Genomic DNA, 56,387 nt, shown 5'->3' on the forward strand with positions numbered 1-56,387 from the left:
CGTCCCAGGTGGACTTGGAGAACTGGAGGCCGCCGTAGTACGGGCCGCTCGGGTTCACAGCCGTCCAGTCGCCCGTGGCCTCGCACTGGGCCATCCGCTCCCACATCGCCAGGGAGGCGGCGGAGGCGGAGGGGGCCGAGGTGAGGAGAGCGGCGGGGGCGAGGGAGGAGACGAAGGCGGCGGCGACGGCGAGACGCACGGCACCGCGGGATCTACTGCGCATGAAGGAAGTCCTATTGAGTGGGAGAACAGGGCGCCGCCGCGAGGAAACCCTCGCGGCGGCGCGTCTACGGGGTGTGTGCGTCAGCCGAGGTCGCTGCGGTACCAGTTCCAGCTGCCGAACTTCTCGCTGTCCCAGACCTTGTTCGGGCCCGAGATGCCGGAGGCGTTGCCGAAGAAATTGAAGAGGGTCACCTTGCCGTCGCCGTTCGGCTGCTCGCCGTTGTTGTAGAGGACGCCGAGGTCGGCCTTGCCGTCACCGTTGAAGTCCCCGGCGACCAGCTTGCTGCGGTCGGCGTTCCAGCTGCCGGTCGAGCGGTCGTTGTTGTCCCAGAAGACCTTCGGGGCCGAGATGCCGTCCGCCGTGCCGTAGCCGATGTGGAAGGCGGTCTGGTTGTTGCCGTCCTTGTCCTGGCCCTTGTCGTAGAGGATGCCGAGGTCGGCCTTGCCGTCGCCGTTGAAGTCCGCCGCGATCGGCTTGCTGCGGTCGGCGTTCCAGCTGCCGGTGGTGCGGTCGTTGTTGTCCCAGACCCGCTTGGGGGCGTTGATGCCGTCCGCGCGGCCGTAGCCGATGTGGAAGGCGGTGCGGTAGTTGCCGGTGTCGTCCTGGCCCTCGTTGTAGAGGATGCCCAGGTCGGCCTTGCCGTCACCGTTGAAGTCGCCCGCGACCGGCTTGCTGCGCTCCCAGTTCCAGCTGCCGGTGGTGCGGTCGTCGTTGTCCCAGACACGCTTCGGGCCGCGGATGCCACCGTCGTAGGAGTAGAGGATGTGGAAGGCGGTGAGGTTGTTCTTGCCTTCCTTGTCCTGGCCCTGGTTGTAGAGGATGCCGAGGTCGGCCTTGCCGTCGCCGTTGAAGTCACCCGCGACCGGCTTGCTGGCCCGCCAGTTCCAGCTGCCGGTGGTGGCGTCGTCGTTGTCCCAGACCTTGGCCGGGGCCTTGAAGTCCTTGCCGTTGCTGATGAACTCGTACAGCGTGGTGAGGTTCTTGCCGGTCGGGGACTGCCCCGAGTTGTACAGGGCGGCGAGGTCGCTCTTGCCGTCGCCGTTGAAGTCGCCGATGGTCAGCTTGATGTTGTCGGCGTTCCAGCTGGTGTTGACCGAGTCGTCGTTGTCCCAGGCGTTGACGGGCTCGTCGAAGCCGTGCCCGTTGTTGGTGAACTTGTAGATCCTGGTGAGGTTCTTGCCGGTCTTCGACTGCCCGAGGTTGTAGAGGACGGCGATGTCGGCCTTGCCGTCGCCGTCGAAGTCACCCGTGGCGCTGGTGGGGACGGCCTTGTTGGCGACGAAGAAGCCGGAGCCCGCCGACATCGGGCCGGCCTGGCCGCCGGCGTTCTTGGCCCGCACCTTGAGGGTGTGCGCGCCGTCGGACAGCTCGGTGGTGTCGAGCGACATCGAGAACTCGGTGCCGGGGCTGGCGACGGTCTCCACCAGCTTGTCGTCGATGTAGTACTCCAGGGCGGACGGGGTGCCGACCTTCTCCTCCGCCGAGGCGGTGAGGGCGACCTGGCCGTCCAGGATGGCGCTGTCCGACGGGCCGGTGACCTTGGCGACGGCCGGGGTGGCACCGGTCTCCTCGGCGCCCGGCTCGGCGGTGACCGGGCCGTCGACTATCTTGTCGTACTTGTACGCCCGGTAGCCGCTGGTGGGGTGCCCCGACAGCATGGACTCGTTGAAGTTGCCCACGTACCGCTGCGTCGGCACGTGCCGGCCGCTCTCGGAGTAGTAGTAGAACGTCTGGGCCGACCGGTCGATCCACCCGGCGAAGATGACGACGTGGCTGTCGGTGTTGTTGAGGATGTCGCCCGGCTGCAGCGCGGACCGCTTGATCTCGGTCGACACGTCGTTCAGGGACCACGTGTTGTGGCTGTCCTGGAGCTGCCAGGCCATGGAGACGTAGCCCGAGCAGTCCTGGCGGTAGCGCCCGCCGGTCGCGTCGTCGTAGTACCAGCTGTAGGGCGAGTTCAGCCCGTTCGAACTGTACGGGACCCGGTGGGCCGACCAGTCTCTGGCTCGTTCGAGCACCTGCTGGCGGGTCACTTGCCCGCCGGCGGCCGCGCCCTTGCCCAGGGTTCCGGTCGAGGTGACGGACTTCCAGTCGGACTGCACCGAGTCGGCGAAGGCGCTGCCGGTGACCAGGGTGACGGAGGCGATGGCCGTGACGAGAGCGAGGGAAGCGCCGCGTGTGGCGGCTTTGTTGCGAAGCAAGGGGTGTCTCCAGACACGTCGGACGTACGCGTGGCGTACGGGGGTGATGTGTGGCCAGGCAGGCCGAAGAAGGAAGGCATGGGCGTGCGAGGGCGCGGCGTGCGGGGGCCCGGGTGGGAGGAAGGCGGAACGCGGAAACGTTCCGGCCTTGGCCGGTGAAGGCAACGCAGCGGGCCGTCACAGCTTGTGTGCGGGGAGCCTGCTGTTCAGCTCAGTGACGCCAAATCCCTGGCGGAGGGGTGGGGCATAGGGCTCCTGCGAAAAGTACGGAATGTGGTGCAGTGAGGGCTAAACCTTGCCCTCGGGTCGATATCAACTTAAGTGTTGGGATTGAGGCGAAGGCCCGATCGAGGAGTGAGCTGCGTCACTTCTATGACCACTCATCAGACGGCCGTCTCCGCCGGCGATCCCGCGTGCGGGCATCCGTCATGCCGCCTCCCGCGCCCCGGACCGAAGCGCCTGCGGGGCTGCGCGATCCGCCCCGGCCGCCGAGCCGCCGTTCCTCCGGGCGCGGCACGGAAGGGGTTACGACCAGGGCCTGAAGGCCAGGACCTCGTTGTGGCCGCCGAAGCCGAACGCGTTGCTCACCGCGAGGGTGACCTCCTGCTCGCGCGCCGCCTTGTGGACCAGGTCCAGCTCGAAGTCCGGGTCGGCCGTCTCCAGGTTGGCCGTCGGCGGGACGAGGCGGTGATGGAGCGTCAGCACGGTCAGGGCCGCCTCGACCGCGCCGGCCGCGCCGAGGCAGTGGCCCAGCGCCCCCTTGGCCGAGGTCACGCTGGGGGCGTGCGGGAAGACCCGGGCGAGCAGGGCGGCTTCGGTGGAGTCGTTGATGCGGGTGGAGGTGCCGTGCGCGTTGACGTGGTCCACCTCCCGGGGGGAGGCGCCCGCGTCGGCGAGGGCGGCGCGCAACGCGGCCTCGGCGCCCCGGTGTTCGGGGTGCGGGGCGGTGACGTGATAGGCGTCGCTGGTGGAGCCGCACCCGGCCAGCACCGCGCGCGGCACCGCGCCGCGCCGCCGGGCGGCGTCCGCGCGCTCCAGCACCAGCACGGCGGCGGCCTCGCCGAGCACGAAGCCGTCGCGCGCGGCGTCGAAGGGGCGGGCGGCCGCCGCCGGGTCGTCGCGGCGCCCGGAGAGGGTGCCCATGCGCTGGAACCCCACGGCGATCAGGGGGGTGACGGCCGCTTCCGCGCCGCCGGCGACCACGACGTCGCAGGCGCCGGACAGCAGCAGGGTCCGGCCCAGGGCGATGGCGCCGGCACCCGAGGCGCAGGCCGTCGACACGCTCAGGCTCATCCCGCGGGCCCCCAGGTCCATGGAGACCTCGGCCGCGGGCATGTTGGGGATCATCTTCGGCACGAGCGCCGGGGAGATGCCCTCGGGCCCGTCCCGCAGCAGGTCGCGGTGGCCGTCCTCGCACGCCTGCTGACCGCCGAAGCAGGTGCCGACGACCACGGCCACCCGGGTGCCGTCCCAGCTGCCGGGGTCGAGCCCCGCGTCCCGTACCCCTTCCCGGGCGGCGGCGACCGCCAGTTGTGAGCAGCGGTCCGTCCGCCACAGGGCCCGGCGCCCGAGATACGCCCCGGGGTCGAAGTCCGGGACGCGGCAGGAGAAGTCGACGGGCAGGCCCGTCAGCCGGGGGTCGGCCGAGGCGGTGCCCCGGCCGTCGCACACGCCCCGCCAGGTGGCCTCCGTCCCGGCCCCGGCCGGGGTGACCATGCCGAGGCCGGTCACGACCACCCCGGTACGGCTCACGGCATCACTCCCTGCGCCGCCGCGCGCTTCTCCTCCAGCAGGGCGACCAGCCGCGGGAGGGTGTCGTGCGAGGTCACCTCGTCCTCGCCGACCTTGACGTCCAACTCCCTTCCCAGGGTGTAGAGCAGCTCGATCACGGCCAGCGAGTCCAGGTCCATGGAGGCCAGCGTCCCGTCGGCCGCCATCTCCTCGGGAAGCACCTGGAACTTGCCCGCCAGCACCGCTTCCACGATTTCCCGCACTGGGGTCATGCAGTCACTCCTGTGGTACTCGATGGGTCGGCGAAGGCGTAGTCGCCCGTCTTCGCCACGCTGTGGAGCACGTCCCGCACCTGGTCGGCGAAACAGGCGACGCTGGTTCCGGCGAGCTCGGTGTCGGGATGGCGTGCGGAGAACCGCACTCCGTCGTGGGTGCGGTTCACCCAGACGTTGGCCTTGTTGCCGCGGGTCATCCGGAACAGGGTCCGGGCGTTCCATTCGGTCCACCGACCCGCGCCGGGGACCACCCGCATGTCGGTGAAGGAGACGAACGGGAAGAACTCGGGCATGGCACGCTCCAAGTCCTCTTCCATGCCCAGGAGTTCGACGATCCTGAGGAACGGCACCCGGGTGAGGCGCATCGCCGTCCTGGCGGACCGGTGCGCGCCGTGCACGGCGTCCCGGAACGTCCTCGCCGTACCGAGGTCGATCTCGAGCGGGCCGATGCCGATGAACCAGCCCATCGAACGCGCCCACTCCGGCCGGGAGCGGGTGTGCATCGGCATCACGGTCCGGTAGACCCGCTCGCCGGTGAGCTGGTGGGCGGCGATCGCGAAGGCGGCGAGCAGCCCGGCGAGGAAGCCGCCGTCCGCCGCGTGGCAGATCTCCTCGACCGCCTCGGCCTCGGCGGCGTCGACCAGCCAGGTGTCCAGCATGGTGTGCGGCACCAGTTCGCCCTCGGCGACGCCGAGTTCGAGGGGGAAGCGCGGCATCCGGCCGCCTGCGTTCTCGACGAAGCGGCTCCACTCCGCGACGGCGGGGTGGTCGGCGCCGATCTGTCCGGCGGTGGCTCGCTCCTCGACGCTGAAGTCCACATAGCTGCCGATGCCGTCGTGCGCGATCGTTTCTCCGGTGGCGATCGCGGCGTAGAGATCCTGAAACTCCTGGACGGCCATCGCGACGGAGTACCCGTCGGCGTGCGCGTGGTCCAGTCCCACGACGACGGTGGTGGAATCCGCGCGCTCCACGGTCTCCACCACGAAGCTGGGCAGCCGGAACGCCTCCGCGGCGGCGTCGATGCGCTCCTGGAGGTACCCGCTGAGCTCCTCGCCGCCGGTGAAGTCGCCCAGGACCGCGTCCCGCACGGACACCGCGCGGCTGTCGACGGTGAACCGCTCGGGCTTCCCGTCCTCCAGGCGGAAGCCGCTGCGCAGCGTCTCGTGCCGTTCGGCCCAGACGCGCACCGTCTCGCGGAACACCTCGGCGTCGAGCGGCCCGGGGATCTCGAACCCGAACCCCAGCCAGGCCGGTGTCCCGAGGTCACGCTCCATGAGCTTCAGGGTGAATTTCAGGTGCAGTTGCTGGTTGTACGACAGGGGTCTCGCGTTCCCGGCCGCCCGCGACGCCTCGTGGAAGGGTGCGGGGTCCAGCGTCCACTCCCGGAGCCGGCCGGAAGCCACGTGGTAGTCGGGCAGGGGGGTCAGCAGCATCCGCGGACCCCGTCCCCGGTGCGACGCCGATCCCCGGGGCCGTTTCCGACAACCCTCACCACACCCACGTGAAGCCCCCAGACCTCGCCGTCCGCCATATCTCCGCGTTCAGTGCCCAGCGGCGGTGCGGCTCATGGCGCGCGGACCGTCCGCGTACACGGATTGGCGAACCGGCCCGGAAGCGGTGGCAGGGTTCACCGCGGTGCCCTATGAGACGCGGCGGACCGCCGGGTTTCATGTCATTCGCGCGGAAGGGCCCGACCCGCTTGGATACGGGAACACACGTCCATTCAGTGGGGGGTTCATGTTCGACGTATTCGTCCTGGCCGTGCCGGGGCTGATGGCGGCCGTCGGTGTCGCGGGAATGGTGTGGGCGGTGCTGCGCGTACGCCGCCTGAGAGCCGCGTGGCGCAGCGGGATCGAGGTGCCGGGGCGCTGTCTGCGGCTGTACGCGACGACGACCACGCGCCGGCAGGGCGTGCACGTCTCCTCCTCGACGACGCTGAACCACGTCTACGAGTTCACGACGCCCGAGGGCCGGGTGACGCGGTTCGAGGAGGCGGGCGGGCGCGCGACGGTCGTCGAGGGGGACGTGGTGACCGTCCGCTATCCGGAGGGGCGGCCGGACCGGGCCACGGCGCTCGCGCCCGGGGACTCCCGCACGCTGCTGGGCATGGGGGTCCTGCTGGCGTTCCTCGCGGTGTTCGTGACGGGGTGCGTGGGCTTCGGCGTGTTCTATCTGTCGGTGTTCAAGCCGATGAAGGACAAGGTGGTGGAGAAGGTCGAGCACGTCGACGACGGGGGCACGGGCAGGGCGCCGGACGTGACGCCGCCACCGCTGCCCGCGCTGCCGACGGGCCCGCCCGAGGGCTTCCCGACGGGTCCGCCGGACGGCTTTCCGACGGCCCTGCCGTAGGGCTCCGCCGCAGGCCGCACGCCCGTACAACAGATCCGCACTTTTCGGTCATGAGTCCGTGATCCATGGGTAGACGCTCTGGCGAAGAGAGAAGGAGCCGCACAGATGGTCGTGATCGAATTCCCGTACGGGGATGCCGCCGGGGCCCGCCACGCGACGGCGGAGTTCCTGGCCCGGAACTGCCCGTGGGCGGATCTCGACGCCGTGGTGCTCGTGGTGTCGGAGCTGGTGGCCAACGCGATCCGGCACACCGGTGGCTGGTGGCGGCTGTGCGTGCGGGCCGTGCAGGGGCGGCTGGTGGTGGAGATCGCCGACGCCTGCCCCCGCCCGCCCGAGCCGCGCACCCCGGACCTGGCCGGGGGCGGCGGGCTGGGCTGGCACATGGTCGAGCGGCTGGCCACCCGGCTGGAGGTGGTGGACCGCTGCCCGGAGGGCAAGACCGTACGGGCCACCTGGCTGCGACCGGCCCCGCTGCCGATCGGTATCTGAGGCCGACGGGCGCCGACGGGCAGGGGGCGGTCAGCCGGCAGGCCGGGGGCCCGGGGGCTATTTCAGCCCGAGCAGCCCGAGCCGCAGCCTGCCGAGGATGCGGGACAGCAGCCGCGAGACGTGCATCTGCGAGATGCCCAGCTCGGCGCCGATCTCCGACTGTGTCATCTCCGCGCCGAACCGCATGCGCAGGATCTGCCGTTCGCGGTCGCTGAGCTCGGCGACCAGCGGCTTGAGCGCGTGGAGGTTCTCGACGCCCTCCAGGGCCGGGTCGATGTCGCCGAGCCGGTCGGCGTAGCTGGTGCCCGCCTGGTCGGAGCCCTCGTCCACGGGCACGTCGATGGAACCGGCGGTGTAGCCGTTGCTGGCGACGATGCCCTCGACGACCTCTTCCCGGGTGATGCCGAGGTGCTCGGCGAGTTCGGCGGGGGTGGGCGCGTGGTCCAGCTCCTGGGAGAGTTCGCTGGTGGCCTTGGCCAGCTCGACACGCAGCTCCTGGAGGCGGCGCGGCACGTGCACCGACCAGCTGGTGTCCCGGAAGTGCCGCTTGATCTCACCGACGATGTAGGGCACGGCGAAGGTGGTGAACTCCACCTCGCGCGAGAGGTCGAAACGGTCGATCGCCTTGATCAGCCCGATGGTGCCGACCTGGATGATGTCCTCCATCTGGTCACCACGGCTGCGGAACCGTGACGCTGCGAAACGCACGAGCGAGAGGTTGATCTCGATCAGCGTGTTCCGCGCGTACTGGTATTCGTGGGTGCCTTCTTCCAGTTCGGTGAGGCGGTCGAAGAAGAGCTTGGACAGGGCGCGGGCGTCCCGCGGTGCCACCGTCGTCGCGTCCTCGATGTACGGCAGCCCCCCGACCGACTCTTCGAACCGCTGCGCAACAGCCGCCGAATGCTCTGTCGTAACCGTGGATGCCGTGATGGTCACGTCGTCCTCCCCAGATCCGTTGCTGACGTCCGCCGCCTACCCGGCGGCCCGGCGGGCATGCCTCCTCTTTTCGCCCACGGCGAATTCGGCCGCCTCGCGCCGAGGAAAGGGATGCGGGAGGAACAGGGGCGAACGGGCCTGCGGCGCATGTCCGCCCGTTCCTCCGCGCGGCCCCGCCTAGACTGGTCGTGCCGGGCGCCGGATGCCCGACAGGGACGGGAGAGCGACAGTGGCCGCAGGAGTCGGAAGCGTCGGAGGCTTCGAAGGGAGCTTCGGTGAAGGCTTCGACGACCCCTCGGCGGAGGTGCTGTCGGAGGCGGCCGCGGCGTTCGGGCTGCTCGCCTCCTCGGCCCGGCTGCATCTCGTGTGGGCCCTGTCCCAGGGCGAGAGCGATGTGAGCGGGCTCGCCGAGCGGGTGGGCGGGGCGCTCCCCGCGATCAGCCAGCACCTGGCGAAGCTGAAGCTCGCGGGCCTGGTGCGGTCCCGGCGCGAGGGACGGCGCGTGGTGTATCTCGTGGACGACCCGAACGTCGTCACGATCGTACGGCTCATGGTCGGCCAGCTCGTCGACCGCAAGACCGGTGCGGAGGCCGTTCCCGGCGCGGTCGCCGGGTCGCGTGCCGGTTCCGGGCGCCTCCGTGGTCTGGGCGCCTGAGGGCCCTGCCGCGCGCGGGGCAGCGGCTGAGGAGAACCCCCGGGAGCACACCGGGGACGGCCACGGCACCGCCCTCGAAGTCCTGCGCACGCTGCGGAGCGGCCCGCGCGGGCTCGTGGAGGCGGAGGCCGAGGAGCGCCTCGCGCGGCACGGCGAGAACACCTTCCCCGGGCGCCGCCCGGCCTCGTGGCCGCGCCGGTTCGCCCGCAGCCTGCGCGACCCCTTCACCGCCGTCCTGCTCTGCCTCGGGCTGGTCTCGGCGGTCATGTCCGCGTGGGGCACGGCCTGTGTGATCGCGGTCCTGGTCATGGTCAGCTGCGTCCTGCGGTCGACCGGCGAGCACCGCGCGGACCGTTCGGCCGCGGCCCTGCGCGACATGATCGCGACCACCGCCACGGTCCGGCGCCGCCCGACGGCCGACGCGCCCGCCCTGACCCGCGAACTCCCCGTCGACCAGCTCGTTCCGGGCGACGTCGTGCTGCTCGCGCCGGGCGACCTGGTCCCGGCGGACCTGCGGCTGCTGCGGGCGACGGGGCTGACGGTCCATGAGGCGGCGCTGACGGGCGAGTCGACGCCGGTGGTGAAGCACGGCCTCGACGTGCCCCGGTCCGACGACCACGGGCCCGGCCGTATCCACAGCTGCTTCCAGGGCAGCAGCGTCGTCTCCGGCACGGGCACGGGCGTCGTGGTGGCGACCGGCGCCGCCACCATGCTCTCGGGCACGCTGCCCGACCGGGACCGCGAGGCGTACGGCTGGGGGCGCGGCCCGTCCCGCGCGGCCAGCCCGTTCGACCGGTCGGTGAACGGCATCGCCTGGACGCTCGTGCGGTTCATGCTGCTCACCGCCCCGCTCGTGCTCATCGCGGGCGCGCTGCTGCGCGGGCGCGGCCTGGAGACCCTGCCGTTCGCGGTGGCCGTCGCGGTGGGGCTCACCCCCGAGATGCTGCCGGTCGTGGTGACGACCGCGCTGGCCCGCGGCGCGGCGCTGCTCGCCCGGGGCGGCGAGGTCATCGTCCGGCGGCTGCCGGCGCTGCACGACCTCGGCGCGGTCGACGTGCTGTGCGTGGACAAGACCGGCACGCTCACCCAGGACGTGCCCGTCGTCACCTGCGCGGTCGACGGCGAGGGCCAGGACGACCCGGCCGTCCTGCACTGGGCGGCGGTCAACGCCCTGTGGACGCTCCAGCTCGCCGAACTGCCCACGCCCGACGCGCTGGACGAGGCGATCCTCGACGCGGACGAGGAGCGCGGCGGCGGGGTGCTCGGCGCGGACAGCGTGGAGGGCGTCGCCGCCCTGCCGTGCGGGCCGGGCCGCCCCCTCGCGACAGCGGTCGTCCGCGGTCCGGCGGCCTACGAACCGGACCGCCTCGGGACGCCCGGCAACGTCCGCGCGCTGACCGGCGGTCCCGCGCCGGCGAAGGTGCACACGCTGGTGGTCAAGGGCGCGCCGGAGGACGTGCTCCGGCGCTGCACGCGCGTCGGCCACACCGGGCTTTCGCTCGGTGAGGCGGAGCGGGAGCGGCTCGCCGGGCGCGCCGCCGCGCTGGCCGCCGACGGGCTACGGGTGCTGGCCGTCGCGGTCGCGGAACGGCCCGCGCGCGGGCGGCCGTACACCCCGGCCGACGAGCGCGACCTGGCCTTCCTCGGCTTCGTCGGGCTGCGCGACGCCCTCGCGCCCACCGCCGCCGAGGCGCTCACCGCGCTCGCGGACCGCGGTGTGACGGTCAAGGTGCTCACCGGCGACCACCCGGGCACCGCCGCCCGGATCTGCCGTGAGCTGGGCCTGGAGCCCGGCGAGGTCGTCACCGCCGACCGGATCGAGGGCCTCGGCCCGCTGGAGCTGGCCCGCCTCGCGACCCGTACGACGGTCTTCGCCCGGTGCGCGCCCGAGCACAAGGCCCGCATCGTCCGGGCCCTGCGTGAGGGCGGGGGCCACACGGTCGGCTTCCTGGGCGACGGGGTCAACGACCTGTCCGCGCTGCACGCCGCCGACGTGGGGATCTGTCCGCGCGACGGGGTGGACGTGGCGCGCGAGGCGTCCGATGTGGTGCTCGCCTCGAAGGACCTCACGTCGCTGGACCGGGCGATCCTGGCCGGGCGCCGCAGCACGGGCAACATCGCCGCCTATCTGCGCATCACCCTCTCCTCCAACCTCGGCAACGTCATCGCGATGCTGGTGGCCGGGCTGCTGCTGCCCTTCCTGCCGATGCTGCCCGCGCAGGTGCTCGTGCAGAACCTCTGCTTCGACGCCGCCCAGCTGGCCCTGGCCTTCGACCGGCCCGGGGCGTACGCGCTCCGGCACCCGACGGTGCTGCGGCCGCGCGCGCTGTTCCGCTTCATGACCGGCTTCGGCCTGCTGAACGCGGTGGCCGACCTGACGACCTTCGGGGTGCTGGCGCTGGCCGTGCGGTCCTTCGACGACGAGCGGGGTCAGGCGGCCTTCCACGCGGGCTGGTTCACGGAGAACCTCCTCACCCAGGCCCTGGTGATGCTCCTGCTCCGCTCCGGCCGCCGCCTGGCCGAGGGCGGCGCCCCGGCCCCGATCCGGCTCGCGGCGGCGGCGCTGGCGGTGCTGGGTCTGCTGCTTCCTCTGTCGCCGCTGGGTCCTGTGCTGGGGATGACGGCGCTGCCGCCGCTGTATTACGGGCTGATGGCGGGGGTTCTGGCGCTTTACGGGGTGGCGTTGGGGGTGGCTCGGCGGCGGGGTGTGTAGCGGGCGTTGACGCCTGCGGCAGGTCGGTAGCGGACGTTGACGCCTGCGGCGGCCCTTTTTCGTTCCCCAGCCCCGCCCCTTCCCACAGCATCTGATGCGCGGCTCCGCCGCGGCCGGGGCTCCGCCGCGGACCCGTGCCCGGGTGCGGCTTCAGTGCGCCTGCGGCGCTTTGTTCCCCTACCCCGCCCCTTCCCGGCTGCGTCTGATGTGCGGCTCCGCCGCGTGGGGGGGGCGCGTGCCCCAGACCCCCGGCTGCGGGCCGGTTCGCCGCCTGCGGCGGGAGCGCCCTGCTGGGGTCCCCCCGGACGAAGTCTGGGGGAGCGTCCTCAAACGCCGGACGGGCTGGATGTGCGGACCGTGGCCCTTCATCTGCGAGTCGCAGACAACAGACTACGGTCCGGAAAATCCAGCCCGTCCGGCGATTGAGGACACCGCGCGAAGCGCGGTCAAGGGGGTCCGGGGTCTCCCCGGTTTCGGGAAGGGGCGGGGCTGGGGAAAAAGCCCGCCGCAGGCGCCAACCGGCCGTCACCAATCGCCGCCCCCGAACCCGCCACCCCCGTCACCGCCACCGAAGCCGCCACCATCCCCCCAGCCCCCACCGGAGAAATCGTCCGAATTGAAATCGGACCCCGTGTAATCCCCGCCATCAGGCCCCGCATCCGGCGAAGCCGCATACGCGGGCCCGCTGAAGACACTCCCGAGCATCGTCCCGACGAGAAGTCCCGGCAGCAGCCCGCCACCGAAATAGCCGCCGGCCCAAGGCGCGTACGCGGGCCCCGCGTTCCAGTACGGCTGGGGACCGTTCATGGTCTGGACCTCGCGGGACAGCGGCTCCTGGCCGTCGGCGATGCGGGCGGCGTCCGCGGCGCAGGCCGGCACCGTGCGGACGGCACCGCCGGGCGGGGCCCAGGCGACGTCCTGGACGGAGGGCCCGTGGCGGGGGTCGAAGAAGCAGGGGACGCGGCGCTCGGGCAGCGGGGACTTCGTGCGGCGGGCGGCGAGGGTGGCGAGGGCGAAGCGGCCCTTGTCGAGGGTCTCGGTCACCGCCGTGACGTCGGTGGGCTTCGTCGCGGCGGCCATCTTCGACTTGGCCTCCTCGTAGGCGTCAAGGGCCTCCTCGTAGTCCTTGCGCATCGCGTCGTCCGCGCCGGGCTCGGACGGGGAGAAGTCGAGCCGGTCGAGCTCCTCGCCGAAGGCGGTGATGTCCTCGTCGACCACGACCCGCAGGGCGTCGAGCTCGGCGCGCTCGCGCTCCTCCCGCTTCTTCCGGTTGCGGCGGTAGAGGGCGTACGCCCCGGCGCCACCGGCGACGATCACCGCGCCGCCGGTGATCAGCCCGGTCGCGCCGACGCCCTCGGAGGAGCCGCCCCAGGAGCCCGGCTCACGGCCCTTGGCCTGCCGGTCGGCCTGGTCGACGAAGCTGTTGAGCTGGGTCTTGGCGTCGCCGCCGGACCGCTGGACGGAGCCGACCAGATTGCGGACGGAGTTCCTGGACATCACGCGCGAGTCGGCGGCCGCGTTCATGGCGTCGCCCAGGTGGACCACGTAGACACCGGCGACACCCACCTTGGTGCGCAGGTCCTGGAGGACGGTGGCCTTGGGGTATTCGGAGGCGGCGGGCAGCACGGCGACGAAGACCGGCTTGCCCGCGTCGCGGATCTTCTTCGCCAGCGCCTGGGCGTCGGCCGCGGGCAGCTGGTCGGTGGCCCGGGGGTCGACGTAGACCGGGCCCTTGCGCAGCACCCCGGCCGCGGCGTCCAGGCCGGTGGTGCCGGCGTCGGCGCGGGCGGACGGTGCGTACAGCGCCGCGCCCACCAGCACGAACAGGGCGGCGATCAGGGCCGGCAGCGACCTGGGCAGCGCCCGGGGGAAGGCGGGCATGGCGTTGCTCCTCGGAGAAGGACTGCTCGTGGAACTCTTCGGGCTCACGGGACTCACTCTGCGCTTACCACCAAAACGGAATATTCAGGCACGGGGTTCCCCCTCGGCCACTCTTCCCCCCTTTGCGCATCTCAGCCGTAGGACAGGTTGGCGCAGGGGTCGTCGTCCGCGGACCGGGCCTTCTCGGCGACGTCGGGCGAGAGCGTGCCGGAGCCCGACTTCTCCGGGGACGGCGAGTCGGACGACGCGGACGGTGCGGCCGAGGGCCCGTCCGCGTAGTCGTGGCCGAGGACGACGGAGATGCCGGGCGCGGCCGCTCCCCGTACGTACGCGCCGGGGAAGAGCCGGGCCAGGGTGCGGGCGTGGTCCACCTCGCCGGGGCCGAACTCGATCACGGTGGTGCCCTGGTCCCGCGTGGCGGCGGTCGAGGTGCCGGTGACGGTGTAGCCGTGCTCCTCCAGCGCGCTCGTGGCCCGCGCGGCGAGGCCCTCGACGGTGGTGCCGTTGGCGACGGAGACGCTCACGCCCTTGCCGGAGACCGGGGCGTCCGCCTGCATGGCCTGCTGCGGCTGCTCCGGCGGCGCGGGGCTCGCGCCGCGCTTGCCGCCCGCGTCCTTGCCGTCGATCGTGCGGTCGGCCTTGAGGGAGGCCCACAGGGCGTCGGCGTCGGGCCGCACGATGCCGACGCGGTTGCCCGCGTAACGCCACGGCACGGTGATGAACTTGATGTTGTGCAGGTCGATGTCCTTCAGCGACATCGCGAAGGACAGCAGCTTGTCGGCCGAGCCGAGCCCGGGGTCGACGGTCATCGACTTGGTGGCCGCGTCGGCGAGCGGGAGCAGCGTGGTGGGGCTGAAGCCCTGCGAACGCACCTTCTTGATCATGCTGGAGACGAACGCCTGCTGCCGCTGTATGCGTCCTATGTCGGAGCCGTCGCCGATCCCGTGCCGCACGCGCACGTAGTCCAGCGCCTTCTGGCCCGAGACGCTCTGCTGCCCCTTGTGGAAGAGGAGGTCGCCGCGCGAGCCGAGGTTGGGGTTGAGGTCGCCCTGATAGACGTCCTTCGGCACGCACACCTGCACGCCGCCCACGGCGGAGGTCATCGAGGAGAAGCCGGCGAAGTCGACGACGACGGTGTGGTCCACGCGCAGCCCGGTGAGCTTCTCGACGGTGTTCTGGGTGCAGGCGGGGTTGCCCTTGGCGGTGTCGCCCACGGAGAAGGCGGAGTTGAACATCACCCGGGTCTGCTCGCTCGTCCAGCTGCCGTCGGGCAGCTTGCACGGCGGGATGTCCACGAGGGAGTCCCGGGGTATGGAGACGCCGATGGCGTGCTTGCGGTCGCCGTAGACGTGCAGCAGGAAGGCGGTGTCCGAGCGGCCCACGTCGCCCTCGCCGCCACCGAGGTCCTTGTTGCTCCCGGCGCGCGAGTCGGAGCCGATGACCAGGACGTTCTGCCCGGCGGCGCCCGCGGGCGGGCGGTTGTCGGAGAGGCCGTCGGCGCCGAAGGTGCTGATGTTGCCGTTGAGCTTCAGATAGAACCAGCCCACGCCTCCGGCCAGCAGCACCACGAACGCCAGGGCGGCCAGGCCGACGTTCCGCATCCGGTGATGCGTGTGCCTGCCTCGGGTGCCAGTCATGTGCGAGCCCTCATCCACTCCCCCGCTCCGTACGTCTGCCCTACCGGAACAGACGGACGAGCACGGCCTTAGGTTGTCCAGTTGCGCAATCTAGCAAGTATGGTGAATGCGGCCGTCACGCAGAAGGCCGCGGAAGCCGGTTCGAGAACCAACTCGATAATCAACGCGGAAGAGAGAGGTGGATCCGTCATGCTGCGCAATGCCCTGGAGCCCTGGCACATCCTCGTCGTCGTACTCGTCGTGGTCGTTCTGTTCGGGTCCAAGAAGCTGCCCGACACCGCCCGCGCGCTCGGCAAGTCCATGCGCATCCTCAAGAGCGAGGCGAAGGCGATGAAGGACGAGGGCGGCGCCGAGGCCGGTCCCGTGGTGACCCCCGCCCCCGCGGCCACGGTCGACAACGTGACCCCGGCCACCGCCGCTCACCCCGCCGACAGCCCCAGGTGACCCACGGGCCACTCGCCCGCCTCTCCTGATACACCCGCCCCTGGTGAGCTTCCCCCGACCCGGCAGACCGGCCGGGTCGCCGAGGGAGGAAACACCATGGGTTCTCGTCCGTACGGACGCCGTCTCGCCTGGGGCGCCACCGCGCTGCTCGTCGCCGGGGTCGCGGTGCCGGCCGCCGCCTCCGCGTCGCAGTCGGGTGGCACTTCGGACGTCTCCGCGCAGATCGCCGGCCACGGTGCCAAGAAGGCCAGGAACGTCATCCTGCTCATCGGTGACGGCATGGGCGACTCGGAGATCACCCTGGCCCGCGACTACACCGTGGGCGCGGCCGGCCGGCTGAACATGGACGCGTTCCCGCTGACCGGCGCGTACACCACGTACTCCGTCGACAAGAACGGCAAGCCGGACTACGTCACCGACTCCGCGGCCAGCGGCACCGGCTGGGCGACCGGCCGCAAGACGGTCAACGGGCGGATATCCAAGTCGCCCGGCACGGACGAGCCGATGCCGACGATCCTGGAGCTGGCCCAGAAGAACGGCCTCGCCACCGGCAGCGTCACCACCGCCGAGCTCACCGACGCCACCCCCGCCGTGCTCGCCTCGCACGCCACCGACCGCAGCTGCCAGGGCCCGGCCGACATGAAGGCGTGCCCAGCCGACACCCTCGCCGAGGGCGGCCCCGGCTCGATCGCCGAGCAGAGCGTGAACCACAAGGTGGACGTCCTCCTCGGCGGCGGCAAGGCCCGCTTCGACCAGAAGATCACCGAGGGCCCGTACAAGGGCATGACGGTCACCGAGCAGGCACGGAAGCTCGGCTATCAGGTGGTGACCGACGGCAAGGGCCTGACGGCCGCCCGCCCCGGCAAGCCCGTGCTCGGCCTCTTCGCCCCCGGCAACGTCCCCGTCGAGTGGACCGGCAAGCCCGCCGCCCGGGGCGGCACCGACCCGCAGCGCTGTGTGACGAGCAACCCCGAGCGCGCGGCCGGCACCCCGAGCCTGGAGGCGCAGACCCGCAAGGCGCTCCAGCTGCTGGAGCAGAAGCGCAAGGGCTCCGGCGACCGGAAGAAGGGCTTCTTCCTCCAGGTCGAGGGCGCGTCGATCGACAAGCGCGACCACGCGGCCGACCCCTGCGGCCAGATCGGGGAGACCGCGGCCCTGGACCGCGCGGTGAAGGTCGCCCGCGCGTACGCCGCCGAGCACCCCGACACCCTCGTGGTCACCACCGCCGACCACGCCCACACCAGCCAGATCGTCCCGCTGGAGGCGAACCCGCCCGGCCTGTCCTCGACGCTGGTCACGAACGAGGGGCAGCCGCTCAAGGTGAACTACTCCACCAACACGCCAGGCGCCTCGCAGGAGCACACTGGAACCCAGGTGCGCATCGCCGCGCAGGGCCCGCAGGCGGAGCGCGTCCTCGGGGTCACCGACCAGACCCAGCTGTTCACCACGATCCGCACGGCGCTGTCGCTGCGTTGAGGCCGCCGCGTTGATTACCGCCCGGTAGGAAGGTGGGCCCGGTCGCGGTGGCGGCCGGGCCCCTGCGGGTTGTGCCAGTTAAACGGGCCGAACATTGGTGGATCACATACCCCCGAGCGGCCCCGCAGCGTCGAGACTGGCAATCCCGTACCACCACCGTCCGTCCGCCCCGCGCAGGAGGAACCGCCGATGACCGGGTCCCGTATCCTCGCCCTCGGCCACTACCAGCCCGCCAAGGTGCTGACCAACGACGAGCTGGCGACCATGGTCGACACCAGCGACGAGTGGATCCGCTCCCGCGTCGGGATCCGTACGCGCCGCGTCGCCGAACCCGACGAGACCGTCGCGTCCATGGCCACCCAGGCGGCCGCGAAGGCGCTCGCGAACAGCGGGCTCGACGCCGACGACATCGACCTCGTGCTCGTCGCCACCTGCACGGCCGTCGACCGCAGCCCCAACACGGCCGCCCGCGTGGCCGCCGCGCTCGGCCTGCCCTCCCCCGCCGTCATGGACGTCAACGTCGTCTGCGCCGGCTTCACCCACGCCCTCGCCAGCGCCGACCACGCGATCCGGGCCAAGGCCGCCACGAACGCGCTGGTCATCGGCGTGGAGAAGTTCACCGCCGTCGCGGACTGGACCGACCGCACGACCTGCGTCCTGGTCGGCGACGGCGCGGGCGCCGCGGTGGTCACGGCCTCGGCCACCCCGGAGATCGGCCCGGTCGTCTGGGGCTCGGTGCCGGAGATGGGGCACGCCGTACGGATCGAGGGCACGCCCTCGCGCTTCGCCCAGGAAGGGCAGTCCGTCTACCGCTGGGCCACGACGCAGCTGCCGCCGATCGCGCGCGGCGTCTGCGAGCGGGCCGGTGTCGCCCCGGAGGACCTCGCCGCGGTCGTGCTCCACCAGGCGAACCTGCGGATCATCGAGCCGGTCGCCCGTAAGCTCGGCGCGGTCAACGCCGTGATCGCCACGGACGTCACCGAGTCCGGCAACACGTCCGCCGCGAGCATCCCGCTCGCCCTCTCCAAACTCGTCTCCCGCGGCGAGGTCGCCTCCGGCGAGCCGATCCTCCTCTTCGGCTTCGGGGGGAATCTGTCTTATGCGGGGCAGGTTGTGCGGTGCCCGTAGGAGTAGCGGGCAAGCAACACGCTTCGCGCGTTGTCCTCAAACTCCCCCAGCTACCGCTGGGAGGTGCCCCCAACGGGCTGATTTGGCTGATGTGGGTGCCAATCCAGCCCGTTGGGGGCACCTCTGGGGGCACCCCCGGACGGAGTCTGGGGGAGGTAGCTTGGAGAGTTTGAGGACAGCGCGCGGAGCGTGCTTCGGGGGTCTGGGGGCTTGCCCCCACGCGGCGGAGCCGCACATCAGACGCAGCCGGGAAGGGGCGGGGTAGGGGAACAAAGTGCCGCAGGCGCCAACCCACCCGCAGCCGGGGGTCTGGGGCGCGTGCCCCGGTCGGGAAGGGGCGGGGCTGGGGAACAAACCCCCGGCACCCCCTACGGCGCCTCACGCAAATACAGCGCCCCACACGAGTGGCACAGATTGACCCCCGCCGTCCCCCAGTCGTCAGCCGACCGCACCGCCGCCGCAGGCGAGAGCTCGCGCCCGCACATCGCCGTCGCGCCCTCCTCCCGCACGACGTGCCACGCCTTGACCTCGGCCCCAGGACCCGAGCCGTCCACGTACTCCGCACGCAACTCGTGCTCCATGACAGCACCACCTCCGGGATCAACCATGAGGCACCCGGCACGGCGGTGCCACCGCGTCAGAAGACCGACCAGCCCGTGAGCGTCGTGAAGTGGTCGAGCGCCGCGACGCCCGCCACGGAGTTCCCCCGCGCGTCCAGGCCGGGGCTCCAGACGCACAGCGTGCAGCGTCCCGGTATGACGGCGACGATGCCGCCGCCCACACCGCTCTTGCCGGGCAGGCCCACGCGGTAGGCGAAGTCGCCGGCGGCGTCGTACGTCCCGCAGGTGAGCATGACCGCGTTGATCTGCTTGGCCTCGCGGCGCGGCAGCAGCCGGGTGCCGTCGGCGCGCAGGCCGTGGCGGGCGAGGAAGCCGCTCGCCAGGGCGAGGTCGCGGCAGCTCATCTCGATGGAGCACTGCCAGAAGTAGTGCTCCAGCACGGTGGGTACGGGGTTGTCGAGGTTGCCGTAGCTGGCCATGAAGTGGGCGAGGGCCGCGTTGCGGTCGCCGTGCTCGGTCTCGGAGGCGGCGACGGCCGGGTCGAAGGAGACGTCCGGGTTGCCGCTCTCCGCGCGCAGGAACTCCAGCATCGTGGTGCTGGCGTCGCCGGTCAGGCTCTGGAGCCGGTCGGTAACGACGAGAGCGCCCGCGTTGATGAAGGGGTTGCGGGGGATGCCGTTCTCGTATTCGAGCTGCACCAGGGAGTTGAAGGGGTTTCCGGACGGTTCCGTTCCGACGCGGTCCCAGATCCGGTCGCCGCCCTCGGCAAGCACCAGCGCGAGGCTGAACGCCTTGGAGATGGACTGCACGGAGAACGGCCGTTCCCAGTCGCCGACCCCGTAGACCCCGCCGTCGACGTCCACGACGGCCATCCCGAACCGGCCGATGTCGACGCCGGCGAGGGCCGGGATGTAATCGGCCACCTGGCCACGGCCGACCAGCGGCCGCGCGAAAGCGGCGACCTCTTCGAGAACGGTCTGGTAGTCCACTGTCCCGGGTCTCGCGCTTCCGTGTCGACGATGAGATTTTCGGCCTGAGGCCGGATCGGCTCGCACGATATCCGAACGCCCGGCCCACCTGCGAACTTTTGGGTACAAGGGGGTCATTCGGCCTACGCGTCCGGCGTACGCCACCTGGTTTCGCAAGGAGGGCGGCGTGGCCCCACCCATGTCCGCGAACGAGTTCCTGGCCGCGCTCAGACGCGAGGGCGCCACGGTCGTCGAGGTCGACGGCTGGCGCAATCACAACCGTGCCGGACACGGCCCCTGGGGCCCGGTCAACGGCGTGATGATCCACCACACGGCCTCCTCGGGCACCGACAGCACCGTACGCCTCTGCTGGAACGGCTACGACCAGCTCCCCGGCCCCCTGTGCCACGGCGTCATCGCCAAGGACGGCCGGATCCACCTCGTCGGCTGCGGCCGCGCCAATCACGCGGGCGGCGGCGACGGCGACGTGCTCCAGGCGGTGATCGGCGAGAAGCGGCTGCCGCCCGTCCGCTGGGCCGACACCGACGGCAACGTCCACTTCTACGGCTTCGAATGCGTCAACCTCGGTGACGGCAAGGACCCCTGGCCGGAGGAGCAACTGCTGGCCATCGAGCAGGTGGCGGCCGCGATCTGCCGCTTCCACGGCTGGACCGAGCGGTCCGTGATCGGGCACCTCGAATGGCGGCCGGGCAAGCTCGACCCCACCGGGTTCTCCATGGACCGGCTGCGCGAGCGTATCGGCGAGCGGCTCAAGTGACGGCCGCGCCGGCCGCGGCGAGAATGGGGGCGTGACCAGCGATCTCCCCACCGCCTCCGCCGCCCTCGCCGCGCTGCGGCCACGGCTGCCGTCCCCGCTGGAAGAGCTGCGGGACGAGCGGTTCGCCCGCCGGGGCGTGCGGCTGCTGCTCAAGCGCGACGACCTGATACACCCCGAGCTGCCGGGCAACAAGTGGCGCAAGCTGGAGCCCAATCTGCGGGCCGCCGCCGAGGCCGGGCGGCGCACGCTGCTGACCTTCGGCGGCGCGTACTCCAACCACCTGCGGGCGACCGCCGCCGCGGGCCGGCTGCTGGGCTTCGACACGGTCGGCGTCGTCCGGGGCGAGGAGCTCGCCGACCGGCCGCTCAACTGGTCGCTCACGGCCTGCGTGGCCGACGGCATGCGGCTGCGCTTCGTCGACCGCGCCACGTACCGCCGCAAGGCCGAGCCCGACGTCCTCGCCGAGCTGGCCGACGGCGACTGCTTCGTCATCCCCGAGGGCGGCAGCAACGCGGCCGCCGCACGCGGCTGCACCGCACTCGGCCGGGAGCTGCGCGGCACGGCCGACGTCATCGGCATCGCCTGCGGCACCGGCGGCACCCTCGCCGGCCTCGCCGCGGGCCTCGCCCCTGGGCAGCGCGCCATCGGCTTCCCCGTCCTCAAGGGCGGCTTCCTGGGCGACGGGATACGCGACTTGCAGCGGGCGGCGTTCGGTGGCCCCCGGGGTTCTTGGACCCTGGACGAACGCTTCCACTGCGGCGGTTACGCGCGCTCCTCGCCGGAGTTGCTCGCTTTTGCCGACGATTTCGCCGACCGTCATGGTTTGCGGGTGGAGCGTGTGTATGTGGCGAAGATGCTTTACGGCCTGACGGCCTTGGCGTCGGAGGGGGCGTTCGCTCGGGGCACGACGGTGGCGGCGGTGATCACGGGGGTGTGACCGGTGTTTTTCCCCAGCCCCGCCCCTTCCCGGCTGCGTCTGATGTGCGGCTCCGCCGCGTGGGGGTGGGCTTCGCCTGCGGCGCTCTGTTCCCCAGCCCCGCCCCTTCCCGAAACTGGGGCTGCGCCCCAGACCCCTGACCGCGCTCCGCGCGGTGTCCTCAAGCGCCGGACGGGCTGAAATCAGCCCGTCCGGCGCTTGAGGACGCGCCCGCAGGGCGCTTTCCGCCGCTGGGGGCACCTCTGGGGGCACCCCCGGACGGAGTCTGGGGGAGGTAGCTGGGGGAGGCAACGGACCCGCAGCTCGGGGTCTGGGGCGGAGCCCCCCACGCGGCGGAGCCGCACATGAGATGCAGCCGGGAAGGGGCGGGGCTGGGGAACAAAGCGCCGCAGGCGCCCCCGACCCGCACCCGGGCACGGGTCCGGGGCAGAGCCCCGGCCGCGGCGGAGCCGCGCATCAGACGCTGCGGGAAGGGGCGGGGCTGGGGAAACAAAGCCCGCCGCCAGGCGACAACGAAGGCCCACCCAAACGCAGGGGCAGCAGCCTGCTACCCCGCCTCGTCCCGATAAGCCGCCGCCTCCTCCAGATCCAGCCGCCGCAACAACGTCCGCAACATCTCGTCGTCGATGCGCCGAGCGTCCCGCAAGGACACGAACACCTCCCGCTCCGCCCCGATCATCTCCCGGGCCAGCCGCCGGTACGTGTCGTCCGCCGATTCGCCCGTCACCTCGTCGACCGCGCCGAGCCGTTCCCACACCGCGTTGCGGCGGCGCTCCATGACGGTGCGGAGGCGGTCGGCGAGGGGTTCGGGGAGGGTGTTGCGTTCGTCGGCGAGGAGTTCGTCGAGGCGGCGTTCGGCGGCGGTCGAGGCCTCGCTCTGGGCCTGTGCCTCGGCGAGGGTCTCGGCGGTCGGGTGGGGGACGGGCAGCCGCAGCCGGCGGATGAGCGGGGGCAGGGTGAGGCCCTGGACGACGAGCGTGCCGATGACCGTGGTGAAGGTGAGGAAGAGGACGAGGTTGCGGGCGGGGAAGGGCTGCCCGTGGTGCGTGGTCACGGGGATCGAGAAGGCGATGGCGAGGGAGACCACGCCGCGCATCCCGGCCCAGCCGACGACGAGCGGCGCCTTCCACGTGGTGTCGGTCTCCCGTTCCCGGATGCGGGCGGAGAGGGCCCGCGGCAGGAACGTCGCGGGGAAGACCCAGACGAAGCGGGCGGCCACGACGGCGGCGAAGACCGCGGAGGCGTACCAGAGGGCGGCCTGCCCCAGGCCGTTCCCCAGTCCGCGCATCACCACGGGCAGTTGGAGCCCGATGAGCGCGAAGACCGCGGACTCCAGCACGAAGGCGACCATGCGCCAGACGGCGGCCTCCTGGAGCCGGGTCGCGAAGTCGACCTGCCAGGAGTGGTGGCCGAGGTAGAGGGCGACGACCACGACGGCGAGCACCCCGGAGGCCCCGACCACCTCGGCGGCGGCGTAGGCGGCGAAGGGGATGAGGAGGGAGAGGGTGTTCTGGAGGAGCGCCTCGCGCAGCCGCTTGCGCAGCCAGTGCAGCGGCACCATGAGGATCAGCCCGACCCCGATGCCGCCGACCGAGGCGACGGCGAACTCGCGGAAGCCCTCGCCCCAGGTCGCGCCCTCGCCCACGGCGGCGGCGAGCGCCACCTTGTAGGCGGTGATCGCGGTGGCGTCGTTCACCAGGGACTCGCCCTGGAGGATCGTGGTGATGCGGGAGGGCAGGCCGAGGCGGCGCGCGATGGCGGTGGCGGCGACGGCGTCCGGCGGGGCGACGACCGCGCCGAGCACCAGCGCGGCGGTGAGCGGCAGTCCGGGCACGACCAGGTACGCCACGTATCCGACCGCGAAGGTCGCGAAGAGGACGTAGCCGACCGACAACAGCGCCACCGGGCGGATGTTGGCCCGGATGTCGAGGTACGAGCTGTCGAGCGCGGCCGTGTGCAGCAGGGGCGGCAGGATCAGCGGGAGCACGATCGCGGGGTCGAGGGTGTATTCGGGCACGCCGGGCACGTAGGAGGCGACGAGCCCGACGGCGACGAGCAGCAGGGGGGCGGGCACCGGGGTCCGCCGGGCGGCGCCCGCGACCGCGGCACTGGCCGCGATCAGCATCAGCAGTGGCATGACATCCATCGGTCCCGGCCGTCTCCGTTCGAAGCCCTCGGCAGTGCGAACTAGTCTGGCAATCATGAGCGAGTGCCCGCATGTTCCCGAGCTGCCGCGCCCCGAGCCCGAGCCGCTGCACCCGACCTGCCCGGAGTGCGAGGCCGCGGGCAGCAACCCGGTGCAGCTGCGGTTGTGCCTGGTCTGCGGGCACGTCGGGTGCTGCGACTCCTCGCCGTACCGCCACGCGACGGGGCATTTCGAGGAGACCGGGCACGCGGTGATGCGCAGCTTCGAGCCGGGGCAGACCTGGCGCTGGTGCTATACGGACCGGCGGATCGTCTGAGGGAGCGCGGCGGGTGCCCGCGGTTGCCGGGGCGCTGTCACCCCCGACCGCTAGCATGCAGACATGATCCGACCCGCCACGCCCGACGACGTCCCCGTCATCCACGCCATGATCCGCGAACTGGCGGAGTACGAAAGGGCGCTGGAGGACGCGAAGGCGACCGAGGAGCAGCTGCGCGAGGCCCTCTTCGGCACGGACCCGGCGGTCTTCGCGCTGATAGCGGAGAGTGACGAGGAAGGCGCCGGGAGCGGGATACCGGCGGGCGACGCGGTCGGCTTCGCGCTCTGGTTCCGCAACTTCTCCACCTGGACGGGTACGCACGGTATCTATCTGGAGGACCTCTACGTCAGGCCGCGGGCGCGCGGCGCGGGCCACGGCAAGGCACTCCTCGCCGCACTCGCGCGTATCTGCGTCGACCGGGGCTACGAGCGTTTCGAATGGTCAGTGCTGGACTGGAACGCGCCCTCGATCGCGTTCTACAAGTCGCTGGGCGCGGAGGCGATGGACGAGTGGACGGTGCGACGGATGTCCGGAGAACCGCTCCACACTCTTGCGGCGCTCGCGCAGAGTGACGAAAATCCCAACAAGGCGACTGCTCTTTCGATTTGAGACCGCAAGGCCCTAGCCACTGTCCGTGCTCATGGGTTTACCATGAGTGACAGTCGCGGGGCTGCTCCACAGAACCCCAGATCGCGATAGCGTCGCAGCCGAACCACGTGCCGCACCGGGCCGTGCGAAAGTCCTTCAGCCGAGGGGCGGTCAGCGCGGGGCCGGTGCTCGTAACAGCTCAAGAAGCTTGTGCCACCTTGGAGGTGAGGGTGTCCCAGATCGCAGGCGAGCCCGGGACCCAGGACTTCGTGGAAGTCCGGCTGCCCGCTGCGGGTGCCTACCTGTCGGTGCTGCGTACGGCTACGGCCGGTCTCGCGGCCCGCTTGGACTTCACCCTCGACGAGATCGAGGACTTGCGCATCGCCGTGGACGAGGCGTGCGCGATCCTTCTGCAACAAGCCGTGCCCGGCTCCGTTCTCAGCTGCGTCTTCCGCCTCGTGGGCGACGCGCTGCGGGTGACCGTCTCGGCGCCCACGACGGACGGCCGCGCGCCCGAGCGCGACACCTTCGCCTGGACGGTGCTCTCCGCCCTGGCCGGCGAGGTCGACTCGACGGTCGCCGCCGACCGTACGGTCAGCATCAGCCTGCACAAGAAGCGCGGCGCCGGCCCCGGACAGCCGTGACGGAAGAGGGGGCTCCGTGAGTACTGCATCGTCGCGGGGAGTGCGTGCCCCGGCCATCCCGCAGCAGCCTGCCCGGCCGCTTCCGGCGGATCCGGGTGACCCGGTGACGTCGGCGCCGGGTGAGGCGAGCGACCCACCAGAGCGGGCGGACCACATGGAACAGCACCAGCATCAACAGTGGCACCAGCACCCCACCGCGCAGGACCGCAGTGGTGCCCGTGCCCTGTTCATCGAGCTGCGGGCGCTGCCGGACGGCTCGCTCGAGCGGGCCCAGCTGCGCAATCACCTGGTGCAGATGCACCTGCCCCTGGTGGAGCACCTGGCCCGGCGGTTCCGCAACCGCGGGGAGCCGCTCGACGACCTCACCCAGGTCGCCACGATCGGTCTGATCAAGTCGGTCGACCGCTTCGATCCCGACCGCGGCGTGGAGTTCTCCACGTATGCGACGCCCACGGTCGTGGGCGAGATCAAGCGGCACTTCCGCGACAAGGGCTGGGCGGTGCGGGTGCCGCGCCGGCTCCAGGAGCTGCGGCTGGCCCTGACCACGGCCACGGCCGAGCTCTCCCAGCGGCACGGCCGCGCCCCCACCGTCCACGAGCTGGCCGAGCAGCTGGGGATCTCCGAGGAGGAGGTGCTGGAGGGGCTGGAGTCCGCCAATGCCTACAGCACGCTCTCCCTGGACGTCCCCGACACGGACGACGAGTCCCCGGCCGTCGCGGACACCCTGGGCGCGGAGGACGAGGCGCTGGAGGGCGTGGAGTACCGCGAGTCGCTCAAGCCGCTGCTGGAGGATCTGCCGCCGCGCGAGAAGAAGATCCTGCTGCTCCGCTTCTTCGGCAACATGACCCAGTCCCAGATCGCCCAGGAGGTCGGGATCTCGCAGATGCACGTCTCCCGGCTGCTGGCCCGCACCCTCGCCCAGCTCCGGGACCGCCTGCTCATCGAGGAGTAGCCGGGCGGGGCAGCACCCGTACGAAGAATCGGTCGGGGCCCTTCGGGGCCCCCGCGTCAGCTTTCGCGCGGGCCGATGCCGAGCGCCTCGGTCGCGGTGGGGTTCACCAGCAGCACCAGCGTGGCCACGGCCACCAGCGCGAGCACCACGCCCGCGGCGATCAGCGCGCCCCCGGCGTTCGCGAGCGTCCAGGCGACCGGCAGCGCCATGATCTGAGTGATCATCGCGGGCCCCCGGCTCCAGCGCTTGCGCTGCCACAGCCCCCGGGCCGCCGCCAGCGGCAGCACGGCGAGGGCGAGCACGGTCACCGCGAGCATCTCGGCCTGCTGCGGGCTGTCCGGCTTCCCGGCGATGCCCATGATCAGCAGATACACCCCGCCGATCAGCAGGGTCACGCCCTCCAGCGCGGTGAGCACGGCCGCCGCCGTCAGCCGCCCCGGCCGGGGGCCGGAGGGCTCGGGGGCTGCGGGGGCGACGAGGGTGTGACTCTTCTCGCCGGCCCGGCGCTCCCGGTCGTCACGGGTGCGGGTGCTCTTACGGGCGGACTTCGGCGCGGACTGCTTGCTGCTCACCCCGTCAGGGTAGCCCTGGCCCCTTCCGTACGGGGTCCGGCGGGCGCTCGACGTGACCGACGGGACACCGGTGGACCACGGGCCGGGGACGGTGCGTGTACCGACAGGTAGGTAGGCTGGCGCGCATGCGTGCGCTCCTTGTGGTCAACCCGTCGGCCACCACCACCAGTGCCCGTACCCGTGATGTCCTGGTGCACGCGCTCGCCAGCGACCTCAAGCTGGAGGTCGCCACCACGGAGTACCGGGGGCACGCGCGGGACCTGGCGCGGCGGGCCGCGGAGGACGGCAACACGGGCCTCGTGGTCGCGCTCGGCGGCGACGGCACGGTCAACGAAGTGGTCAACGGCCTCCTGCACGGCGGCCCCGACCCGGAGGGCCTCCCCCGACTCGCGGTGGTGCCGGGCGGTTCGACGAACGTCTTCGCCCGCGCGCTGGGGCTGCCGAACGACGTGGTGGAGGCGACGGGCGCGCTGCTCGACGCGCTGCGCCAGGGCACCGAGCGCACGGTCGGCCTGGGCCTCGCGGGGGGCACACCGGGCACCCCGGACGAGGGCGTCCCGGAACGCTGGTTCACTTTCTGTGCCGGATTCGGATTCGACGCCGGTGTGGTGGGCCGGGTGGAGCAGCAGCGCGAGCGCGGCAAGCGTTCGACACACGCTCTGTATGTGCGACAGGTGATGCGTCAATTCGTCGGCGAACCGAATCGGCGGCACGGCACGATCACCCTCGAACGGCCGGGCGAGGAGCCACTCCAGAATCTCGTCATGTCGATAATCTGCAACACCGCGCCGTGGTCGTACCTGGGCAACCGCCCGCTCTACGCCTCGCCGCAGGCGTCCTTCGACACCGCGCTTGACGTGCTGGGATTCACCAAGCTGTCCACGACGGCGGCCGGGCGCCACCTCGCTCAGCTGATGAGGTCGACGCCCGAACGAGGGCCGCACGGAAAGCACGCCGTGTCCTTGCACGACCAGACCGCGTTCACCTTGCATTCGCAGGTTCCGCTGCCCTTCCAGATGGACGGCGACCACCTCGGACTGCGTACGAGCGTGACGTTCACAGGCGTACGCCGTGCACTGCGTGTGATTGTGTGAGCGGTAGGGCCTAAAGTCCTTCCACTCGAACGTTTAGGCTGGGTTCCACCCCCTGGAAGTACGGCTGTGACCTAGCTGACACCGAGGAATCAAAAAAAACTTTCCAGAAGGGGTTGTATCCGCCGCCGAGGTTTGCGAGTCTCTTCATGGCGATCGGGACGGCCGCTCATCAAGGCTCCCCGACACAGCCCGAACCCCCTCCCTTTTTCCTGGACTGCCCCAGTTTCGACTGGCTGTCAGCCCTTCCCTTGCGGGGGGATTCGTGAAAGCGTTCACATTCACAAGCAACGTAGCCGCAATAACGAGGAGATGGAGCAGCCATGGACTGGCGTCACAACGCCGTTTGCCGCGAGGAAGACCCCGAGCTGTTCTTCCCCATCGGCAACACCGGTCCTGCGCTGCTGCAGATCGAGGAAGCCAAGGCCGTCTGCCGCCGCTGCCCCGTCATGGAGCAGTGCCTGCAGTGGGCGCTCGAGTCCGGCCAGGACTCCGGCGTCTGGGGTGGACTCAGCGAGGACGAGCGCCGCGCCATGAAGCGCCGTGCCGCTCGCAACCGGGCGCGTAACGCGACCGCCTGAGCCGACACCCCTTCGGCCACCCGAGCCGCAGCGCGCAGTACCCCCCGATGCGCATAGCTTTGAGCCTTGGGCCTCTTTCGAGGCCCGGGGCTCTTTGCGTTGTGCGGAGCCGTTGCACGGTGCGGGCCCGTTGCCGCCTTGCGGCGGGAGCGCCCTTCGGGCGCGTCCTCAATCGCCGGACGGGCTGACATGGCTGAGGCCGGCCCGCTGGTTCAAGACCTACGGTCCGGTCAATCCAGCCCGGCCGGCGATTGAGGCCGCCCGCCGCAGGCGAAACGGCGCCGCACCCGGCAACGCACCCGCACCCAGGAGCCGCACAAAGCTACGGCTTGTCCGCCCGCACCGGCAGGTCCAGGACCACCTTCGTGCCGCCGCCCGGCGCCGGCAGCATGCCGAACGTGCCGCCCATCTCGCCCTCCACCAGCGTCCGCACGATCTGGAGTCCGAGGTTTCCGGCGCGCTGGGGGTCGAAGCCCTCCGGCAGGCCCCGGCCGTCGTCCTGGACGGAGATCAGCAGGCGCGCGTCCTTGCGGGTGCCGCTGCGGACCGCGGTGATCTCGACCGTGCCCGTCTCCCCCGGCCCGAAGCCGTGTTCCATCGCGTTCTGGAGCAGCTCGGTCAGCACCATCGCCAGCGGCGTCGCGACCTCCGCGTCGAGGATGCCGAAGCGCCCGGTGCGCCGCCCGGCGACCCGGCCCGGCGAGATCTCGGCGACCATGGCCAGGACGCGGTCGGCGATCTCGTCGAATTCCACCCGCTCGTCGAGATTCTGCGACAGCGTCTCGTGGACGATCGCGATCGAGCCGACCCGGCGGACCGCCTCCTCCAGCGCCTCGCGCCCCTCGGCGGAGCCGATCCGGCGGGCCTGGAGGCGCAGCAGCGCGGCCACGGTCTGGAGGTTGTTCTTCACCCGGTGGTGGATCTCCCGGATGGTCGCGTCCTTGGTGATCAACTCGCGCTCGCGGCGACGCAGTTCGGTGACGTCGCGCAGGAGTACGAGTGAACCGATGTGATTTCCCTTGGGTTTGAGGGGAATCGCCCGGAGCTGGATGACCCCGTCGCTGCCCTCGACCTCGAACTCGCGCGGCGCCCAGCCGCTGGCGAGCTTGGCGAGGGACTCGTCGACCGGCCCGCGCGAGGGCGCCAACTGAGCGGTGGTCTCGCCCAGATGATGCCCCACGAGGTCGGCGGCGAGGCCGAGGCGGTGATAGGCGGAGAGCGCGTTGGGGCTGGCGTACTGCACGATGCCGTCCGCGTCGAGCCTGATCAGACCGTCACCGGCACGAGGGGACGCGTCCATGTCGACTTGTTGACCGGGGAACGGGAAGGTCCCGTTCGCGATCATCTGGGCGAGGTCCGAGGCGCTCTGGAGGTAGGTGAGCTCCAGCCGGCTCGGCGTCCGCACGGTCAGCAGATTGGTGTTGCGGGCGATGACCCCGAGGACCCGCCCCTCCCGGCGCACGGGGATGGACTCGACCCGGACCGGGACCTCCTCGCGCCACTCCGGGTCTCCCTCGCGGACGATCCGGCCCTCGTCGAGCGCGGCGTCGAGCATGGGGCGGCGGCCGCGCGGCACGAGGTGGCCGACCATGTCGTCCTGGTAGGAGGTGGGGCCGGTGTTGGGCCGCATCTGGGCGACGGACACATAGCGGGTGCCGTCGAGGGTGGGGACCCACAGGACGAGGTCGGCGAAGGAGAGGTCGGAGAGCAACTGCCACTCCGAGACCAGCAGGTGGAGCCACTCCAGGTCGGAGTCGCCCAGGGCGGTGTGCTGGCGTACGAGGTCGTTCATGGAGGGCACGGCTGTGAGCCTACCCGCGCCCGGCGGCCTCATTTTGTTCCGCCTGTCGCCCGCGCGGGCATGGACACGGGCGAATGGTCTAGTCCACAATGAGCAAGCAAAGTTTCCGCCTTCCCCGCACAGGAGGGTGGATCGAGGCCCGGCACCTTCTGCCCTGATCGCGCCGGAGCCTCCGATCGGCCGCACCGCGCCCGGGGACCGCACACCCCGCGCCACCGGTGCGCCGATGCCGGCTCCGGGCTGCGGTGCCGACCGGGCCGAGGGTCCCGGCCAGGCGCCGCGGCCCGTAGTGGCCGCCCCCTCGGCCCCTCCCGACCGGCCGCCGCCTCCCGCCGATATCCCCGGCCCCGCTCCGTCCTCAAACTCCGCACGGCCGTATTTACGGGCCCGCCCGGCCCCGCACCCGGTACGCGGGCGGGCCGGGAGGGGAAGCATCTTCTGGACAGCCCACTCTGTTAGATTGGTCTATACCACAACCCCACAGCCCACTCTCCAGATCGGCAGGCACAGCGTGGAAGTTGTCATCGTCCCGGACGCCAAGGCAGGCGGCGAGCTCATCGCGGAGGCCATGGCCGAGCTCCTGCGTCGCAAGCCGGACGCCCTGCTGGGCGTGGCCACCGGCTCCACCCCGCTGCCCATCTACGAAGCGCTGGCGGCCAAGGTCCGCGCGGGCGCGGTGGACGCCTCGCGCGCCCGCGTCTGCCAGCTCGACGAGTACGTCGGCCTGCCCGCCGACCACCCCGAGTCCTACCGCTCGGTGGTCCTGCGCGAGGTCGTCGAGCCGCTCGGTCTCACCGAGGCCTCCTTCATGGGCCCCGACGGCACCGCCGAGGACGTCCAGGGCGCCTGCGAGGCGTACGACCGGGCGCTGCCCGAGGCCGGCGGCGTGGACCTCCAGCTGCTCGGCATCGGCACCGACGGGCACATCGGCTTCAACGAGCCGTGCTCCTCGCTCGCCTCGCGCACCCGCATCAAGACGCTCACCGAGCAGACCCGCGTCGACAACGCACGCTTCTTCGAGGGCGACATCGACCAGGTGCCGCACCACGTCATCACCCAGGGCATCGGCACCATCCTGGAGGCCCGCCACCTGGTCCTGCTGGCCACCGGCGAGGGCAAGGCCGACGCGGTCGCCGCGACCGTCGAGGGCCCCGTCTCGGCGCTGGTCCCGGCCTCCGCGCTGCAGCTCCACCCGCACGCGACGGTCGTCGTGGACGAGGGCGCGGCGTCGAAGCTGAAGCTTTCCGACTACTTCCGGCACACGTACGCCAACAAGCCGGCCTGGCAGGGGCTGTAGGCGCCCCTGCCAGGGTTTGGGCGGCTCTGGGTGCGGCCCGCGGCGCCTGCGGCGGGCTTGTTCCCCTACCCGCCCCTTCCCGGCTGCGTCTGATATGCGGCTCCGCCGCGTGGGGGGGCGCTGCCCCAGACCCCGATGTGCGGGTACGTCGGCTGACGCGCAGCGCCTGCGGCGCTAGTCCTCAAACTCCCCCAGCTACCTCCCCCAGACTCCGTCCGGGGGTGCCCCCAGAGGTGCCCCCAACGGGCTGGATGGTGCGGACTACGGTCCGTGCAATCCAGCCCGTCCGGCGTTTGAGGACAACGCGGCGAAGCCGTGCTTCGGGGGTCTGGGGGCTTGCCCCCCCCGCGGCGGAGCCGCATATCAGATGCAGCCGGGAAGGGGCGGGGTAGGGGAACAAAGCCCGCCGCAGGCGCCAACCGGCCCGCGGCCGGGACGCGTCAGCCCCCCGCCACCACCTCCGCCGCCGCAACCCCGCAGACCCGCCCCGCCCCATGCGTAGCCACATGCAGCGCCCCCACCGGCGGCGCCGCGTTCAGGCCCATCTCGACCACGACCGTGTCCGGCCGTGCGGCGAGCAGTTCGTCGAGGGCCTTCGCCATCCAGCCGTGCCGGTGCACGTCGCGCACCACCGCGACGACGCGCCTGGCCCCCGCGTCGGCCAGGACGCTTTCCGTCCCCGCCTCGCCGGCCCCGTACGCACCGGTCGTCGTCCCCGGCAGCAGCCGGGAGAGCTCCGCAGCCACTCCCCACGGGGTCTCGTCGCCGACGGCGATGTTCGCGACGGGGGTGAAGGCCGCGACATGCACGGGCCCGGTGAGCGGTTCGTAGTCCTGCGCGCGGGTCACCCGCAGGGCGCGCCGTGCGGCCACCAGGCCGATCTCGGGGGCGGGTGCGGCCGGGTCCGGGCGGCGGGCGATGTCGCGCGCCAGCGCCCGTACCCGCGCCGCCGCGTCGGCGAGCCGTTCCTCCGGCAGTTCCCCGGAGCGCACGGCGCCGGCCAGCGCGTCGCGCAGGCGCAGCACGGTGTCCTCGTCGGCCAGGCCGCCGCCGACGCAGATGGCGTCGGCGCCCGCGGCCACGGCCATGACGCTGCCGCGTTCGATGCCGTAGGTCGCGGCGATGGCCCGCATCTCCATGCCGTCGGTGACGATCAGGCCGTCGAAGCCGAGGCCGCCCTCGGTGGCGGGGGCGCGCAGCAGGCCGTGCAGCGCGGCCGGGCTGAGGGTGGCCGGGAGCGCGGGGTCGAGCGCGGGCAGCAGGATGTGCGCGCTCATCACGGCCTTGGTGCCCGCGGCCACGGCCGCGCGGAAGGGCACCAGTTCCCGTGCGTGCAGCGTCTCCAGGTCCGCGTCGATGCGCGGCATGTCGTGGTGCGAGTCGACGGCGGTGTCCCCGTGGCCGGGGAAGTGCTTGGTGCAGGCGGCCACGCCCGCGGCCTGCATCCCCTCGACGTAGGCGGCGGTGTGCCGGGCGACCAGCGCCGGGTCGGCGCCGAAGGACCGTACGCCGATGACCGGGTTGTCCGGGTCGGAGTTGACGTCCGCGGAGGGTGCCCAGTTGAGGTTGACGCCGCAGGCCGCGAGGCGGCGGCCGAGTTCCAGGGCGACGGCCCGGGTCAGCGCGGTGTCGTCGACGGCACCGAGCGCGAGGTTGCCGGGGAAGGAGGAGCCCGTACGGGCCTCCAGGCGGGTGACGTCGCCGCCCTCCTCGTCGATGGCTACGAGCACGTCGTCGCGCTCCGCCCGCAGCCTCGCGGTGAGGGCGGCGAGCTGTTCCGGCGAGGCGATGTTGCGGCCGAACAGACCGACGGCGGCCAGCCCTTCGCCGAGTCTGCGCAGCAGCCAGGTGGGGGCGGTGGTGCCGGTGAATCCCGGCTGGAGGACCGTGAGGGCGTCCCGCGTGAGCGTGTCCATGGAGGTAAGTGCTAGCCCTTCACTGCGCCGGACGTAAGGCCACCGACCGCCTTGCGCTGGAGGATGACGAAGAGGATGAGGATCGGCAGGGCGAAGAGCGAGGAGGCGGCCATCGTGGCGCCCCAGTCGTCGCCGAAGGTGGAGCGGAAGCTGGTGAGCCAGAGCGGGAGCGTCTGCGCGCCGGGCTCCTTGTTGAGGACCAGGACCATCGGGAACTCGTTCCAGACAGTGATGAAGCCGAAGAGCGAGGTGGCCATCACGCCGGGGGCGAGCAGCGGGAAGATCACCTTGATGAACGCCTGGGTGCGGGTGCACCCGTCGACCATCGCGGACTCCTCCAGCTCCTTGGGCACGGCGGCCACATAGCCGCGCAGGGTGAGCACGGTGAAGGGCAGCACCATGACCGTGTAGATGGCGATCAGCGGCGGGAGGCTGTTCAGCATCTCGGCGTCGCGCACGATCATGTAGTACGCGATGACCATGACCTCCCAGGGAGCCATCTGGGCCATCATCATCACGAGGATGAAGCCCTTGCGGCCCTTGAAGCGCATGCGTGCCACGGCGAACGACGCGAGCAGCGCGATCACCAGCGACAGCCCGACGGCCACCAGCGTCACCGTGAGGGAGTTGCCGACGAGGGTCCAGAAGCCGTCCGCGTCCACCGCCTTGCGGAAGTGCTCGAAGGTGGGGCTCGCCGGGAACCACTGGGGGGTGTCGCTGACGATGTCCTTGTTGGCCTTGAAGGCCGTGGAGAACATCCAGTAGACGGGGAAGACGAAGACCACGAAGAGGACGACGGCAGCCGCCCCGGGCCAGGCACGGCCGAGAAGGGAGCGGTTCACAGCTCGTCCTCCCCTTGCTTGAGGACAAGGCGCAGGTAGTACGCCGTCAGGGCCAGCAGGATGACGATGGTGAGGATGGAGATCGCGGCCCCGACGCCGAAGTGCTGGTTGCCCATGCCCTCGACGAACGCGTAGACCGGCAGGGTCTCCGTGAGCCGGTCGGGCCCGCCCTCGTTGATCGCGAAGATCTGGGTGAACGACTTGAAGACCCAGATGACTTCGAGGAACGTCGTGGCGAGGAAGAACGGCTTGAGGAAGGGGAAGGTCACCGAGGTGAACTGCTTCCAGCTGCCCGCGCCGTCCAGCGAGGCGGCCTCGTAGAGCTCCTTGGGGATCGTGGTCGTCGCCGCGTAGAGGTTGATCGCCACGAAGGGGATCGACTGCCACACGATGAGCACGGTGACCACGAAGAAGGTGGAGAACTGCGTGCTGGTCCAGTTGTAGTCGGCCATCGAGTGCCAGCCGAGCTTGTCCAGCAGGTAGTTGACGACGCCGAACCGCTGCGCGAACAGCCACTGGAAGACGGTGGTCGCGGCCACGACGGGCATGGCCCAGGCCAGGACGAGGCCGAGCGCGAGCAGCAGCCGCAGCTTGGTGCCGAGGCGGGCGAGCAGCAGTCCGACGAGGCAGCCGAGCGTCATGATCAGGACGACGTTGGCGGCGGTGAAGACCACCGAGCGCCCGGTGACCTTCCAGAACTCGGAACTGCCGAGCTGGTCACTGTAGTTGTCGACGCCGATCCACTCGGTGAGGTGCCGGATCAGCTGCCGGCGGCCGAGGTCCTGGAAGGACAGCAGGCCGTTCTTGACCAGCGTCCAGCCGAGCAGCAGCACGGTGACGAGGGCCGCGGGGAGGATCAGGAGGTACGGGGCGCCCGCCGCGGCCCGGCCGCGGCGGGGTGGCGGTGCGCCGCCCCGGCTTCCCCGGGCGGCGGGCCCGGCCGCCACCTCTTCGGTCTGCGCTGACATCGTCGTCCGCCTTCTCCCCTGTGGAACGGTCTTGCGTGGTGCGCGCGGCGGTGGTGAGAGGGAGGAGGGTCCCTCTCACCGCCGGGCGGGTCACTGCTTCTTGCTGAGGCGCTTGTTCATTTCGCCCTCGACCTGCTTGGCGGCTTCCTCCGGCGACTTTCCGTTGAGGACGGCCGTCATGTACGCCTTGATCGGGTTCGGGGCGTTCTCCACCTCGGCCCACTCGGGGATCAGCGGGGTGGTGCCGCCGCTCTTGGCGGCGGCGGGGGCGGCGGCCTCGGCGGCGGCGTTGCCCTTCACGTTCGCGGCCAGGGCTTCCTTGTTGGGGATGTTGCCGACCTCCTTGGCCAGCGCGCCCTCGTTCTTGTCGGACAGCGCGATCTTCAGGAACTCCCTGGCGAGGTCCTGCTTCTTGCTGCCCTCGGCGATGGCGAGGTTGGAGCCGCCGAGGAAGACGCCCTCGGGCTTGCCGGCGCTCTCACCGGGGATGGTGAAGTAGCCGAGGTCCTTCTCGATGGCCGGGTTCGCCTTGATGGCGGTCTGCGCCTCGTAGCCCATGCCGATGAACGCGCCGGTCTTGCCCTTGGCGAAGATGTCGGCCTGCTGCGGGGTGGCCTCGTCCTTGTCCTTGGGCGCCTTGCTGAACGCCTGGTACTGCTTGTAGATGTCCATGGCCTTGGAGACCTTGGGGTCACCGAGGTTGGAGACGTACTTCTTGCCGTCCTTCTTCACCAGGTCGGCGCCGGTGCCGATGGTGAGGCCGTCGAGGAAGTACCAGTTCTGGCCGGGCAGGTAGAGCGGCTCGGCGTCGCCCTTCTTCTGGATGGCGTCCAGGTCCTTGAAGAATTCGTCGCGGGTCTTCGGGACGTCCTTGATGCCCGCGTCCGCCCAGATCCGCTTGTTGTAGATCACGACGCGGTTGGCGGCGTACCAGGGGGCCGCGTACTGCTTGCCCTCGAAGACGGAGGGCTTGTTGAGGGACTCGGTCCAGTCCCCGCCGATCTCCTTCTTGAGGTCGCCGAGGTCGGCGAGGCCACCGGTCTGGGCGTACGAGGGGGTCTGCGTGTTGCCGATCTCGATGACGTCGGGCGGGGAGGACTCGGAGAGGGCGGTGGTCAGCTTCTGCTGGATGCCGTTCCACTGCTGGACCTGGATGTTCAGCTTGGCGCCGGTCTGCTGCTCGAATTCGGCCTGCACCGACTTCGTCCAGCCGGGCGGGTTCGAGCCGTCCATGAACCACACGGTCAGGCTCTTGTCCTTGGAACCGTTTCCGTCCGATCCCTTGTCACTGTCGCTGGACCCACAGGCAGCAACACTCACCAACATGGCCGCGACACCCGTCGCCGCTATGAGCCCACGCTTCACAGCACTCTCCTCAAGGACCGAATGTGGTCTTTAATGGTTTAGACCAGTGCCCGCAGCTTGGCCTAGACCTTTTGGGGTGTCAAGGGTGTATAAGAGTCGCTGTCGGCTCCGTTACCGGACCGACACCTCGAGGCCGGCCCGGGCGCGCCAGGGCTCCTCGGGCTCTGCCCGTGCCACGATGTGACCGCGACAGACGGAGGAGCCGGTGACAGCAGCAGGATCGGAGTCGGGAAGGCACACGATGGTGACCGACGGTGGTACGGCGGATGCGACGGACGGCGGCAGCGCGTCGGGCGGCGCGCGGGTCGCGCGCGTCCCCAAGTATTACCGGCTCAAACGGCACTTGCTGGAAATGACCGAAACCATGCCCCCCGGCACGCCCGTGCCGCCGGAGCGGACGCTGGCCGCCGAGTTCGACACCTCTCGTACGACCGTCCGGCAGGCCCTCCAGGAGCTGGTGGTCGAGGGGCGCCTTGAGCGCATCCAGGGCAAGGGGACATTCGTCGCGAAACCGAAGGTCTCCCAGGCGCTGCAACTGACCTCCTACACGGAGGACATGCGCGCCCAGGGCCTGGAGCCCACCTCACAGCTCCTCGACATCGGCTACGTCACCGCCGACGACCGGCTCGCCTCGCTCCTCGACATCACCACGGGCGGCCGCGTCCTGCGCATCGAGCGCCTGCGCCTCGCCAGCGGCGAGCCGATGGCGATCGAGACCACCCACCTGTCCGCGAAGCGGTTCCCGGCGCTGCGCCGGAGCCTGGTGAAGTACACCTCGCTCTACACCGCCCTGGCCGAGGTCTACGACGTCCGCCTGGCGGAGGCGGAGGAAACCATCGAGACCTCCCTGGCCACCCCCCGCGAGGCCGGCCTCCTGGGCACCGACGTAGGCCTCCCGATGCTGATGCTCTCCCGCCACTCCCTGGACGCGCAGGGGGAGCCGGTGGAGTGGGTGCGGTCGGTGTACCGGGGGGATCGCTACAAGTTCGTGGCACGGCTGCGGAGGCCGGCGGAGTAGCCGGGGCCAGGCCCCTCAGTAGGGCCGGAGTCCGCTGGTGTCGAGGATGAACCCGAACGGCTCGGGAATGTGCACGGTTTCGCCGAAGTCGGCGTCTTCCCGCAGCCGGTAACGACCGTTTTCCACCTCGCTGAACAGCGTTACCGTCTTCTGCCGGGCATCGACGACGAGATACAGCGGGATTCCCATCAGGGGATAGTCGCGGAGCTTGCCGACCCAGTCGTTCTCCGGATTCGAGGGAGAGACGACTTCCACGGCGATCAGCGCCAGCTCGGCGGCCACGCTGCTGTCCGTGGTGGCCATGGCTTCTCCGGGCAGATAGGTCAGGTCCGGATTGCGGACCTTCGCCGTCCGGGGGGACGCGAGATCCGTATTGCCGGTGTCGATGTACCCCGTCGGGGTGTGCGCGTCGAACTGGCGGCGGATCTTGCTGAGGTTGAGCTGATGGGCGGCCGAGGGAGGCGCCTGCACGACAAGGAGGTCGCCGGACAATTCCGCCTTGAACCCTTCCGGCAGGGCACGGCGTGCTTCTTCGAGCAGTGCGAAGCGCTGCGGGTTCATCGTGTGCTCCTCGGCAGGCAGTGAGCGGCTGACGTCGCGAGGCTGGTGCGGGATGCTTCTACGGGCCTGAAGGCCGGGCACTGGTGGATCATTCATCGTGCCACGAACCCGAGCCGACGTGACAGCGTCATTGCCGAGGCACCCGGTCACGGCGCCCGGCGGAGTGCCCCCCGGCCGCCGACCGGCCCGGCGGCCGCCCTCTACGCTCGCCCTCATGACGACTCCCGAGCACGCCGTGGTGACCACGACGACCGACACCGAGCCCAAGGCCCACCACCTGGCCACCGAGGTGATCAACGCCAGGCTGGCCGCCTGCGCCCAGATCTATCCGGTTTCCTCCGTCTACCACTGGGAGGGCAAGGTCGAGCAGGCGCGGGAATGGCGCATCGACTTCAAGACGCGGACGTCACTCGTATCCGGGCTGAGCGACCGCATCGCGGAACTCCACGACTACGACACGCCGGAGGTCGTCGCCGTGCCGGTGGTGGGTGGCGGTGCGGCGTATCTGGGGTGGGTGACGGAGGAGACGGCGGGCTGAGCACTGCCTGATCCCTTCAGCGGGGCAGAGCCCCTCCCGGCAGGCGAACCCCCGAGCGCGTGCACTCCCCCGCCGGGATTCTCCGTGACCGGCTGACGCGCAAGATGCCCGAGTCCGCCCCCGAGCCCGCGCCCCGCCCCAACCCCCTACGCTCCTGCGGTGGCGGCTGCGGTCGCGTGATCCGGCCCGTCGCCGATGAGACCGAGTGCCGTGACTGCCGGACGGAGCGAGCCGGAAGCGACGCCTCCGGGGCGGTGGCGGCAACTGAGCGCGGGATGAGCGCCGTTCGGGCCGCGCTGGAGGGCTACGTACGGGCAAGGCCCGCTGGATGACGTTGCCATACCGATATGCGGACAGGGGGTGACGCCCAGCAGGAGGCTGACCTAGATTTCCTGCGCATCACGCAGTGATCACCTAGGGGGGAGTCGCCGTCATGACAGAACCACCGATGGAGCCACCGGAGCGCGGGCGCGGGCCCGTTGTGAGGGTGCCGATGGTCGTGGCCGGAGTATGTCTCGCCATTCCCTTCGTCGCGATGCTCTGGGTCGATTCCTACGCGCGGCTCACGCCCGCGTTCATCGGGATCCCCTTCTTCTACTGGTACCAGATGCTGTGGGTGCTGATCTCGACCGCGCTCACCGTCATCGCCTACATGCTCGTGCGCCGACACGAGCGGAACGAGCGGATCCGTAAGGCGGGTGAGCGCGCGTGAAGAACGGCGTGAACGGCGTGGCACTCGCCGTGTTCATCTTCTTCTTCCTGGTCGTCACGGTGATGGGATTCGTCGCCTCCCGCTGGCGACGCGCGGAGAACGCGGACAACCTCGACGAATGGGGGCTGGGCGGGCGGTCGTTCGGCACCTGGATCACCTGGTTCCTGCTGGGCGGCGACCTCTATACGGCGTACACCTTCGTCGCCGTGCCGGCGGCCATCTACGCGGGCGGCGCGGCGGGATTCTTCGCGGTGCCTTACACGATCCTGTGTTATCCGCTGGTGTTCACCTTCCTGCCCCGGCTGTGGTCGGTGGCGCACAAGCACGGTTATGTGACCTCCTCGGACTTCGTCCGCGGCCGGTTCGGTTCGAAGGGGCTGTCGCTGGCCCTCGCGCTGACCGGGCTGCTCGCGACGATGCCGTACATCGCGCTCCAACTCGTCGGAATCCAGGCCGTGCTGGACGTTCTCGGGGTCGGTGGCGGGTCCAACTGGTTCATGAAGGACCTGCCGTTGCTCATCGCCTTCGGCGTGCTCGCGGCCTATACGTATTCGGCCGGGCTGCGGGCCCCGGCGCTGATCGCCTTCGTCAAGGACGCGCTGATCTACATCGTGATCATCGTGGCCATCATCTACATCCCCATCAGGCTGGGGGGTTTCGAGCACATCTTCGCGAAGGCGGGTGACGCCTTCGCCGAGAAGAATCCGGCGACGGGCAGACCGCGCGGCTCACTGGTGAGCGGTCCGGACGCGCAATGGGCGTACGCGACGCTCGCGCTCGGCTCGGCGATGGCGCTGTTCCTCTATCCGCATTCGGTGACCGCGGTCCTTTCCAGCAAGAGCCGCAACGTCATCCGCCGCAACACCACGATCCTGCCGCTCTACTCCCTGATGCTGGGCCTGCTGGCCATGCTCGGCTTCATGGCGATCGCCGCGGGCGTCAAGGTGAAGAACGGCCAGCTGGCCATTCCGCAGCTCTTCGAGGACATGTTCCCGGACTGGTTCACGGGCGTCGCCTTCGCGGCGATCGGTATCGGCGCGCTGGTGCCGGCGGCCATCATGTCCATCGCCGCGGCGAATCTCTTCACCCGGAACATCTACAAGGACTTCATCCGCCCCGACGCCTCACCCGAGCACGAGGCCAAGGTCTCCAAGCTCGCCTCGCTGCTGGTGAAGGTCGGCGCGCTGGTCTTCGTCCTGACGATGGACAAGACGGTCGCGATCAATTTCCAGCTGCTCGGCGGCATCTGGATCCTCCAGACCGTCCCGGCGCTCGTCGGCGGGCTCTTCACCCGCTGGTTCCACCGGTGGGGTCTGCTGGCGGGGTGGGCGGTCGGCATGACGTACGGGACGTGGCGGGCGTATGACACGCCCAGTGCGACTCAGGATCATTTCGGGAATACGAACCTTATTCCGTTCATCGGGGAGAAGGGGTATATCGGGCTTACGGCGTTCGTCCTGAATGTGCTTGTCGCTGTCGTGCTCACGGTGGTGTTCAAGGCGGTGGGTGTCCCGGACGGGGTGGACGAGACGAAGGCGTCCGATTACACGGCGGATGTGGGGGATCCGGGGGTGGCGGAGGAATTGCCTCCGGCGACGGCGGGGGCCCCTGGGGGGCATTGACCTCATTGACGCCCTGCGGGCGGCGCTTTCTTCTTCCCCAGCCCCGCCCCTTCCCGAAACTGGGGCGCCGCCCCAGACCCCTGACCGCGCTTCGCGCGGTGTCCTCAAACGCCGGACGGGCTGGATGGTGCGGACTACGGTCCGTGCGATCCAGCCCGTCCGGCGTTTGAGGACGCGCCCGAAGGGCGTCCCCGCCGCAGACGCAACGCACCCGCACCCACCCGGCCCCCTCCAGGCGCACCCCCGGACACCCCCAGGCACCCCCAGACGCCCCGCCGGACACCCGTCCACCCCACCGGGTCACCGAGGGCCGTCGCGCGCCGCACAAGGCGCCGGCGGCCCTCCGTCATGCCCCGTACCGGCAGGCCCTGTTAGCACATTCCGACCCGCCCGATTACCGCGTGACACAAGATGTGGTGGTGCATGCGACGGCCAGCACTAGATGTATGCTCGTCCTCGCTGTCGTCGCAGGGGAATCCGGTGGAAATCCGGAACTGTCCCGCAACGGTGCATGTATGCCGTAATGACGCATGCAGGAGTCCGAGTACCTGCCGACAGCACGCCCACCGCTGAGCCGCTCCGGCCCCGCATCGGGCGTTTTGTATTCGTCCGGGCCTCGCGGGTTGGGCCGATGGACGCTACGAGCATGCCCTGGTGCTTCAGGCATGCCCGTACGCGCCCGTCGCGCGCCACCCGCCCGGCCCCTTGCCGAGCGAGGGAGAGCCTCAGTGACCATCGCGCCCGCCGATCCGGTCTCAGCGTCCGCGGAAGCGACCGGCGGCCCCGGGACCGCGCTGCTGCGCACCCTGACCGACCTCACCGCCGATCTGCCCGCCACCGACCCCGGAAAGGTCGCCGCCGCCGCGCTGCGGGGCCGCCACCCGGGCTCGGACGAGGCCGAACTGCGGTCCCTGGCCACCGAGGCCGCCGCCGGCCTGATCGCCGAGGAGCCCGAGTACTCCAGGCTCGCGGCCCGCCTGCTCACCCTCGCCATCGCCGAGGAGGCCGCCGGACAGGGCGCCGTCTCCTTCTCCGCGTCCGTCGCGACCGGCCACCGCGAGGGCCTGATCGCCGACGACACCGCCGCGTTCGTCACGACCCACGCCGCGCGCCTCGACGAGCTCGTCGAGAAGGCGCTCGCCGACGGCGCCGACGACCGCTTCGGCTACTTCGGCCTGCGCACCCTGCACAGCCGCTACCTGCTGCGCCACCCGATCACCCGCCAGGTCATCGAGACCCCGCAGCACTTCCTGCTGCGCGTGGCCTGCGGTCTGGCCGAGGACCACTCGGTGCGGGCCCTGGAGGACGTCGCCGAGCTCTACGGGCTGACGAGCACCCTGTCGTACCTGCCGTCCTCCCCCACGCTCTTCAACTCCGGCACCCGCCACCCGCAGATGTCGTCCTGCTATCTGCTGGACTCGCCGCTGGACGAGCTGGACTCGATCTACGACCGCTACCACCAGGTGGCGCGCCTGTCGAAGCACGCCGGCGGCATCGGCCTGTCCTACAGCCGCATCCGCTCGCGCGGCTCGCTGATCCGGGGCACCAACGGGCACTCCAACGGCATCGTGCCGTTCCTGCGCACGCTCGACGCCTCCGTGGCGGCGGTCAACCAGGGCGGCCGGCGCAAGGGCGCGGCCTGCGTCTATCTGGAGACCTGGCACGCGGACATCGAGGAGTTCCTGGAGCTCCGCGACAACACCGGTGAAGAGGCCCGCCGCACGCACAACCTCAACACCGCGCACTGGATCCCGGACGAGTTCATGCGCCGCGTCGAGGCGGACGCCGACTGGTCGCTGTTCTCCCCGGCCGACACGCCCGAGCTGGTCGACCTGTGGGGCGACGAGTTCGACGCCGCGTACCGCAAGGCCGAGGCTGAGGGCAAGGCCGTCAAGCAGATCCCGGCGCGCGTGCTGTACTCCCGGATGATGCGCACCCTCGCGCAGACCGGCAACGGCTGGATGACCTTCAAGGACGCGTCCAACCGCACCGCGAACCAGACGGCCGAGCCCGGCAAGGTCGTCCACTCCTCGAACCTCTGCACCGAGATCCTCGAGGTCACGGACGACGGCGAGACGGCTGTCTGCAACCTCGGCTCGGTCAACCTGGCGCAGCACCTGGGCAGGGACATCGGCGATGGGGGAGAGGTGATGGACTGGGAGAAGCTCGACCGTACGGTCCGTACGGCCGTGACGTTCCTCGACCGCGTCGTGGACATCAACTTCTACCCGACCGAGCAGGCCGGCAACTCCAACAGCCGCTGGCGCCCGGTGGGCCTGGGCCTGATGGGTCTCCAGGACGTCTTCTTCCGGCTCCGCCTGCCCTTCGACTCCCCCGAGGCGAAGGAGCTGTCCACCCGGATCTCCGAGCGCATCATGCTCGCGGCCTACGAGGCGTCCGCCGACCTCGCCGAGCGGCACGGCCCGCACCCGGCCTGGTCCGCGACCCGCACCGCCCGCGGCGTGCTGCACCCGGACCACTACCCGAACGCCGAGCAGCGCTGGGCCGACCGCTGGGCGGCGCTGCGCGCCCGCATCGCCGAGGTCGGCATGCGCAACTCGCTGCTGCTGGCGATCGCGCCGACGGCCACCATCGCGTCCATCGCGGGCGTGTACGAGTGCATCGAGCCGCAGGTCTCCAACCTCTTCAAGCGCGAGACGCTCAGCGGTGAGTTCCTCCAGGTCAACACCTATCTGGTGGAGGACCTGAAGAAGCTCGGCGTGTGGGACCGCACCACGCGTGACGCGATGACCGACGCCAACGGCTCGATCCAGGACATGCAGTGGATCCCCAAGGAGGTGCGCGACCTCTACCGCACCGCCTGGGAGATCCCGCAGCGCTTCCTGATCGACATGGCCGCGGCCCGTACGCCGTACCTGGACCAGAGCCAGTCGCTGAACCTCTTCATGGCGTCGCCCACCATCGGCAAGCTCAGCTCGATGTACGCGTACGCCTGGAAGCAGGGCATCAAGACGACGTACTACCTGCGCTCGCGCCCGGCCACCCGGATCGCGCGCTCCGCCGGTGCCGCCGCCACCATTCCCGTACAGCAGGCCACCCCGGACGCGGACGCCGTCGCCTGCTCCCTTGAGAACCCCGAGTCCTGCGAGGCCTGCCAGTAATGAGCTCCACCGAGAAGAACCTGCTCGACCCCGGCTTCGAGCTCACCCTGCGGCCGATGCGGTACCCGGACTTCTACGACCGCTACCGCGACGCCATCAAGAACACCTGGACCGTCGAGGAGGTCGACCTCCACTCGGACGTCGCCGACCTCGCCAAGCTGTCCCCGGGTGAGCAGCACATGATCGGCCGCCTGGTCGCGTTCTTCGCGACCGGTGACTCGATCGTGGCGAACAACCTCGTGCTGACGCTGTACAAGCACATCAACTCCCCCGAGGCGCGGCTGTACCTCTCGCGGCAGCTCTTCGAGGAGGCCGTGCACGTCCAGTTCTATCTGACGCTGCTGGACACCTACCTCCCCGACCCGGAGGACCGTGCCGCCGCCTTCGACGCGGTGGAGAACATCCCGTCCATCCGCGAGAAGGCCCAGTTCTGCTTCAAGTGGATCAACGAGGTCGAGAAGCTGGAGCGGCTGGAGACGAAGGCCGACCGCCGTCGCTTCCTGCTCAACCTGATCTGCTTCGCGGCGTGCATCGAGGGGCTGTTCTTCTACGGCGCCTTCGCGTACGTCTACTGGTTCCGCTCGCGCGGTCTGCTGCACGGCCTGGCCACCGGCACCAACTGGGTGTTCCGTGACGAGACCATGCACATGAACTTCGCGTTCGAGGTCGTGGACACGGTCCGCCAGGAGGAGCCCGACCTCTTCGACGACGAGCTCCAGCAGCAGGTCACCGACATGCTGAAGGAGGCCGTCGAGGCGGAGCTGCAGTTCGGCCGCGACCTGTGCGGCGAGGGCCTGCCGGGCATGAACACGGAGTCCATGCGCGAGTACCTCCAGTGCGTCGCCGACCAGCGCCTCCAGCGCCTCGGCTTCGCCCCGGTCTACGGCTCGGAGAACCCGTTCTCCTTCATGGAGCTGCAGAACGTCCAGGAGCTGACCAACTTCTTCGAGCGCCGCGCGTCCGCGTACCAGGTGGCGGTCGAGGGCTCGGTCTCCTTCGACGACGAGTTCTAAGACCAGTTCTAAAAAATCTTCGTGTGGCGTGTCGATCCGCGCGTCTGTCGTTCGACGTATAGGTGAAGGGCCGGGAACGGCCGGGCGGAAACCCCCGTCCGGCGTCCCGCCCCGCACCTGGACAGGAGACGCGCGATGGCACGCTTCATGATGATCGTCAAGGCGACCGAGGAGTCCGAGGCCGGCGCACTGCCGACCAAGGAGATGGTCGCCGAGATGGGGAAGTACAACGAACAGCTGGTCAAGGCCGGTGCACTGCTCGCGGCCGATGGCCTGAAGGCATCCTCCGAGGGCGCGCGGGTCGCGTTCTCCGACGGGAAGCCGACCGTGACCGACGGGCCCTTCGCCGAGACGAAGGAGCTGATCGCCGGTTTCTGGATCATCCAGGTGAAGGACCGCGACGAGGCCCTCGAATGGGCCCGGCGGGTGCCCTTCCAGGACGGTGAGATCGAGGTCCGCCCGATCTTCGAGCTGACCGACTTCCCGGAGGACGTCCTCTGCGCCGAGGACGCGGCGCGCGAGACGGCCATGCGCGAGGAACTGCGGAAGCAGACGGGGCGGTAACTTCGTACGATGGGTGGTCGTGACGACCTCCGACACCCATCGCGCGATCGAGGCGGTGTGGCGTGTGGAGTCGGCACGGCTGATCGCCGGGCTGACCCGGATCGTGCGTGACCTCGGCATCGCCGAGGAGCTCGCGCAGGACGCCCTGATTATCGCCCTGGAGAAGTGGCCCGAGTCGGGCGTCCCGGACAATCCGGGTGCCTGGCTCATGGCCACGGCCAAGCACCGCGCGATCGATCTGATCCGCCGCAACGAGACCTACGCGCGCAAGCTCGCCCTGCTCGGCCAGGACCTGGAGACGGAGTGGCAGGCCCCGGAGCCGGCCGCCATCGAGGACGACCTGCTGCGGCTGGTGTTCGTCGCCTGCCACCCGGTGCTGTCCACCCAGGCCCGGGTCGCGCTCACGCTCCGGCTGCTCGGCGGGCTCACCACCTCCGAGATCGCCCGCGCCTTCCTGGCCTCCGAGCCGGCCGTCGCCCAGCGCATCGTGCGCGCCAAGCGGAGTCTCGCCGCGGCGGAGGTGCCCTTCGAGGTGCCCGGCGCCGACGAGCTCTCCGGCCGGCTCTCCTCCGTGCTGGAGGTCATCTACCTCATTTTCAACGAGGGTTACGCGGCCACGGCGGGCGACGACTGGATGCGTCCGGCGCTGTGCGAGGAGGCGATGCGGCTGGGCCGGGTGCTGGCCACGCTGATGCCGAAGGAGGCGGAGGTCCACGGGCTGGTCGCGCTGATGGAGCTCCAGGCCTCGCGCGCGGCCGCCCGCACGGGCCCCTCGGGCGAGCCCGTCCTGCTCCTGGACCAGGACCGCGGCCGCTGGGACCACCTGCTGATCCGGCGCGGCCTCGCCGCTCTGGCCCGAGCGGAGGAACTGGGCGGCGCCCACGGCCCGTACGCCCTCCAGGCCGCGATCGCCGCGTGCCACGCGCGGGCCCGCACGGCGGAGGCCACGGACTGGGCCCGCATCGCCGCCCTCTACGCGACCCTCGCCGAACGCGTCCCCTCCCCGGTCGTGGAGCTCAACCGCGCGGTCGCGGTGACCATGACCGAGGGGCCTTCCGCGGGTCTGGCCTTGGTGGACGCGCTCTCCTCCGAACCGGCGCTGCGTGACTATCACTTGCTGCCGAGCGTCCGGGGCGATCTGCTCTTCCGGCTGGGCCGGCTCGCGGAGGCCCGGACGGAGTTCGAGCGGGCGGCGGGGCTCACGCGGAACGAACGGGAGCGGGTTCTGCTGCTTCGGCGGGCGGCGGAGTGCGGCTGCGCTGACGCGTGACCGGGTAGGTTGCGGGTCCGTCGCGCCTGCGGCGGGCTTTTTCCCCAGCCCCGCCCCTTCCCGGCTGCGTCTGATGTGCGGCTCCACCGCGTGGGGGCTCCGCCCCAGCCCCCGAGTGCGGGCCGGTTGGCGCCTGCGGCGCTTCTTCCCCTGCCCCGCCCCTTCCCGAAACTGGGGGCAAGCCCCCAGACCCCCTGTTCAGCCCGTCCGGCGTTTGAGGACAACGCGGCGAAGCCGTGTTGCGGGGTCTGGGGCGAAGCCCCAGTTTCGGGAAGGGGCGGGTAGGGGAAAAGCCCACCGCCCCGCGATCAGTCGTTCGCAACCACCGGATACCGCGGCGTCCCCTCCGCCATCTGGCGAAGAGCGTCCTTGCGGTCCCGCTTCGAGAGGCGGTCGATGTAGAGGCGGCCGTAGAGGTGATCCGTCTCATGCTGGAGGCAGCGCGCGAAATAGCCCGTGCCCTCGACAGCGATGGGGTTCCCCTTGGCGTCCTGGCCGCGGACGACCGCGTAGTCCGGGCGGGCCAGCGACGCGTAGGCGGTGGGGACGGACAGGCAGCCCTCGTTGGAGTCGTCGAGGACGCGGCGGTCGGCCGGGAGCTCGTCGAGGACGGGGTTGCAGATGGCGCCCACGTGCCGGACACCCTCGTCGTCCATGCAGTCGTAGACGAAGACCTTGAGGTCGACACCGATCTGGTTGGCGGCCAGGCCCACGCCCTCGGCGGTGCGCTGGCTGGCGAACATGTCGTCGATGAGCTGCGCGAGCTCGTCGTCGAACTCGGTGACGTCCTTGCACTCCTTGTGCAGCACGGGGTTTCCGACGACGGTGATCGGGCGGGACGTGCCGCGCTCACGGTGCGCGAGCTCGCGCTCCTCGCAGTCCTCGGTGTCCACGGTGAACTCGTCGTTCACCGGCTGCTGAGTCTCTTGCTGCGCCATTCCGCCGTTACGCCTCTCTCACAACCCGAAAAAATGATGCCTGTACAGTGTAAGGGAGCCATGGGGCGCCCTCAGCAGACTTCCTCGAGATCGCGCCACTCACGCGTGTCCGGGCTGTCGGCGACCCAGCCGTCGAGCAGGCCCCGGACAAGCCCGGCGGGGGCGGCGATGCCGCATTCGCGCTCGGGCACCCAGAGCGAACCGGAGCCGGCCGTGCGGTGGCCCAGCGGGCCGGGGTGGCCCGGCTCGCTGTGGTCGTGCGGGTCGAGGTGCTCGCCGTCGCCCTCGTCGCTGGGCATCCGGCTCTCGGAGCAGGTGCGGCACAGCAGCCGCACGCTGGAGGACCAGTCCTCGGCGGCGAATCCGGCGTCGGCGGCGAGCCGCTCCAGCGCGTCCCGGTCGGCCTCGGTGGCGGCCTCCAGGAGGACCACCCAGGTCGGCACGGGCGAGGGTGCCCACAGCTCGATCTCGTCGAAGACGGGGTAGGAGGGCCCGGCCGCGGTGACCCGCTCGCCGTGCGGGACGCCGTCGTGCAGCACGACCTCGCCCCAGCGGCGCCCGGACGAGGGCAGCGGGATGGAGAGGACCTCCATCCGGGCCGGGTCGAGCCGGCGGCCCCAGACGACCTCGGCCTCGCCCTCCGGCGAGAGCCGTACCGCCGCGCTGCCGAGCTCCATGCCCACCGGCTCACCGGCGGGGGCGGCCTCGCCGGGCACCCGCAGGCCGTACGCCTGCCAGGCGCGGCGGGCCAGCGGCCAGTCCTGGAGGGCGGTGGCGGCGATGCCCACGTTCCACCAGTCGGGGGCGCCCGCCTCACGGTCCAGCAGGGCGACGGCCCGCAGCCCCGCGGCGCGGGCCTGCTCCCAGTCGTGCCGGAACTTGTGCAGCAGGGCGAGGTTGAACCACGACTCGGACAGCCACGGCTCCATGTCGGCGGCACGGGTCAGCAGTGCGCCCGCGTCCTCGTACCGGCCGTCGCCGATCAAAGTGAAAGCACGGTCGGTGGCCTGCCGCCACGAGGCGGAAGGCCGATGCCGTACCTTGCCGAAGATCCTCACGATTCCCGCCTGCCGGTTTCTGCGTGCGACCACGCCGGATGACCCAGGTGACGGCCGCCGTCCTCCCTGACGACAACCTGCCACATCTCTCTTGCTCCGGGAAGCTGCGCCCGCCACTCCTCGATGGCGACGCGCGCGGCACCCCCCGTAGTCCGCGCTCTGTGTGCCGTTTTCTTCTCTTCGCATCCAACCATGCCCCTTTGGACGCCCGCTCATTACCCGTGGGTTCAGCGACCGCACGCGCTCCGGCGGGAGTCCTACGCCCTGGGGGGCGGGGTCCGGGGTGGGCAGGGGGCCCGCGCCAGCACCCGGGCCAGGGCCTCCACGACCTGTGGATCGTGGTCGTGGGCCGTGGCGAGCCGCAGCCGCTCCAGGGCGCGCAGCGGGCCGCAGGCGGCGACGCCCGCGAGGTCGTCGTAGGCGTTGGCCGTGCGGACGATCCGGGCGGTGAGCGGCTGCTCACGGAACGGGTCGGCCTGGCGCTCCACGACCACCGCGACCTCGGCGGGCACCCCGGTCTGCCGCACGACCGCGCCGCCCAGCAGGGCGATGCGGCGGCGCTCGGCGGGCGGCAGGAGCTCGGTCGCCCCGGCGGGCACGGGGTCGAGCAGCGAGAGCTGGCCGATGTCGTGCATCAGCGCCGCGTACTCCACCACGGTGAGATCCGTCTCGGCGAGGCCGAGCTCGCGCCCGGTGGCCCGGCTGAGCGCGGCCACGCGGCGGGCGTGTCCGGCCGGGGTGTGCCCGGCGATCTCCGTGGTGCGCGCCAGGGAGGCGATGGTCTGGTGACAGGTGGCGCGTACGGCGGTGTAGCGGCGGAAGGACAGCTGGGTGAGCAGCAGCGGCAGGCAGAAGACCGGCAGCGCCCAGAGCCCGGCGACGGCCACGGCGAGTGCCATGACCACGCCCGTCGCGCAGATCGCCGTGCCGATGCCGGGCAGGGCGCGCAGTTCGTCGCGCAGGGCCGGTCCGTACGGGCCGCCGGTGCGGGCCCGGGACAGCGCGGCGGCCAGCACGGCGTCACACAGGGCGGTCAGCGCGAGCAGGAGCAGCAGGAACGGCGCGTAGTACGGGCTGTGGCCGGGCCAGCGGTCGAGCGCGCCGGTGTTGTGCAGGGGCTGGAAGCAGACGGCGGCGAAGCCGGTGGTGAGCAGGCGGCGCGCGAGGTGGTCGCGCGCGGGCGGGCGGCCGAGGGCGCCGGCGAGCGTGGCGGCGAGGACGACGGCGACGACCTGGGCCGGGCCGTGCGTGGTGGGCTGCCCGCCGACCTCGCCGAGCAGGGCGTACGCGAGCGCCCCGGCGGCGCCGACGGGCGCGGTCTCGCGGGCCTCCGCCCCGGCGGTGGGGCGGCGCCGGACGGCCTCGCCGAGCGTGATCAACACGCCGTACGCGAGGGCGACTTGGGGCTGCGCCAGCCCCTGCCGGACGGTCCACGCGAGCGCTGCCACGGCGACGGCCGCGGCGGCGGTGTGCACCCAGCGGACGACCAGGGTGCCGTCCGGACCCGTCACCGCTGTCACTGGTGCCGCTGACGTCACTGATGTCGAATATGCGATCATCCCTCGCCGCCGTGAAGGGTCGCTCCGGTGACCGAATCCCTCACAGAAGGGACGTTTCCGCTGGGCAGAATTATGCATTCCGTGAGCAGGGAGCCCTCCGAAGTGACGGCCGGGTGCCAGCCGTACCGGTCGAGCGCGGTCTCCAGCGCGTCGACCATGTGCGGGTCGAACTGGGTGCCGGAGCAGCGGTGCAGCTCCGCCATCGCGACCGCGACGGGCCGGGCGCGGCTGTAACTGCGGGTGGAGGTCATAGCGTCGAAGGCGTCGGCGACGGCGACGATCCGCGCGAACTGCGGGATCTGCCGGCCGCTGAGCCCGTACGGATAGCCGCTGCCGTCCAGCCGCTCGTGGTGGTGGAGGATCGCCGCGCGCGCCTCGTTCAGGAAGCCGATGCCGCGGACCATCTCGTGCCCGTACTCGGGGTGGAGCTCGATGACGCGCCGCTCCTCGGGTGTCAGGGGGCCGTCCTTGCGCAACAGCCGGGTGGGGATGCCGAGTTTGCCGATGTCGTGCAGGATGCCCGCGAAACGCAGCGCCTCCAGCCGCTCCCCCGCCAGGCCCAGCTCGCGGGCGATCAGCACGGACGCGCGGCCGACGCGCTCGCTGTGGCCGCGGGTGTAGCGGTCCTTGAGGTCGACGGCCTGCACCAGGGCCCGGATCGTGGCCTGGTGGGCGGCGCGCTCCCGCTCGTAGCGGTCCAGGAACCAGGACGAGACGGACATCGGCAGCAGGACGAGCAGGGCGGCCAGCGGCCCGTACGCGCTGCGCCAGAGCACCGCCGTCATCAGGCCCGTCGGCCCGTGCACCAGCGCGGGCAGCAGCGGGCCCGGCAGCGGGCCGCACCAGGCGGCCCGCGGCGAGCGGCCCTCCGCGGTGAACCGGATGACGCCGTCGAGGACGGCGGTGACGAGGCAGAAGGCGAGCGCGGCCGCGAGGGCGGGCCCCAGCGCCACCGTGAACGCGGCACCGGCGGGGGCCGTGCGGGCGAAGACGTACGAGGCGGCGCACGCGGCGAGCGACAGCTGGGCGGCGTGCCACCAGCGCCGCACCCACACCGGGCGCTGCTCGACGCGGCCCGCGAGCGCGCCGGGCACGGCGACGAGCGCGGCGGCGGCCGGGGGCAGCAGGAACGCCCCGGCGAGCAGGACAGGGAGCGTCAGCGTGCGGCGGGGCAGCCGCTCACAGACCGCGCAGACCGCGGCGAGCAGGGCGATCGCGGCCCAGGGGGCCGCGCTTCCGGCCCGCACGGCGGGCGCGGCGCACAGGGCCGCGGCGACCACGGCACAGGCGACACAGGCGCGTGCCACCGCCGGAAGTGCCCACATGGCGTGTCCTCCCCGTCCCGTACGAAGCGGGCCAGCTTGCCGTCAGGAAGGGGAGAATAGGCTGAGGGGACGCCCGGGAACGGCGCATTCGGGTATTACCCCGGCCGAACCGACCGGTTGCACACCTTCGGGTGATGTTCCCCCGGGAGGGCGTTTGCTCCGGGGACGGCGCCGGGTGAAAGGGCGCGGCCCGGGAGGCGGGAGCGCGCGGCTCAGTCCTGCGCGAGCCTGCCCGCCGCGTCCGCCGACCTGGCGGCCTCGGCCGCCCTGGCCTCGGCCACCACGTCGTGGTCCGGCACCGACTGTCCGGAGCGGATCAGCTCGATGCGGCCCATGACCTTGGAGCGGAGGTCGGCGGGGACGTCGTCGTGGCCGCAGCAGCGCTTGACGAGCTTCTTCACCGCCTGCTCAAGGCCGTACTTCTCCAGGCAGGGGGAGCACTCGTCGATGTGCACCTCGAACTTGGCGCAGTCGCCGTCGGGCATCTCGTGGTCGAGGAACTCGTAGAGATGGTCGAGGACTTCAGAGCAGTCCGTCTCGTGCGGGTCTCCGCAGCTCATGAGTCCGAGCCTTTCCGATTGTGCGACTCGTCGGAACCGTTCGGCGCCGGGGCCGTACCCGCCGGGACCAGGCCGCGCTCGCGGGCGTAATCCTCCAGCATTCCGCGCAGCTGGCGGCGGCCCCGGTGCAGCCGGGACATGACCGTGCCGATGGGCGTACCCATGATGTCCGCGATCTCCTTGTAGGCAAAGCCCTCCACATCCGCGAGATAGACCGCTATGCGGAATTCCTCGGGAATGGCCTGAAGGGCCTCCTTGACATCGGAGTCCGGGAGGTGGTCCAGGGCCTGGGACTCGGCCGAGCGCAGGCCGGTCGACATGTGCGACTCGGCGCGGGCGAGCTGCCAGTCCTCGATCTCCTCCGACGCGCTGCGCAGGGGCTCACGCTGCTTCTTGCGGTAGGAGTTGATGAACGTATTGGTCAGGATGCGGTACAGCCACGCCTTGAGGTTCGTACCGTCGCGGAACTGATGGAAGGAGGCGTACGCCTTCGCATACGTCTCCTGGACCAGGTCCTCCGCGTCAGCGGGGTTGCGCGTCATGCGCAGGGCGGCCGAGTACATCTGGTCGAGGAAGGTCAGCGCGTCCCGCTCGAAGCGGGCGTTGCGCTCGGCGGCGCTTTCGGCGCCGACGACGCCGTCATCGGTCCCCTCGTCGGTCCCAGCGACCGGACCCACCTCCTCCGACACCCTGGCGGAACCGGAAACGGACCCGCTCGAATCGGAGAATAGACGACGATCCGGCCCGTCCGCCGCTCCAGGAGAAGCGGGCTGCGCCACATGCAGCGCCGACCACCCCAGGTCAGCCGTCTGCGGGCGGGACAGGCATGCGGTCGAACCCATGCTGCGAGCTCCCATTCCTCTGTCGTGCCAGTGCGTGGTGACGTTGTGCACAACAGCGGTGCCCGGCCGCGCATTCCCGGTCAGCGGGACGTGATCGAACAGCGGCCGAACGGGTCAGCCGGGCAGCCCCGCGAGCCACTCGGCGACCGCCTCGGTGATCACCGCGAGGGCGCCGTCCTGGCCGATGGCCGCCTTCTTCGGCACGGCGAAGCCGTGGTCGCCGTCCGGCACCGGGACCAGTCGCGCGCCCGGCGGGAATTCCTCGGGACGGCCGAAGGGGTCCTTCGCGCCCTGGACGACGAGGGTGGGCAGGCCGGCGCCCGTCAGTTCCTCCGCGCGGGACTTCTCCGGCTTGCCCGGCGGGTGCAGCGGGAAGCTCAGCGCGAGGACGGCGACGGCGCCCAGCTCCCTCGCCGTACGGCAGGCGACGCGCGCGCCGGCGCTGCGCCCACCCGCGACGACCGGCCCGCCGCGCCCCGCGATCGCCGGCCACAGCGCCGTCCACGCGGCGTCGAGCGTCTTCGGCGCCGGGGCGACCTTCTTCCCGGCGACGCGCCAGGGCTGCTCCACGAGGGCGACGGTGATGCCTCGCTCCGGCAGGGTGGCGGCGAGTGCTTGGAGGTCCCGCGCTTCCACGCCGCCGCCGGCGCCGTGGCCGAGGGCGAGGGTTCGTGTGGGGGTCTTGGCTTCGAACCAGTGGATTCTGGCGGGGCCGGTGGGGGTGGCGGTGGTTTCGATCACGGGTCCATAGTGCCGTGGGGGTGGGGCGGTTTTTGTTCCCCAGCCCCGCCCCTTCCCGAAACTGGGGCGCGTGCCCCAGACCCCCGAGTGCGGGTCCGTTGCCGCCTGCGGCGGGAGCGCACTGCTGGGGGTCCCCCCGGACGAAGTCTGGGGGAGCGTCCTCAATCGCCGGACAGGCTGAATGTGCTGGTTACGGTCCGCACCATCCAGCCCGTCCGGCGATTGAGGACACCGCGCGAAGCGCGGTCCGGGGTCTGGGGCGCAGCCCCAGTTCGGGAAGGGGCGGGGCTGGGGAAAGAAAAACCCCGCTCAGAACAGCGTCGATTCCTCCGGCGCCGGCAGTTCATCGAGAAGCTCCGGCCCGTTGTTACGGACATCGCTCACCGAAGTCCGCACCGGATAAGCCCGTACGGACGTCCCCGCCCCGGTCAGCACCCCCCGCAGCACCTCCGCATCCGTACACGACGGATCCAGCCAAGCCCCCCACAGATCCCGCGGCAGAGCCACCGGCATCCGCGGATGGATCTCCGCCAGAGACCGCGGTCCTTCCTCACCCGCGTCGGCGAAGGGCGAAGCCGAAGCCTCCGTCGTGATCACCGTGCACGTCGCCCACCACGCCTGCGGATGGTCGGCGGGCAGCGTCGGGTCGCGCCAGAACTCGTACAGCCCGGCCATCGCCAGGACCGAGCCGTCCACCGGGGTCACGAAATACGGCTGCTTGCGGGGGCGCTTGCGGCGGCCGCGCTCCTCCAGCTCGCGCTCGGCGGCGCCGGTGACCCACTCGTAGTAGCCGTCGGCGGGTATCAGGCAGCGGCGCGAGGCGAAGGCCCGCCGGTAGGACGGCTTCTCGTGGACCGTCTCCGCCCGCGCGTTGATCATCTTCGCGGCGCCCTCGGGCGATTTCGCCCAGGATGGAACCAATCCCCACCGCAGTGACCGGAGCTGGCGAACCGGACCGCGTTCCCTGGCGTCTTTCAGAGGACGTTCGAGCACCACGTGGACGCTCTTCGTCGGCGCGACGTTCCAGTCCGGGGCGAGCGCCTCCGCCGGTTCCCACTTCTCGACGCCGAAGAGCCCCACGAGATCCTCGGGACTCCGGCTCGCCGCATATCGACCACACATGTTCGCCAGCCTGTCACGGACCCCCGAGGAGCCGCGCACAAATGGACAGCACCAACGCCACCGCCCTGTGGGACCGGGTGGTCGGGACCCAGCCCGACCCCACGCTGTGGCTGGTGGTCGCCACCGGGGTCGTCGCGCTCGCGGCGGTCGTCCCGCGCCGGGTCTGGCTGATCACCCGCAACGCGATAACCATCGCCCACGAGGGCGGGCACGGCCTCGTGGCCCTGCTCAGCGGCCGCCGCCTGGACGGCATCCGGCTGCACTCCGACACCTCCGGCCTCACCGTCTCCCGGGGCAGGCCCACCGGTCTCGGCATGATCCTCACCGCCGCCGCCGGCTACACCGCCCCCTCGCTGCTCGGCCTCGGCGGCGCCGCTCTGCTCGCCTCCGGGCACATCACGGCCCTGCTGTGGGGTGCCACGGCGCTGCTCGCCGCGCTGCTGGTGATGGTCCGCAACGCCTTCGGCGTGCTGACCGTGGTGCTGACCGGCGCCGCCTTCGTCCTGGTCTCCTGGCTCGCGGGCCCGGCGGTGCAGGCGCTGTTCGCGTACGGGGTCGTCTGGTTCATGCTGCTCGGCGGCGTCCGGCCGGCCTTCGAGCTCCAGGCCAAGCGGCGGCACGGTCACGCGGGCGACTCCGACGCCGACCAGCTCGCCCGCCTCACGAACGTGCCCCCGCTCGTCTGGCTGCTCTTCTTCCACGTCGTCTCGCTCTGCGCGCTGACCGGCGGGGGCCGCTGGCTGCTCGGGCTGTGACCCGGTACGAGCCACTAAGGTAAAGACATGACCGAGAGCCCTGCGCACACCGACCTCTGGCCTGCCCCCCTCGCGAGCGGGGCCGTCGACGCGACCGTCACCGTGCCGGGATCGAAATCGGTCACCAACCGCGCGCTGGTCCTCGCGGCGCTCGCCGCCGAGCCCGGCTGGGTCCGCCGGCCGCTGCGCTCGCGGGACACCCTGCTGATGGCCGAGGCACTGCGCGCCATGGGCGTGGGCATCGAGGAGACCGTCTCGTCGTCCTCCACGGGCGCCGGTTCCGGCGAGGCGTGGCGGGTGATCCCCGCGCGGCTGCACGGCCCGGCCACCGTCGACGTCGGCAACGCCGGCACGGTCATGCGCTTCCTGCCGCCCGTGGCGGCCCTCGCCGACGGCCCGATCCGCTTCGACGGCGACCCGCGCAGCTACGAGCGGCCGCTGCACGGCGTGATCGACGCGCTGCGCGCCCTGGGCGCCCGCATCGACGACGACCAGCGCGGCGCGCTGCCGCTGACCGTGCACGGCGGCGGGGCGCTGGACGGCGGGACGGTCGAGATCGACGCGTCCTCGTCCTCGCAGTTCGTCAGCGCCCTGCTGCTGTCCGCGC

General features: G+C 71.3%; 52 protein-coding genes and 1 riboswitch (2 of these 53 only partly in view). Of the genes, 26 read left to right on the forward strand and 26 right to left on the reverse strand.

Annotated features, from left to right (window positions below; genetic code table 11):
* From ACFY1P_RS01595 to ACFY1P_RS01615, 5 genes are all read right to left on the reverse strand, one after another.
* A protein-coding gene (locus tag ACFY1P_RS01595) for a transglycosylase family protein (protein ID WP_390749330.1) crosses the window boundary here: on the reverse strand, positions 1 to 223 show its start. The gene continues 1,622 nt to the left of window position 1, outside the view; the window shows 223 of its 1,845 coding nt (coding positions 1-223); its start codon is at positions 221 to 223; its stop codon lies beyond the left edge, outside the window.
* 80 nt (positions 224 to 303) lie between these two features.
* Complete coding sequence (locus tag ACFY1P_RS01600; protein ID WP_361522164.1) at positions 304 to 2,424, reverse strand: FG-GAP-like repeat-containing protein; 2,121 nt, start codon at positions 2,422 to 2,424, stop codon at positions 304 to 306.
* Between the two features lie 525 nt (positions 2,425 to 2,949).
* A complete protein-coding gene (locus tag ACFY1P_RS01605) occupies positions 2,950 to 4,176 on the reverse strand; it encodes a beta-ketoacyl-[acyl-carrier-protein] synthase family protein (RefSeq protein ID WP_361522167.1) in 1,227 nt (408 codons plus the stop codon).
* A complete protein-coding gene (locus ACFY1P_RS01610; RefSeq protein WP_361522169.1) occupies positions 4,173 to 4,427 on the reverse strand; it encodes an acyl carrier protein in 255 nt (84 codons plus the stop codon). The genes ACFY1P_RS01605 and ACFY1P_RS01610 overlap by 4 nt, the downstream gene beginning before the upstream one ends.
* Positions 4,424 to 5,863, reverse strand: a complete 1,440-nt coding sequence (locus tag ACFY1P_RS01615; protein ID WP_361522171.1) for a condensation domain-containing protein — start codon at positions 5,861 to 5,863, stop codon at positions 4,424 to 4,426. The genes ACFY1P_RS01610 and ACFY1P_RS01615 overlap by 4 nt, the downstream gene beginning before the upstream one ends.
* A 304-nt stretch (positions 5,864 to 6,167) precedes the next feature.
* Here ACFY1P_RS01615 and ACFY1P_RS01620 point away from each other — a divergent pair, with 304 nt between their 5' ends.
* Entirely contained in the window at positions 6,168 to 6,779 is a 612-nt protein-coding gene (locus tag ACFY1P_RS01620) for a DUF3592 domain-containing protein (RefSeq protein WP_361522174.1), read from the forward strand.
* 105 nt (positions 6,780 to 6,884) lie between these two features.
* Positions 6,885 to 7,268, forward strand: a complete 384-nt coding sequence (locus ACFY1P_RS01625; RefSeq protein ID WP_361522176.1) for an ATP-binding protein — start codon at positions 6,885 to 6,887, stop codon at positions 7,266 to 7,268.
* A gap of 57 nt (positions 7,269 to 7,325) precedes the next feature.
* Here the strand turns inward: ACFY1P_RS01625 and ACFY1P_RS01630 are convergent, their stop codons facing one another.
* Positions 7,326 to 8,198 carry an RNA polymerase sigma factor SigF gene (locus ACFY1P_RS01630; RefSeq protein ID WP_361522210.1) on the reverse strand — a complete coding sequence of 291 codons (873 nt, stop codon included), beginning with the start codon at positions 8,196 to 8,198 and terminating at the stop codon, positions 7,326 to 7,328.
* 235 nt (positions 8,199 to 8,433) lie between these two features.
* Between ACFY1P_RS01630 and ACFY1P_RS01635 the strand changes: the two genes are divergently transcribed.
* A complete protein-coding gene (locus tag ACFY1P_RS01635) occupies positions 8,434 to 8,859 on the forward strand; it encodes a metalloregulator ArsR/SmtB family transcription factor (RefSeq protein WP_361522179.1) in 426 nt (141 codons plus the stop codon).
* Complete coding sequence (locus ACFY1P_RS01640; RefSeq protein WP_390749331.1) at positions 8,843 to 11,572, forward strand: HAD-IC family P-type ATPase; 2,730 nt, start codon at positions 8,843 to 8,845, stop codon at positions 11,570 to 11,572. The genes ACFY1P_RS01635 and ACFY1P_RS01640 overlap by 17 nt, the downstream gene beginning before the upstream one ends.
* A gap of 525 nt (positions 11,573 to 12,097) precedes the next feature.
* On the opposite strand, the gene ACFY1P_RS01645 is transcribed toward ACFY1P_RS01640, so the two are convergent.
* Positions 12,098 to 13,453, reverse strand: a complete 1,356-nt coding sequence (locus tag ACFY1P_RS01645) for a hypothetical protein (protein WP_361522185.1) — start codon at positions 13,451 to 13,453, stop codon at positions 12,098 to 12,100.
* Between the two features lie 131 nt (positions 13,454 to 13,584).
* Positions 13,585 to 15,090: an LCP family protein gene (locus ACFY1P_RS01650; RefSeq protein WP_390749332.1), complete on the reverse strand. Its 1,506-nt coding sequence runs from the start codon at positions 15,088 to 15,090 to the stop codon at positions 13,585 to 13,587.
* A 189-nt stretch (positions 15,091 to 15,279) separates the two neighbouring features.
* On the opposite strand from ACFY1P_RS01650, the gene tatA reads away from it, so the two are divergent.
* The 3 genes from tatA (at position 15,280) to ACFY1P_RS01665 (ending at position 18,138) form a co-directional block, all read left to right on the forward strand.
* On the forward strand, positions 15,280 to 15,534 hold the full coding sequence (gene tatA, locus ACFY1P_RS01655) for a Sec-independent protein translocase subunit TatA (RefSeq protein ID WP_361522191.1): 255 nt from the start codon (positions 15,280 to 15,282) through the stop codon (positions 15,532 to 15,534).
* Between the two features lie 96 nt (positions 15,535 to 15,630).
* On the forward strand, positions 15,631 to 17,010 hold the full coding sequence (locus ACFY1P_RS01660; protein ID WP_390749333.1) for an alkaline phosphatase: 1,380 nt from the start codon (positions 15,631 to 15,633) through the stop codon (positions 17,008 to 17,010).
* A 189-nt stretch (positions 17,011 to 17,199) separates the two neighbouring features.
* Positions 17,200 to 18,138, forward strand: coding sequence for a beta-ketoacyl-ACP synthase III (locus ACFY1P_RS01665; RefSeq protein ID WP_361522197.1), 939 nt, complete (start codon positions 17,200 to 17,202; stop codon positions 18,136 to 18,138).
* 368 nt (positions 18,139 to 18,506) lie between these two features.
* Here ACFY1P_RS01665 and ACFY1P_RS01670 read toward each other — a convergent pair whose 3' ends face one another.
* Positions 18,507 to 18,719: a hypothetical protein gene (locus ACFY1P_RS01670; protein WP_361535466.1), complete on the reverse strand. Its 213-nt coding sequence runs from the start codon at positions 18,717 to 18,719 to the stop codon at positions 18,507 to 18,509.
* 56 nt (positions 18,720 to 18,775) lie between these two features.
* Complete coding sequence (locus ACFY1P_RS01675) at positions 18,776 to 19,687, reverse strand: glutaminase (RefSeq protein ID WP_361535469.1); 912 nt, start codon at positions 19,685 to 19,687, stop codon at positions 18,776 to 18,778.
* Positions 19,688 to 19,853: 166 nt separating this feature from the next.
* Between ACFY1P_RS01675 and ACFY1P_RS01680 the strand changes: the two genes are divergently transcribed.
* A complete protein-coding gene (locus ACFY1P_RS01680; protein ID WP_361535472.1) occupies positions 19,854 to 20,444 on the forward strand; it encodes a peptidoglycan recognition family protein in 591 nt (196 codons plus the stop codon).
* A gap of 31 nt (positions 20,445 to 20,475) precedes the next feature.
* Positions 20,476 to 21,381, forward strand: a complete 906-nt coding sequence (locus ACFY1P_RS01685; RefSeq protein WP_361535475.1) for a pyridoxal-phosphate dependent enzyme — start codon at positions 20,476 to 20,478, stop codon at positions 21,379 to 21,381.
* Positions 21,382 to 21,928: 547 nt separating this feature from the next.
* On the opposite strand, the gene ACFY1P_RS01690 is transcribed toward ACFY1P_RS01685, so the two are convergent.
* Positions 21,929 to 23,527: a Na+/H+ antiporter gene (locus ACFY1P_RS01690; protein WP_361524897.1), complete on the reverse strand. Its 1,599-nt coding sequence runs from the start codon at positions 23,525 to 23,527 to the stop codon at positions 21,929 to 21,931.
* A gap of 55 nt (positions 23,528 to 23,582) precedes the next feature.
* Here ACFY1P_RS01690 and ACFY1P_RS01695 point away from each other — a divergent pair, with 55 nt between their 5' ends.
* From ACFY1P_RS01695 to ACFY1P_RS01710, 4 genes are all read left to right on the forward strand, one after another.
* Positions 23,583 to 23,843: a UBP-type zinc finger domain-containing protein gene (locus tag ACFY1P_RS01695; protein WP_361524899.1), complete on the forward strand. Its 261-nt coding sequence runs from the start codon at positions 23,583 to 23,585 to the stop codon at positions 23,841 to 23,843.
* 63 nt (positions 23,844 to 23,906) lie between these two features.
* Positions 23,907 to 24,452 (forward strand): GNAT family N-acetyltransferase, encoded by a 546-nt coding sequence (locus ACFY1P_RS01700; RefSeq protein WP_361524902.1) that lies wholly within the window; start codon positions 23,907 to 23,909, stop codon positions 24,450 to 24,452.
* Positions 24,453 to 24,661: 209 nt separating this feature from the next.
* Positions 24,662 to 25,075 (forward strand): anti-sigma regulatory factor, encoded by a 414-nt coding sequence (locus ACFY1P_RS01705; protein ID WP_361524905.1) that lies wholly within the window; start codon positions 24,662 to 24,664, stop codon positions 25,073 to 25,075.
* A 16-nt stretch (positions 25,076 to 25,091) separates the two neighbouring features.
* The gene (locus ACFY1P_RS01710; RefSeq protein WP_390749334.1) at positions 25,092 to 26,027 is read left to right on the forward strand and encodes an RNA polymerase sigma factor SigF; all 936 of its coding nucleotides are present in this window, start codon (positions 25,092 to 25,094) and stop codon (positions 26,025 to 26,027) included.
* A gap of 56 nt (positions 26,028 to 26,083) precedes the next feature.
* Here ACFY1P_RS01710 and ACFY1P_RS01715 read toward each other — a convergent pair whose 3' ends face one another.
* Positions 26,084 to 26,599, reverse strand: coding sequence for a hypothetical protein (locus tag ACFY1P_RS01715; RefSeq protein WP_361524908.1), 516 nt, complete (start codon positions 26,597 to 26,599; stop codon positions 26,084 to 26,086).
* A 125-nt stretch (positions 26,600 to 26,724) separates the two neighbouring features.
* On the opposite strand from ACFY1P_RS01715, the gene ACFY1P_RS01720 reads away from it, so the two are divergent.
* Together ACFY1P_RS01720 and ACFY1P_RS01725 are read left to right on the forward strand one after the other, a co-directional pair.
* On the forward strand, positions 26,725 to 27,693 hold the full coding sequence (locus tag ACFY1P_RS01720; RefSeq protein WP_361524911.1) for a diacylglycerol kinase family protein: 969 nt from the start codon (positions 26,725 to 26,727) through the stop codon (positions 27,691 to 27,693).
* A gap of 320 nt (positions 27,694 to 28,013) precedes the next feature.
* A complete protein-coding gene (locus ACFY1P_RS01725; protein ID WP_004937597.1) occupies positions 28,014 to 28,271 on the forward strand; it encodes a WhiB family transcriptional regulator in 258 nt (85 codons plus the stop codon).
* Between the two features lie 322 nt (positions 28,272 to 28,593).
* Here the strand turns inward: ACFY1P_RS01725 and ACFY1P_RS01730 are convergent, their stop codons facing one another.
* Positions 28,594 to 30,063, reverse strand: coding sequence for a PAS domain-containing sensor histidine kinase (locus ACFY1P_RS01730; protein ID WP_361524921.1), 1,470 nt, complete (start codon positions 30,061 to 30,063; stop codon positions 28,594 to 28,596).
* Between the two features lie 520 nt (positions 30,064 to 30,583).
* Between ACFY1P_RS01730 and nagB the strand changes: the two genes are divergently transcribed.
* Complete coding sequence (nagB, locus tag ACFY1P_RS01735) at positions 30,584 to 31,369, forward strand: glucosamine-6-phosphate deaminase (protein ID WP_390749544.1); 786 nt, start codon at positions 30,584 to 30,586, stop codon at positions 31,367 to 31,369.
* Positions 31,370 to 31,809: 440 nt separating this feature from the next.
* Here nagB and ACFY1P_RS01740 read toward each other — a convergent pair whose 3' ends face one another.
* From ACFY1P_RS01740 to ACFY1P_RS01755, 4 genes are all read right to left on the reverse strand, one after another.
* A complete protein-coding gene (locus tag ACFY1P_RS01740; RefSeq protein WP_390749335.1) occupies positions 31,810 to 33,285 on the reverse strand; it encodes a glycoside hydrolase family 3 protein in 1,476 nt (491 codons plus the stop codon).
* An 11-nt stretch (positions 33,286 to 33,296) separates the two neighbouring features.
* Entirely contained in the window at positions 33,297 to 34,127 is an 831-nt protein-coding gene (locus tag ACFY1P_RS01745; RefSeq protein ID WP_390749336.1) for a carbohydrate ABC transporter permease, read from the reverse strand.
* On the reverse strand, positions 34,124 to 35,095 hold the full coding sequence (locus ACFY1P_RS01750; RefSeq protein WP_361533472.1) for a sugar ABC transporter permease: 972 nt from the start codon (positions 35,093 to 35,095) through the stop codon (positions 34,124 to 34,126). Before ACFY1P_RS01750 ends, ACFY1P_RS01745 begins: the two co-directional genes overlap by 4 nt.
* A 90-nt stretch (positions 35,096 to 35,185) precedes the next feature.
* On the reverse strand, positions 35,186 to 36,460 hold the full coding sequence (locus ACFY1P_RS01755) for an extracellular solute-binding protein (protein WP_390749337.1): 1,275 nt from the start codon (positions 36,458 to 36,460) through the stop codon (positions 35,186 to 35,188).
* Positions 36,461 to 36,701: 241 nt separating this feature from the next.
* Here ACFY1P_RS01755 and ACFY1P_RS01760 point away from each other — a divergent pair, with 241 nt between their 5' ends.
* Positions 36,702 to 37,478, forward strand: coding sequence for a GntR family transcriptional regulator (locus ACFY1P_RS01760; RefSeq protein WP_361533478.1), 777 nt, complete (start codon positions 36,702 to 36,704; stop codon positions 37,476 to 37,478).
* Positions 37,479 to 37,493: 15 nt separating this feature from the next.
* Here ACFY1P_RS01760 and ACFY1P_RS01765 read toward each other — a convergent pair whose 3' ends face one another.
* Positions 37,494 to 38,039 (reverse strand): Uma2 family endonuclease, encoded by a 546-nt coding sequence (locus tag ACFY1P_RS01765; RefSeq protein WP_361533481.1) that lies wholly within the window; start codon positions 38,037 to 38,039, stop codon positions 37,494 to 37,496.
* 214 nt (positions 38,040 to 38,253) lie between these two features.
* On the opposite strand from ACFY1P_RS01765, the gene cutA reads away from it, so the two are divergent.
* The 7 genes from cutA to ACFY1P_RS01800 all read left to right on the forward strand — a co-directional run bounded on the left by cutA (position 38,254) and on the right by ACFY1P_RS01800 (position 46,880).
* A complete protein-coding gene (gene cutA, locus ACFY1P_RS01770) occupies positions 38,254 to 38,577 on the forward strand; it encodes a divalent-cation tolerance protein CutA (protein WP_361533484.1) in 324 nt (107 codons plus the stop codon).
* A gap of 433 nt (positions 38,578 to 39,010) precedes the next feature.
* Positions 39,011 to 39,289 (forward strand): DUF3311 domain-containing protein, encoded by a 279-nt coding sequence (locus tag ACFY1P_RS01775; RefSeq protein ID WP_361533487.1) that lies wholly within the window; start codon positions 39,011 to 39,013, stop codon positions 39,287 to 39,289.
* A complete protein-coding gene (gene mctP / locus ACFY1P_RS01780; protein ID WP_390749338.1) occupies positions 39,286 to 40,911 on the forward strand; it encodes a monocarboxylate uptake permease MctP in 1,626 nt (541 codons plus the stop codon). The genes ACFY1P_RS01775 and mctP overlap by 4 nt, the downstream gene beginning before the upstream one ends.
* A 429-nt stretch (positions 40,912 to 41,340) precedes the next feature.
* Positions 41,341 to 41,482: riboswitch (cobalamin riboswitch) on the forward strand.
* A gap of 157 nt (positions 41,483 to 41,639) precedes the next feature.
* Positions 41,640 to 44,033, forward strand: a complete 2,394-nt coding sequence (locus ACFY1P_RS01785) for a ribonucleoside-diphosphate reductase subunit alpha (RefSeq protein WP_361534621.1) — start codon at positions 41,640 to 41,642, stop codon at positions 44,031 to 44,033.
* Complete coding sequence (locus ACFY1P_RS01790; protein ID WP_361534624.1) at positions 44,033 to 45,046, forward strand: ribonucleotide-diphosphate reductase subunit beta; 1,014 nt, start codon at positions 44,033 to 44,035, stop codon at positions 45,044 to 45,046. Before ACFY1P_RS01785 ends, ACFY1P_RS01790 begins: the two co-directional genes overlap by 1 nt.
* A 135-nt stretch (positions 45,047 to 45,181) precedes the next feature.
* A complete protein-coding gene (locus ACFY1P_RS01795) occupies positions 45,182 to 45,610 on the forward strand; it encodes a YciI family protein (protein WP_361534627.1) in 429 nt (142 codons plus the stop codon).
* A 19-nt stretch (positions 45,611 to 45,629) separates the two neighbouring features.
* Entirely contained in the window at positions 45,630 to 46,880 is a 1,251-nt protein-coding gene (locus tag ACFY1P_RS01800; protein WP_390749339.1) for an RNA polymerase sigma factor, read from the forward strand.
* A gap of 308 nt (positions 46,881 to 47,188) precedes the next feature.
* Here the strand turns inward: ACFY1P_RS01800 and def are convergent, their stop codons facing one another.
* From def to ACFY1P_RS01840, 8 genes are all read right to left on the reverse strand, one after another.
* Positions 47,189 to 47,818: a peptide deformylase gene (gene def, locus ACFY1P_RS01805; RefSeq protein WP_361535538.1), complete on the reverse strand. Its 630-nt coding sequence runs from the start codon at positions 47,816 to 47,818 to the stop codon at positions 47,189 to 47,191.
* Between the two features lie 71 nt (positions 47,819 to 47,889).
* On the reverse strand, positions 47,890 to 48,876 hold the full coding sequence (locus ACFY1P_RS01810; RefSeq protein WP_116215906.1) for a hypothetical protein: 987 nt from the start codon (positions 48,874 to 48,876) through the stop codon (positions 47,890 to 47,892).
* Between the two features lie 257 nt (positions 48,877 to 49,133).
* Complete coding sequence (locus ACFY1P_RS01815) at positions 49,134 to 50,387, reverse strand: HD-GYP domain-containing protein (protein WP_390749340.1); 1,254 nt, start codon at positions 50,385 to 50,387, stop codon at positions 49,134 to 49,136.
* Positions 50,388 to 50,431: 44 nt separating this feature from the next.
* The gene (locus ACFY1P_RS01820) at positions 50,432 to 51,760 is read right to left on the reverse strand and encodes an HD-GYP domain-containing protein (protein ID WP_390749341.1); all 1,329 of its coding nucleotides are present in this window, start codon (positions 51,758 to 51,760) and stop codon (positions 50,432 to 50,434) included.
* Between the two features lie 212 nt (positions 51,761 to 51,972).
* The gene (gene rsrA, locus ACFY1P_RS01825) at positions 51,973 to 52,320 is read right to left on the reverse strand and encodes a mycothiol system anti-sigma-R factor (protein WP_361531849.1); all 348 of its coding nucleotides are present in this window, start codon (positions 52,318 to 52,320) and stop codon (positions 51,973 to 51,975) included.
* Positions 52,317 to 52,997 carry a sigma-70 family RNA polymerase sigma factor gene (locus ACFY1P_RS01830; RefSeq protein WP_361531846.1) on the reverse strand — a complete coding sequence of 227 codons (681 nt, stop codon included), beginning with the start codon at positions 52,995 to 52,997 and terminating at the stop codon, positions 52,317 to 52,319. The genes rsrA and ACFY1P_RS01830 overlap by 4 nt, the downstream gene beginning before the upstream one ends.
* Before the next feature lie 279 nt (positions 52,998 to 53,276).
* On the reverse strand, positions 53,277 to 53,903 hold the full coding sequence (locus ACFY1P_RS01835) for an alpha/beta family hydrolase (RefSeq protein WP_361531843.1): 627 nt from the start codon (positions 53,901 to 53,903) through the stop codon (positions 53,277 to 53,279).
* Positions 53,904 to 54,212: 309 nt separating this feature from the next.
* Positions 54,213 to 55,025, reverse strand: coding sequence for an SOS response-associated peptidase (locus ACFY1P_RS01840; RefSeq protein WP_361531840.1), 813 nt, complete (start codon positions 55,023 to 55,025; stop codon positions 54,213 to 54,215).
* Between the two features lie 41 nt (positions 55,026 to 55,066).
* Here ACFY1P_RS01840 and ACFY1P_RS01845 point away from each other — a divergent pair, with 41 nt between their 5' ends.
* Together ACFY1P_RS01845 and aroA are read left to right on the forward strand one after the other, a co-directional pair.
* A complete protein-coding gene (locus ACFY1P_RS01845) occupies positions 55,067 to 55,780 on the forward strand; it encodes a M50 family metallopeptidase (protein WP_390749342.1) in 714 nt (237 codons plus the stop codon).
* A gap of 27 nt (positions 55,781 to 55,807) precedes the next feature.
* On the forward strand, positions 55,808 to 56,387 hold the beginning of the coding sequence (gene aroA / locus ACFY1P_RS01850; protein ID WP_361531834.1) for a 3-phosphoshikimate 1-carboxyvinyltransferase. 779 nt of this gene lie beyond the right edge of the window; the window shows 580 of its 1,359 coding nt (coding positions 1-580); its start codon is at positions 55,808 to 55,810; its stop codon lies beyond the right edge, outside the window.

The organism is Streptomyces sp. NPDC001407, assembly GCF_042895325.1.
Taxonomy (GTDB): Bacteria; Actinomycetota; Actinomycetes; order Streptomycetales; family Streptomycetaceae; genus Streptomyces.

What these genes read in the sequence shown, in the direction of transcription:
- ACFY1P_RS01610 (WP_361522169.1), bottom strand. Translation starts at nt 4,427, where the DNA reads ATGACCCCAGTGCGGGAAATCGTGGAAGCGGTGCTGGCGGGCAAGTTC.
- ACFY1P_RS01615 (WP_361522171.1), bottom strand. Translation starts at nt 5,863, where the DNA reads ATGCTGCTGACCCCCCTGCCCGACTACCACGTGGCTTCCGGCCGGCTC.
- ACFY1P_RS01620 (WP_361522174.1), top strand. Translation starts at nt 6,168, where the DNA reads ATGTTCGACGTATTCGTCCTGGCCGTGCCGGGGCTGATGGCGGCCGTC.
- ACFY1P_RS01625 (WP_361522176.1), top strand. Translation starts at nt 6,885, where the DNA reads ATGGTCGTGATCGAATTCCCGTACGGGGATGCCGCCGGGGCCCGCCAC.
- ACFY1P_RS01645 (WP_361522185.1), bottom strand. Translation starts at nt 13,453, where the DNA reads ATGCCCGCCTTCCCCCGGGCGCTGCCCAGGTCGCTGCCGGCCCTGATC.
- ACFY1P_RS01650 (WP_390749332.1), bottom strand. Translation starts at nt 15,090, where the DNA reads ATGACTGGCACCCGAGGCAGGCACACGCATCACCGGATGCGGAACGTC.
- tatA (WP_361522191.1), top strand. Translation starts at nt 15,280, where the DNA reads ATGCTGCGCAATGCCCTGGAGCCCTGGCACATCCTCGTCGTCGTACTC.
- ACFY1P_RS01660 (WP_390749333.1), top strand. Translation starts at nt 15,631, where the DNA reads ATGGGTTCTCGTCCGTACGGACGCCGTCTCGCCTGGGGCGCCACCGCG.
- ACFY1P_RS01665 (WP_361522197.1), top strand. Translation starts at nt 17,200, where the DNA reads ATGACCGGGTCCCGTATCCTCGCCCTCGGCCACTACCAGCCCGCCAAG.
- ACFY1P_RS01670 (WP_361535466.1), bottom strand. Translation starts at nt 18,719, where the DNA reads ATGGAGCACGAGTTGCGTGCGGAGTACGTGGACGGCTCGGGTCCTGGG.
- ACFY1P_RS01690 (WP_361524897.1), bottom strand. Translation starts at nt 23,527, where the DNA reads ATGGATGTCATGCCACTGCTGATGCTGATCGCGGCCAGTGCCGCGGTC.
- ACFY1P_RS01695 (WP_361524899.1), top strand. Translation starts at nt 23,583, where the DNA reads ATGAGCGAGTGCCCGCATGTTCCCGAGCTGCCGCGCCCCGAGCCCGAG.
- ACFY1P_RS01700 (WP_361524902.1), top strand. Translation starts at nt 23,907, where the DNA reads ATGATCCGACCCGCCACGCCCGACGACGTCCCCGTCATCCACGCCATG.
- ACFY1P_RS01720 (WP_361524911.1), top strand. Translation starts at nt 26,725, where the DNA reads ATGCGTGCGCTCCTTGTGGTCAACCCGTCGGCCACCACCACCAGTGCC.
- ACFY1P_RS01725 (WP_004937597.1), top strand. Translation starts at nt 28,014, where the DNA reads ATGGACTGGCGTCACAACGCCGTTTGCCGCGAGGAAGACCCCGAGCTG.
- ACFY1P_RS01730 (WP_361524921.1), bottom strand. Translation starts at nt 30,063, where the DNA reads ATGAACGACCTCGTACGCCAGCACACCGCCCTGGGCGACTCCGACCTG.
- ACFY1P_RS01740 (WP_390749335.1), bottom strand. Translation starts at nt 33,285, where the DNA reads ATGGACACGCTCACGCGGGACGCCCTCACGGTCCTCCAGCCGGGATTC.
- ACFY1P_RS01750 (WP_361533472.1), bottom strand. Translation starts at nt 35,095, where the DNA reads ATGTCAGCGCAGACCGAAGAGGTGGCGGCCGGGCCCGCCGCCCGGGGA.
- ACFY1P_RS01760 (WP_361533478.1), top strand. Translation starts at nt 36,702, where the DNA reads ATGGTGACCGACGGTGGTACGGCGGATGCGACGGACGGCGGCAGCGCG.
- ACFY1P_RS01765 (WP_361533481.1), bottom strand. Translation starts at nt 38,039, where the DNA reads ATGAACCCGCAGCGCTTCGCACTGCTCGAAGAAGCACGCCGTGCCCTG.
- cutA (WP_361533484.1), top strand. Translation starts at nt 38,254, where the DNA reads ATGACGACTCCCGAGCACGCCGTGGTGACCACGACGACCGACACCGAG.
- ACFY1P_RS01775 (WP_361533487.1), top strand. Translation starts at nt 39,011, where the DNA reads ATGACAGAACCACCGATGGAGCCACCGGAGCGCGGGCGCGGGCCCGTT.
- ACFY1P_RS01790 (WP_361534624.1), top strand. Translation starts at nt 44,033, where the DNA reads ATGAGCTCCACCGAGAAGAACCTGCTCGACCCCGGCTTCGAGCTCACC.
- ACFY1P_RS01795 (WP_361534627.1), top strand. Translation starts at nt 45,182, where the DNA reads ATGGCACGCTTCATGATGATCGTCAAGGCGACCGAGGAGTCCGAGGCC.
- def (WP_361535538.1), bottom strand. Translation starts at nt 47,818, where the DNA reads ATGGCGCAGCAAGAGACTCAGCAGCCGGTGAACGACGAGTTCACCGTG.
- ACFY1P_RS01820 (WP_390749341.1), bottom strand. Translation starts at nt 51,760, where the DNA reads ATGTGGGCACTTCCGGCGGTGGCACGCGCCTGTGTCGCCTGTGCCGTG.
- rsrA (WP_361531849.1), bottom strand. Translation starts at nt 52,320, where the DNA reads ATGAGCTGCGGAGACCCGCACGAGACGGACTGCTCTGAAGTCCTCGAC.
- ACFY1P_RS01840 (WP_361531840.1), bottom strand. Translation starts at nt 55,025, where the DNA reads ATGTGTGGTCGATATGCGGCGAGCCGGAGTCCCGAGGATCTCGTGGGG.
- ACFY1P_RS01845 (WP_390749342.1), top strand. Translation starts at nt 55,067, where the DNA reads ATGGACAGCACCAACGCCACCGCCCTGTGGGACCGGGTGGTCGGGACC.